The 56896-nt window shown below is 73.8% G+C and carries 51 protein-coding genes (2 of these 51 running past the window's edge); 29 read left to right on the top strand and 22 right to left on the bottom strand.

Going from position 1 to position 56896, the window contains the following annotated elements; all coding sequences use genetic code 11:
- Both treY and ACGFT1_RS06590 read left to right on the top strand, forming a co-directional pair.
- Positions 1–594, top strand: the final stretch of a protein-coding gene (gene treY, locus ACGFT1_RS06595) for a malto-oligosyltrehalose synthase (RefSeq protein ID WP_373907924.1). The gene continues 1773 nt to the left of window position 1, outside the view; only the last 594 of its 2367 coding nucleotides appear in the window; the start codon falls outside the window, past its left edge; its stop codon occupies positions 592–594.
- A 484-nt stretch (positions 595–1078) separates the two neighbouring features.
- Positions 1079–2329 carry a M14 family zinc carboxypeptidase gene (locus ACGFT1_RS06590; protein WP_373907923.1) on the top strand — a complete coding sequence of 417 codons (1251 nt, stop codon included), beginning with the start codon at positions 1079–1081 and terminating at the stop codon, positions 2327–2329.
- Between the two features lie 39 nt (positions 2330–2368).
- Here ACGFT1_RS06590 and ACGFT1_RS06585 read toward each other — a convergent pair whose 3' ends face one another.
- Both ACGFT1_RS06585 and ACGFT1_RS06580 read right to left on the bottom strand, forming a co-directional pair.
- Positions 2369–2782 carry an SSI family serine proteinase inhibitor gene (locus tag ACGFT1_RS06585; protein WP_373907922.1) on the bottom strand — a complete coding sequence of 138 codons (414 nt, stop codon included), beginning with the start codon at positions 2780–2782 and terminating at the stop codon, positions 2369–2371.
- 108 nt (positions 2783–2890) lie between these two features.
- Positions 2891–3442, bottom strand: coding sequence for an FHA domain-containing protein (locus ACGFT1_RS06580; protein ID WP_373907921.1), 552 nt, complete (start codon positions 3440–3442; stop codon positions 2891–2893).
- A gap of 195 nt (positions 3443–3637) precedes the next feature.
- Between ACGFT1_RS06580 and treZ the strand changes: the two genes are divergently transcribed.
- Positions 3638–5383, top strand: coding sequence for a malto-oligosyltrehalose trehalohydrolase (gene treZ / locus ACGFT1_RS06575; RefSeq protein ID WP_373907920.1), 1746 nt, complete (start codon positions 3638–3640; stop codon positions 5381–5383).
- Between the two features lie 19 nt (positions 5384–5402).
- Here treZ and ACGFT1_RS06570 read toward each other — a convergent pair whose 3' ends face one another.
- From ACGFT1_RS06570 to ACGFT1_RS06540, 7 genes are all read right to left on the bottom strand, one after another.
- Positions 5403–6350, bottom strand: a complete 948-nt coding sequence (locus ACGFT1_RS06570) for an aminoglycoside phosphotransferase family protein (RefSeq protein ID WP_373907919.1) — start codon at positions 6348–6350, stop codon at positions 5403–5405.
- Between the two features lie 48 nt (positions 6351–6398).
- A complete protein-coding gene (locus tag ACGFT1_RS06565) occupies positions 6399–7526 on the bottom strand; it encodes an aminopeptidase P family protein (RefSeq protein ID WP_373907918.1) in 1128 nt (375 codons plus the stop codon).
- A gap of 185 nt (positions 7527–7711) precedes the next feature.
- A complete protein-coding gene (locus ACGFT1_RS06560; protein ID WP_373907917.1) occupies positions 7712–8293 on the bottom strand; it encodes a PDZ domain-containing protein in 582 nt (193 codons plus the stop codon).
- A 123-nt stretch (positions 8294–8416) separates the two neighbouring features.
- Positions 8417–10291: an O-aminophenol oxidase PhsA gene (phsA, locus tag ACGFT1_RS06555; protein ID WP_373907916.1), complete on the bottom strand. Its 1875-nt coding sequence runs from the start codon at positions 10289–10291 to the stop codon at positions 8417–8419.
- Between the two features lie 115 nt (positions 10292–10406).
- Positions 10407–12569 carry a germacradienol/geosmin synthase Cyc2 gene (gene cyc2 / locus ACGFT1_RS06550; protein ID WP_373907915.1) on the bottom strand — a complete coding sequence of 721 codons (2163 nt, stop codon included), beginning with the start codon at positions 12567–12569 and terminating at the stop codon, positions 10407–10409.
- Positions 12570–12720: 151 nt separating this feature from the next.
- A complete protein-coding gene (locus tag ACGFT1_RS06545; RefSeq protein WP_373907914.1) occupies positions 12721–13920 on the bottom strand; it encodes a damage-control phosphatase ARMT1 family protein in 1200 nt (399 codons plus the stop codon).
- Positions 13921–13942: 22 nt separating this feature from the next.
- On the bottom strand, positions 13943–14590 hold the full coding sequence (locus ACGFT1_RS06540) for a ScbR family autoregulator-binding transcription factor (RefSeq protein ID WP_356816992.1): 648 nt from the start codon (positions 14588–14590) through the stop codon (positions 13943–13945).
- A gap of 345 nt (positions 14591–14935) precedes the next feature.
- Between ACGFT1_RS06540 and ACGFT1_RS06535 the strand changes: the two genes are divergently transcribed.
- Positions 14936–15862 (top strand): lytic polysaccharide monooxygenase, encoded by a 927-nt coding sequence (locus ACGFT1_RS06535; RefSeq protein ID WP_373907913.1) that lies wholly within the window; start codon positions 14936–14938, stop codon positions 15860–15862.
- Positions 15863–15880: 18 nt separating this feature from the next.
- Here ACGFT1_RS06535 and ACGFT1_RS06530 read toward each other — a convergent pair whose 3' ends face one another.
- Complete coding sequence (locus tag ACGFT1_RS06530) at positions 15881–16531, bottom strand: Tat pathway signal sequence domain protein (RefSeq protein ID WP_373907912.1); 651 nt, start codon at positions 16529–16531, stop codon at positions 15881–15883.
- 639 nt (positions 16532–17170) lie between these two features.
- Between ACGFT1_RS06530 and ACGFT1_RS06525 the strand changes: the two genes are divergently transcribed.
- The 3 genes from ACGFT1_RS06525 to ACGFT1_RS06515 all read left to right on the top strand — a co-directional run bounded on the left by ACGFT1_RS06525 (position 17171) and on the right by ACGFT1_RS06515 (position 19479).
- On the top strand, positions 17171–17869 hold the full coding sequence (locus ACGFT1_RS06525; RefSeq protein WP_373907911.1) for a DUF6230 family protein: 699 nt from the start codon (positions 17171–17173) through the stop codon (positions 17867–17869).
- Positions 17870–17874: 5 nt separating this feature from the next.
- Positions 17875–18327 carry a DUF6114 domain-containing protein gene (locus ACGFT1_RS06520; RefSeq protein ID WP_373907910.1) on the top strand — a complete coding sequence of 151 codons (453 nt, stop codon included), beginning with the start codon at positions 17875–17877 and terminating at the stop codon, positions 18325–18327.
- 147 nt (positions 18328–18474) lie between these two features.
- Positions 18475–19479 (top strand): sporulation protein, encoded by a 1005-nt coding sequence (locus tag ACGFT1_RS06515; protein WP_373907909.1) that lies wholly within the window; start codon positions 18475–18477, stop codon positions 19477–19479.
- A 103-nt stretch (positions 19480–19582) separates the two neighbouring features.
- On the opposite strand, the gene ACGFT1_RS06510 is transcribed toward ACGFT1_RS06515, so the two are convergent.
- The 8 genes from ACGFT1_RS06510 to ACGFT1_RS06475 form a co-directional block, all read right to left on the bottom strand.
- The gene (locus ACGFT1_RS06510) at positions 19583–20542 is read right to left on the bottom strand and encodes an ABC transporter substrate-binding protein (RefSeq protein ID WP_373907908.1); all 960 of its coding nucleotides are present in this window, start codon (positions 20540–20542) and stop codon (positions 19583–19585) included.
- 205 nt (positions 20543–20747) lie between these two features.
- Positions 20748–21416: an ABC transporter permease gene (locus ACGFT1_RS06505; protein ID WP_373907907.1), complete on the bottom strand. Its 669-nt coding sequence runs from the start codon at positions 21414–21416 to the stop codon at positions 20748–20750.
- Positions 21413–22066 carry an ABC transporter permease subunit gene (locus ACGFT1_RS06500; protein ID WP_361995252.1) on the bottom strand — a complete coding sequence of 218 codons (654 nt, stop codon included), beginning with the start codon at positions 22064–22066 and terminating at the stop codon, positions 21413–21415. The genes ACGFT1_RS06505 and ACGFT1_RS06500 overlap by 4 nt, the downstream gene beginning before the upstream one ends.
- Positions 22066–23193 (bottom strand): ABC transporter ATP-binding protein, encoded by a 1128-nt coding sequence (locus ACGFT1_RS06495; RefSeq protein ID WP_373907905.1) that lies wholly within the window; start codon positions 23191–23193, stop codon positions 22066–22068. Before ACGFT1_RS06495 ends, ACGFT1_RS06500 begins: the two co-directional genes overlap by 1 nt.
- Before the next feature lie 184 nt (positions 23194–23377).
- Positions 23378–23785, bottom strand: coding sequence for a peptide-methionine (R)-S-oxide reductase MsrB (msrB, locus tag ACGFT1_RS06490; RefSeq protein WP_373907903.1), 408 nt, complete (start codon positions 23783–23785; stop codon positions 23378–23380).
- A 17-nt stretch (positions 23786–23802) separates the two neighbouring features.
- Entirely contained in the window at positions 23803–25194 is a 1392-nt protein-coding gene (gene murC / locus ACGFT1_RS06485; protein ID WP_373907902.1) for a UDP-N-acetylmuramate--L-alanine ligase, read from the bottom strand.
- Between the two features lie 102 nt (positions 25195–25296).
- Complete coding sequence (locus tag ACGFT1_RS06480; protein ID WP_373907901.1) at positions 25297–25770, bottom strand: indole-3-glycerol phosphate synthase; 474 nt, start codon at positions 25768–25770, stop codon at positions 25297–25299.
- 172 nt (positions 25771–25942) lie between these two features.
- Complete coding sequence (locus ACGFT1_RS06475) at positions 25943–26818, bottom strand: pyrimidine reductase family protein (protein ID WP_373907900.1); 876 nt, start codon at positions 26816–26818, stop codon at positions 25943–25945.
- Positions 26819–26855: 37 nt separating this feature from the next.
- Between ACGFT1_RS06475 and zapE the strand changes: the two genes are divergently transcribed.
- The 14 genes from zapE (at position 26856) to ACGFT1_RS06405 (ending at position 42615) form a co-directional block, all read left to right on the top strand.
- Entirely contained in the window at positions 26856–27959 is a 1104-nt protein-coding gene (gene zapE / locus ACGFT1_RS06470) for a cell division protein ZapE (protein ID WP_373907899.1), read from the top strand.
- Positions 27960–28172: 213 nt separating this feature from the next.
- The gene (locus ACGFT1_RS06465) at positions 28173–28568 is read left to right on the top strand and encodes a hypothetical protein (RefSeq protein WP_373907898.1); all 396 of its coding nucleotides are present in this window, start codon (positions 28173–28175) and stop codon (positions 28566–28568) included.
- Positions 28569–28656: 88 nt separating this feature from the next.
- On the top strand, positions 28657–29235 hold the full coding sequence (locus ACGFT1_RS06460) for a carbonic anhydrase (RefSeq protein WP_373907897.1): 579 nt from the start codon (positions 28657–28659) through the stop codon (positions 29233–29235).
- 8 nt (positions 29236–29243) lie between these two features.
- Entirely contained in the window at positions 29244–30740 is a 1497-nt protein-coding gene (locus ACGFT1_RS06455; protein WP_373907896.1) for a SulP family inorganic anion transporter, read from the top strand.
- A gap of 106 nt (positions 30741–30846) precedes the next feature.
- Positions 30847–31743, top strand: coding sequence for a slipin family protein (locus ACGFT1_RS06450; RefSeq protein ID WP_373907895.1), 897 nt, complete (start codon positions 30847–30849; stop codon positions 31741–31743).
- Positions 31744–31890: 147 nt separating this feature from the next.
- Entirely contained in the window at positions 31891–32760 is an 870-nt protein-coding gene (locus tag ACGFT1_RS06445) for a PPK2 family polyphosphate kinase (protein WP_373907894.1), read from the top strand.
- A 28-nt stretch (positions 32761–32788) separates the two neighbouring features.
- Positions 32789–34369, top strand: coding sequence for an FAD-dependent oxidoreductase (locus ACGFT1_RS06440; protein ID WP_373907893.1), 1581 nt, complete (start codon positions 32789–32791; stop codon positions 34367–34369).
- 122 nt (positions 34370–34491) lie between these two features.
- A complete protein-coding gene (locus ACGFT1_RS06435; protein WP_373907892.1) occupies positions 34492–35340 on the top strand; it encodes a polysaccharide deacetylase family protein in 849 nt (282 codons plus the stop codon).
- An 18-nt stretch (positions 35341–35358) separates the two neighbouring features.
- Positions 35359–35541 (top strand): hypothetical protein, encoded by a 183-nt coding sequence (locus tag ACGFT1_RS06430; RefSeq protein WP_373907891.1) that lies wholly within the window; start codon positions 35359–35361, stop codon positions 35539–35541.
- Positions 35542–35632: 91 nt separating this feature from the next.
- On the top strand, positions 35633–36364 hold the full coding sequence (locus ACGFT1_RS06425) for a peptidyl-tRNA hydrolase (protein ID WP_373907890.1): 732 nt from the start codon (positions 35633–35635) through the stop codon (positions 36362–36364).
- Between the two features lie 922 nt (positions 36365–37286).
- Positions 37287–38618 carry a DUF692 domain-containing protein gene (locus ACGFT1_RS06420; protein WP_373907889.1) on the top strand — a complete coding sequence of 444 codons (1332 nt, stop codon included), beginning with the start codon at positions 37287–37289 and terminating at the stop codon, positions 38616–38618.
- 412 nt (positions 38619–39030) lie between these two features.
- On the top strand, positions 39031–39819 hold the full coding sequence (locus tag ACGFT1_RS06415; RefSeq protein ID WP_373907888.1) for a DUF4142 domain-containing protein: 789 nt from the start codon (positions 39031–39033) through the stop codon (positions 39817–39819).
- A 108-nt stretch (positions 39820–39927) separates the two neighbouring features.
- The gene (locus ACGFT1_RS06410) at positions 39928–40710 is read left to right on the top strand and encodes a TIGR04222 domain-containing membrane protein (protein WP_373907887.1); all 783 of its coding nucleotides are present in this window, start codon (positions 39928–39930) and stop codon (positions 40708–40710) included.
- Positions 40711–40974: 264 nt separating this feature from the next.
- On the top strand, positions 40975–42615 hold the full coding sequence (locus ACGFT1_RS06405; protein ID WP_373907886.1) for an alpha/beta hydrolase: 1641 nt from the start codon (positions 40975–40977) through the stop codon (positions 42613–42615).
- Positions 42616–42631: 16 nt separating this feature from the next.
- Here ACGFT1_RS06405 and hemQ read toward each other — a convergent pair whose 3' ends face one another.
- Complete coding sequence (gene hemQ, locus ACGFT1_RS06400) at positions 42632–43363, bottom strand: hydrogen peroxide-dependent heme synthase (protein ID WP_373907885.1); 732 nt, start codon at positions 43361–43363, stop codon at positions 42632–42634.
- A gap of 5 nt (positions 43364–43368) precedes the next feature.
- Positions 43369–44904 carry a protoporphyrinogen oxidase gene (hemG, locus tag ACGFT1_RS06395; protein WP_373907884.1) on the bottom strand — a complete coding sequence of 512 codons (1536 nt, stop codon included), beginning with the start codon at positions 44902–44904 and terminating at the stop codon, positions 43369–43371.
- 157 nt (positions 44905–45061) lie between these two features.
- On the opposite strand from hemG, the gene ACGFT1_RS06390 reads away from it, so the two are divergent.
- Both ACGFT1_RS06390 and ACGFT1_RS06385 read left to right on the top strand, forming a co-directional pair.
- Positions 45062–46024: a DUF4349 domain-containing protein gene (locus tag ACGFT1_RS06390; protein WP_373907883.1), complete on the top strand. Its 963-nt coding sequence runs from the start codon at positions 45062–45064 to the stop codon at positions 46022–46024.
- A 28-nt stretch (positions 46025–46052) separates the two neighbouring features.
- Positions 46053–47468 (top strand): FAD-dependent oxidoreductase, encoded by a 1416-nt coding sequence (locus tag ACGFT1_RS06385; RefSeq protein ID WP_373907882.1) that lies wholly within the window; start codon positions 46053–46055, stop codon positions 47466–47468.
- 18 nt (positions 47469–47486) lie between these two features.
- On the opposite strand, the gene ACGFT1_RS06380 is transcribed toward ACGFT1_RS06385, so the two are convergent.
- The gene (locus ACGFT1_RS06380) at positions 47487–47747 is read right to left on the bottom strand and encodes a hypothetical protein (RefSeq protein ID WP_373908228.1); all 261 of its coding nucleotides are present in this window, start codon (positions 47745–47747) and stop codon (positions 47487–47489) included.
- Positions 47748–48522: 775 nt separating this feature from the next.
- Here ACGFT1_RS06380 and ACGFT1_RS06375 point away from each other — a divergent pair.
- Positions 48523–49347, top strand: coding sequence for a rhomboid family intramembrane serine protease (locus ACGFT1_RS06375; protein ID WP_373907881.1), 825 nt, complete (start codon positions 48523–48525; stop codon positions 49345–49347).
- A 1-nt stretch (position 49348) separates the two neighbouring features.
- Here ACGFT1_RS06375 and hemE read toward each other — a convergent pair whose 3' ends face one another.
- A complete protein-coding gene (gene hemE / locus ACGFT1_RS06370; RefSeq protein ID WP_373907879.1) occupies positions 49349–50437 on the bottom strand; it encodes a uroporphyrinogen decarboxylase in 1089 nt (362 codons plus the stop codon).
- Positions 50438–50502: 65 nt separating this feature from the next.
- Between hemE and ACGFT1_RS06365 the strand changes: the two genes are divergently transcribed.
- From ACGFT1_RS06365 to ACGFT1_RS06345, 5 genes are all read left to right on the top strand, one after another.
- On the top strand, positions 50503–51174 hold the full coding sequence (locus tag ACGFT1_RS06365; protein ID WP_373907878.1) for a DUF3000 domain-containing protein: 672 nt from the start codon (positions 50503–50505) through the stop codon (positions 51172–51174).
- A gap of 282 nt (positions 51175–51456) precedes the next feature.
- The gene (locus ACGFT1_RS06360) at positions 51457–52116 is read left to right on the top strand and encodes a response regulator transcription factor (RefSeq protein ID WP_121786344.1); all 660 of its coding nucleotides are present in this window, start codon (positions 51457–51459) and stop codon (positions 52114–52116) included.
- A 145-nt stretch (positions 52117–52261) separates the two neighbouring features.
- Positions 52262–53551 (top strand): HRDC domain-containing protein, encoded by a 1290-nt coding sequence (locus ACGFT1_RS06355; protein WP_373907877.1) that lies wholly within the window; start codon positions 52262–52264, stop codon positions 53549–53551.
- Between the two features lie 872 nt (positions 53552–54423).
- Positions 54424–55641, top strand: coding sequence for an acetyl-CoA C-acyltransferase (locus ACGFT1_RS06350; RefSeq protein ID WP_356817055.1), 1218 nt, complete (start codon positions 54424–54426; stop codon positions 55639–55641).
- On the top strand, positions 55638–56896 hold the 5' portion of the coding sequence (locus ACGFT1_RS06345) for a 3-hydroxyacyl-CoA dehydrogenase NAD-binding domain-containing protein (RefSeq protein ID WP_373907876.1). Its footprint extends 871 nt past the window's final position; only the first 1259 of its 2130 coding nucleotides appear in the window; it begins with the start codon at positions 55638–55640; its stop codon lies off the right edge, out of view. Before ACGFT1_RS06350 ends, ACGFT1_RS06345 begins: the two co-directional genes overlap by 4 nt.

Genomic DNA, 56896 nt, shown 5'->3' with positions numbered 1-56896 from the left:
ACGGAGCAGGAGCCGCCGTACGAGGAGGCGGTGACCGCCTTCGTGGCCGCGGGGCCCTGCGGGCCGCCCGGCGAGCGCGTGGCCGCGTTCCGCAAGGCGCTGGAGCCGCACGTGCGGGCCAACGTCCTCGGCACCGCGCTGGTCCACCTGACGATGCCGGGGGTGCCGGACGTGTACCAGGGCACGGAGGGCGAGTACCGGGCGCTGGTGGACCCGGACAACCGGCGGCCCGTGGCCTTCCCGCCGGAGGGACCCGGCGAGAAGGACGCGCTGACCGCGGCGGCGCTGCGGCTGCGTGCCCGGCGGCCCGGCGCGTTCGGCGCGGGCGCGTCGTACGACCCGCTGGCCGCGGAGGGCCCGGCGGCCGGGCACTGCCTGGCGTTCGCACGCTCCGGCGAGGTGGTCACGGCGGTGACCCGGCTGTCGCTGCGGCTCGCGGAGGCGGGCGGCTGGCAGGACACCCGGCTGGCGCTGCCGCCCGGGCGCTGGGCCGACGTCCTCGCCCCCGGCCGGGAGTTCACCGGTCACGCGCGCCTGGCGGACCTCTTCGACCGGTCGCCGGTGGTGCTGCTGGAGCGGGCCGGGGAGGACTGAGGCGGCGGAGCCGGCTCGGCGGGCGCCCCGCGGTCCTCGGGCCGGCCGGTGGCGCCCGGTGCCGGCCAGGTGGCCCGCAGGCACTCCGCGAAGGCCGCGACGGCCCCGGCGGGCGGCACGCGCGCGCAGACGGTCACGGGCCTCTTCCGGGCCCGTTCCGGGGGGAGGGCCGCGCAGTCGTCGCCGACGGCGCCGCGCACCGGATGAGCGGGCCCGGTGCACACCCCGACACGGCGGCGGCCACGCGTACGGCCGTCGAGGCGGGCATGTGCGTGCGCGTCCCACGCTGTCGGAGGCGGTGGGCGAGGTGCCCCTGGCGCTCATGGGACGCGGCCTGCACCAGCGGCGACCCCACGGCACACGGCCGGCCGCGGCGCCGCCGGGGGAGCGCCCCCGGACGCCGGGGTCGACGCCTGCCGCGCGCTTGACAGTTCATGCCTCCCGTGCGGGACTGGGAGGGCGAAGCCGGGCGGAACAGTCGGGGGTGAGTCTTCTGCCGGAGCTGCGCTATCCCAGCGTTCCCGAACTCATCGCCTGCGCGCGGACGCTGGCCGCTCGCGATCCCGGGCTGTGCGTGCTGCGCGAGGTGGGTGTCTCGCGCGCGGGAAGACCCCTGCACCTGCTGTCGGTGGGGCATGCCCGCCGGGCGGTGCTGGTCGTGGCGGGTGCCCACGCCAACGAGCCCGCGGGCGGTTCCACCCTGCGGGTGCTGGCCGAAAGAGTGCTGTCGGAACGGGAGCTGCGGGGCGACACCTCCTGGCACTTCCTGCTGTGCGCGGACCCGGACGGGGCGAGCCTGCACGTGACCCCGGCGCCGCGCAGCCTGCTCGACTACCACCTCGGGTTCTACCGGCCGACGGGCGCGGAGCAGCCGGAGTGGTCGCCCTCCGTGCTGCCCCCGGACCGGCTGCCGCCGGAGACGCGGACGCTGACCGGGGTCATCGACGAACTGCGCCCGTATCTTCAGGTGACGCTGCACGGCACCGATCTGGGCGGCAGCTGGGTGCAGCTGACGAAGGACGTGCCGGGGCTGGCCGAGCCGTTCGCCAAGTCCGCGGCGGAGCTGCACATCCCGGTGGAGACGGGGGCCTCGGACGCGGCTCTGTGGCCGGCCTCCGGTCCCGGGGTGCATGTGATGCCCGGCCCGGAGACGGGCGTGGCCTACCCGAGCATGCCGGACGACGCCCGGCACAGCACCTGGTACCACGCGCACCGGTACGGCGGGCTGACGGCCGTGGTGGAGGTGCCGATGTGGGCCAGCGACCTGGTGGGCGACCCGGCGCCGCACCCGGCACCGGCCGCGGCCATACAGCGCCTGGCGGCGCGGCTGCTGCGGGACGCGCGGGAGGTGGAACGGGTCCTCGCCGAGGCGCTGCCCCGGCTGGACGGCCGGGACGGGCCGCTGCTGCGGGCCGCGCGGTGGGCGCTGGAGCTGGTGCCGGGCCTGGCCGAGGACTGGATCCGCACGCCGCCGGCCGGCACCACGATGGCGTACGTCGGCAGTGTGGACGCCTTCGGGCGGCGGCTGCCGCTGCGGGCGGCGTCGATGCTGCTCCGGGTACTGCGGGAGGCGGACGACCGGGCGGCGCCCCGGCTGCAGGAGCTGGTGGCCACCTGGTGCGACGCCTTCGCGGAGCGCTTCGGGGCCCGCTGGGTGCCGTTGGAGCACCAGGTGGAGCACCAGTCGCGGACGGTGCTGGTGGCGGCGCAGCAGGCGCGCGACCGGGTGGCGTGAGCCGCTGCCCGCCCACACCGCCCGGTCACCGTGCGCCGGTCAGTCGTCCAGGGCGAAGACGGACCCCGTCCGCGCGTTCATCACGCACGCACTGGTGTACGTCTGCTGGAAGTCGACCTCCCGGCCGTTCCACTGCCCGCGCGCGTGGGTGGTCACCGGGGCGTAGATCATCGGGCAGAACACCTTCTTGGCGGGGATCCGGCCGACGTCGCCGTCGGCTGCGTCCAGTGCGGCGCACGCGTCGACCGCGTGGGTGTGCCCCTGGGGCGGGTCGCACAGCAGTACGGTGCCGCGCGTGTCACCGGACCGGGCGTCACCCCTGGTGACCGTCAGGTAGAGCCAGTTGTCCGGGCGGATGTCGCGGGAGGCGGCGTGGGCCGGGCCGGCGGTGAGGAGGCCGGCGGCGGCCAGCAGGGCGCCGGCCGCCGCTGCCGCTCTGGTGAGGTAGGTCATGCTCGTTGCATCGGCACGGCGGCCCGTCTTCCGCAGTCCGGCTCACCCGATCGGTGCGGTACGCGCGCGCCGGCGGACCTCCGTTCGAACGCGTCCGGCCAGGAGGACTCAGCGCGTCGCGAGGCGGTACGCGATCCTGCCGAAGGTGACCTGGTCGCCCTCGCGGACGACGACCGACCCGACGACCCGGCGGCCGTTGACGGTGGTGCCGTTGGTGGACCCCAGGTCCCTGAGGATCCACAAGCCGCCCCGGTGGCGGAGCTCGGCGTGCACGCGGGAGACGGTCTCGTGGTTCAGGCGCAGCCCGTTCGCGGGGTCGCGGCCGATACGCAGCGGATGGGTGTGCGCCGGGTGCGGCAGCAGCAGTTTGGGCAGCCGCTCGGCCTGCCACGCCCGGCGCAGCCGTACGGTGAACCCGGAGACGGCCTCCACGGAGCCGAGGACCGCGCGGGAGAAGCGGTTCTCCCGGGGCAGGTCGGCGACGAGCACGGCCAGTTCGTCGGAGCGGCGGGCCACGAGCGCCAGTTCCATGCGGCGCACGAACGTGTCGTGCGAGAGCCGGCCCATGGCGACGCCGTCACGCAGCACCTGGAGCGCCTTGTCGCGCTCCGCGTCGGACGGACGCGCCGGGTAGGTGGAGAACTCGAAGGACGACGTCACGAGGGTGATTGTCGGGCAGTGGGCGCCGGGTGTCCAGAAGACGCGGGATCGGTGCCGGGGCCGGGGCACTTCCACGACACCCCCCGGGAAACGGAGGATTCGCGGGCCGACCGGTCATGCGGAACGGCACGATGGGAACGCGGGACATCACGGTGGGCAGACGCACCGGCACAGCTAGACGAAGGGGAACCGTCCGTGCAGTTCGAGGTGTGGGCACCGCAGGCAGACCGAGTGACGCTCCATTGCGAGGGCAGCGCGCGCGCGTTGACGCGTGACCCCGGGCGGGCCGGCTGGTGGACGGGTGAGGCGGAGGCCGGGGACGGCGCACGCTACGGCTTCGCGCTGGACGACGGCCCCGTGCTGCCGGACCCGCGTTCCCGGCGCCAGCCCGACGGCCCGGACGGGCTGAGCGCGGTCGTGGACCACGGGCGGTACGCGTGGCGGACCGAGTGGGGGGGGCGCGGGCTGCCGGGTGCGGTCCTGTACGAGCTGCACGTGGGCACGTACACCCGCGAGGGCACGCTGGACGCCGCCGCCGAGCGGCTGGAGCACCTGGCGGAACTCGGCGTGACCCACGTGGAGTTGATGCCCCTGTGCCCGTTCCCGGGGCGGCACGGCTGGGGGTACGAGGGGGTGTCGCTGTGGGCGGTGCACGAGCCGTACGGCGGCCCGGAGGCCCTGAAGCGGTTCGTCGACCGCGCGCACGCCCTCGGACTGGGCGTCGTCCTGGACGTGGTGCACAACCACCTGGGCCCGTCGGGCAACTACCTGCCGCTGTTCGGGCCCTACTTCACGGACACGCACACCACACCGTGGGGCTCGGCGGTGAACCTGGACGCGCCCGGCTCGGACGAGGTGCGCGCGTTCCTCCTGGGCAGCGCGCTGGCCTGGCTGCGGGACTACCGGCTCGACGGGCTGCGGCTGGACGCCGTGCACGCGCTGTACGACACGCGCGCGCGCCACTTCCTCGAGGAGCTGTCGGCGGCCGTCGACGGGCTCGCCGGGGAACTGGGCCGCCCGCTGTTCCTGGTCGCCGAATCCGACCTGAACAACCCGCGGTTCATCACCCCGCGCGCGGAGCACGGCGTCGGGCTGCACGCGCAGTGGAACGACGACTTCCACCACGCCCTGCACACCACGCTGACCGGCGAGTCCCAGGGTTACTACGCCGACTTCGCGCGTGAGCCGTTCGCCGCGCTCGCCAAGACGCTCACCGGGGGCTACTTCCACGACGGGACGTACTCCAGTTTCCGGGGCCGCCACCACGGCCGCCCGCTGGACCGCGCGCGCGTGGGCGGGCACCGGCTGCTCGGCTACAGCCAGACCCACGACCAGGTCGGCAACCGCGCCCAGGGCGACCGGCTCGCCGCGCACCTCTCCCCCGGCCTGCTGGCCTGCGCGGCCACGCTCACGCTGACCGCACCCTTCACCCCGATGCTGTTCATGGGCGAGGAGTGGGCGGCGGGCACGCCCTGGCAGTTCTTCACCGACCACACCGACCCGGAGCTGGCCGAGGCGGTACGGCGGGGCAGGCGGCGGGAGTTCGCGGAGCACGGCTGGGCCGAGGAGGACGTGCCCGACCCGCAGGACCCGGCGACCCGGGAGCGGTCCTGCCTGGACTGGTCGGAGCCGGAACGCGAGCCCCACGCGCAAGTGCTGGCCTGGTACCGGCAGCTGATCGCGCTGCGCCGCGCCCAGCCCGACCTCACGGACCCGGATCTCGCCGACACCAAGGTGGCCTACGACACGGAGGCCCGCTGGCTCGCCTTCCGGCGCGGAGACGTACGGGTGGCGGTGAACCTGGGCAAGGAGCCGGCGGCGATCCCGCTGGGCACCGGCCGGGTCGAGGTCCTCGCGGCCTGGGGCCGGGTCGATGAGCCGGGGCCGGACGGACTGCTCCAGGTGCCCGGGGAGTCCTGCGTGGTGCTGACACAGCCCTGAGCGGGCCCCGGCGGCTCCCTCAGAGCTCCGTCCCGTCCTCCTGGAGGTCCGTCACCCGCTCCAGCAGGATCGGCTCCCAGACGCGCCCCAGCTGGATCCGCAGCAGCGGCAGGGAGCCCTCCGTACGGCCTTCCGTGCGGCCTTCCAGGCGGCCGGTGAGGCGCAGGACGGTGTCGCAGCGGGCGAGCCACAGGCCGCGCAGGCAGGGGCGGGCGCCGTAACCGGCCAGGGTGGCGGCGCGGACGGCCGCCGGGGAGCCCACGGCGAGGGCGAGTCCGGCGATGTCCTCGGCGGGGTCGCCCACGGTGGCCGCGGTCCAGTCCAGGATGCCGCGTACCCGGCCGTCGGCACTGACCAGCACGTGCGCGCCGGTCAGCCCGTGGTGGGTGAGGACGGCGGTGCCGGCCTGCGCGGCGAGCTGGGCCGCGCCGGCCGGGGTGAGCTGGTGCAGCCGGGCGGCGTCGAACTCGTCCGCCTCGGCGAGCCGTTCGGCCGCGTGCACGGCCATCCGGCGCAGCGCCTCCAGCGAGCGCGGCGGGGTCCGCGGCACCCCTTGCGCCTCCGCCTGCCGCACGGGCACCGCGCGCAGCCCGCCGAGCAGCCCGGCCAGGTCGGCCTCGCCGACGGCGGAGACGTCGTAGGCGTCGGCGGTGCCGCCGGGCAGCCTGGTGTCCAGGGTGTAGGCGAGGCCGGGCGCCCAGTCGCCGTGGGCGACACCGGCCGGGACGGCGACGGGCAGGTGCGGCCGGACCAGGTCGCGCAGCCGCAGCTCCCGGCGGCGGCGCACGGAGGCCTCACGGTCGGGCGCGAGCCGCAGCACATGCCGGCCGCCGACCCACCAGGTGTACTCCCGGTCCTCCGACACGGGCCGCACCTCGGGTCCCCCGGTGCCGTCACCGCCGTCCTTGAGCAGCGAGCGGACCAGTCGGCGGACGGTGTCCGCGGTGGGTGTCGGTGCCTGGGTCATGGATCGCGCGTCGCCGTTCCGGGTGGGGTCGAGGGTCTCCAGGTGCTCTCAGTCCACTATGACCATCTCACGCGTGGTGTTGTTGAGACGGCGGCCGCCGTCCTCGGTGACCGTGACGATGTCCTCGATGCGCACCCCGAAGCGGCCGGGCAGGTAGATGCCGGGCTCCACGGAGAAGCACATGCCGGGTACCAGGGGCTGTTCCTCGCCCTCGATCATGTACGGCGGCTCGTGTGTGGTGACGCCGATGCCGTGCCCCGTGCGGTGGATGAAGTACGCGCCGTATCCGGCGTCGCTGATCACCGCGCGGGCGGCCCGGTCGACGTCCTGGCAGGCGGCGCCCGGGCGTACGGCGCGGAAGCCGGCCTCCTGGGCGGCGCGCACGACGTCGTGGACACGGCGTTCCTCCCCGGTCGGCTGACCGACGTGCACCGTGCGGGTGGTGTCGGAGCCGTAGCCGTCCTTCAGGCCGCCGAAGTCGAGGACGACCATGTCGCCGTCGCGGATGACGCGGTCGCCGACCTCGTGGTGCGGGTTGGCGCCGTTGGGGCCGGAGCCGACGATGGTGAAGTCGACCTGGGAGTGACCGAAGCGGCGCAGCTGGCCGGCGAGGTCCTGGCCGACGTCCGACTCGCGGCGGCCGGCGAAGGGGAGCTTCCGGATCTCCTCGAACGTCGCGTCGGCAGCGGCGCCGGCGGCGGCCAGGAGTTCCAGCTCGGCCGCGTCCTTGACGGCGCGCAGCATGGGCAGGGCGTCGGTGAGGGAGGCGTACGAGGTGCCGGGGAGTGTCCGTTGGAAGCCCAGCAGGTGCATCGCCCAGGTGTTGTCGCTGATGCCGAACCGGCCGTCGCCGTCGAGGAGAGCGGCGGTGACGGCGTAGGGGTCGGTGCCGTCGGTCCAGTCGCGTAGGGTCAGCGCGCCGGCGGCCGCCGCGTGCTCGGCGTCCGGGGCCTCCAGCGTGGGCACGACGAGCACGGGATCCCGGCCGGGGGCCAGGACCAGCACGGTGAGCCGTTCGGTCACCGCGGTGGGCGTGTAGCCGGTGAGCCACACCATGTCCGGTCCGGGGGCCACCAGCAGCCCAGCGAGGCCGGCGTCGGCGGCGCAGCGCACGGCACGCTCCATGCGGGCCGTGTGGTCGGCGGCGGTGAAGGGCGCGGGCGTGGTACCGGTCATCCGGGCCTCCGGGGGCGGGCGAGGAAAGGGGGCGTGGGCGTCTCGGTGAGCATCCTGCCCGCCCGGACGGACCCACGCGAGCCGGTCGCCCACGGAGCCACGCGGGCCGATCGCGGGGACCGGCGTCCCGCGAGGCGCGGCCGGGGCCGGGGCGGCCCGGTCAGGTCAGGTCAGGTCAGGTCAGGTCAGGTCACCACCGCGGGTACCACCGTCAGCCGCTGGTAGCCGCCGCTGCCGTGGCGCACGGTGAGGAGCACCGCCTTCCCGGGGTCGGCCCGGACGACCGCCCGGGCGAGGTCGGCGGCGCTGTCGACGCGGTCCGTGCCGAACCGGAGGACGACGTCCCCGCGGATCAGGCCCGCCGAGTAGCCGGGGCCGGGCACGTGCACGCCCACCACCATGGCACCCGGCTCCCGGGTGTCCACGGCCTCCACGCCGAGGGACGCCGCGGCCGGGGCCGGAGCGGGGCCCGGGCCGGCCGCGGAAGTGGACGTGGCCGTGGCCGTGGCCGTGGCCGAAGGGGCGTACGGCCGGGTCCCGCCCTGCGCCTCGGCGAGTCCGCTCACCCCGATCACCGTGGTGCCGACCGTGCCGAGGCCGACACCGGCCAGCACCAGCAGGGTGCCGGCGCCGAGGCTCAGCAGCAGGGGCCGCAGCCGCCGTCCGCGCCGGCACACGTCATGCGGGCGGCGGATGGGGCCGGGCGTGCCGCCCGCGCGCCTGGCCTGGCCCGGCATGGGCTTGGGACGCAACGCAGTCTGTTCCATGGTTCGCTCGCCTCCGGCTGGTGCTCTACCCGCGTCGCCGGGCCGCGACGAGACACGAACGAGTGAGACTGGCCGGAGGGTGGCGGAGGGTAGCCATAGCGGCCGCCCTCCGCGGGTGGTTCCTCAGCCCGTGTGGCCCTCCCCATGGCCGCCGTGGGTCCCGCCGTGGTCGAACCTCAGGGCCTCGGGCGGCATGACGACGAAGGGCCGCATCATGCCCATGTCCTCGTGCTCCAGCAGGTGGCAGTGGTACATGAACCGGCCGTACGCGCCGTCGAAGCGGCCCATGACCCGCAGCATCTGGGCGCCCGGCACCCGGAAGACGTCCTTGTGGCCCCGCTCGTTGGGCGCGAGCGGGATCGCCCGGCCCGTGTCGTGGCGGATCGGGGTGCGGGTGCCGCCCACCGCCGGGTCGAAGCCCGAGACGTCATAGGCGTCCCGGCCCAGCAGCTGGAAGTCGGCCAGGTGGATGTGCATGGGGTGCACGATGGGCGCGAGGTTGAGGAAGCTCCACTGCTCGTAGCTGCCCTCGGCGACGGTGAAGCCGAGTCCGTCGTTGAACGTCCGTGCGGTGCGCCGGTACGTCTTCGTGGTGCCGTCCGGGCCGGTGACCTGGACGATGCCCTCGGCCGGGAGGGGCAGGCCGGCCGTGCTCCGGACCTCGGTCATCTCCCAGATCTCGGGGTGGCCGCCGGCGCCCTTGGTGGCGGGCGGGGTGAGCAGGATCAGGCGGTGGCCGTGCGGGATGTCGTGGCCGAGGCGGCGGAAGGAACCGGAGAGGACCTCGGGCAGTTCGAAGGTGTCCTCCTCGCAGCCCTCCCGGACCCGGAACTCCAGCACGGCCGGGAAGGGCACGTCTCCGGCCGGGTCGGGCACGCCGGCCGGCTGGTTGGCGCCCTTGTTCACCAGGCGCAGGGTCCGGCCGGCCAGCGCGCGGAAGTCGACCAGCAGGTCGAACCGCTCGGCCGGCGCGGCGGTCAGGGCGGGCAGTTCCCCGTCGAAGTCGACCGGGACCGGGCGCGGCAGCAGGCCGCCGTCGCTGCCGATCTGGTGGACGGTCCCCGGCACCGGCTCGCCGTCCTCGTCGATGAGGACGAGTTCGAAGATGCGCGCGTTGGAGGCGTTGACCAGCCGGAAGCGGTACCAGGCAGGGTCGACGTCGGCGTAGGGCCAGATGCGGCCGTTGACCGTGGTGTACGGGCCGGTGAACGGTACGGAGACCGGCTTGCCGGTCTCCGGGTTGCGGTCCTGCACGATCACCGTCTTGTGCAGAAGCCGTCCGTTGAGCCGGCCGTCCTCGTCGGTGTCGAGGTTGCGGTCGGCGATGAGCAGCGGGATCTCCCGCTCGCCGGAGGGCAGGTGGAGGGCGTCCTCCTCGTCGTCACGGACGAGGTAGGTGCCGTACAGGCCCGCCATCACGTTCCACCGGGTGATGTTCATCGCGTGGTCGTGGTACCACCACTGCACCGCCTGGTGGTCGTTCGGGTACTCCGACAGCTGGGCGTCGCCGTGGCCGACGGCGTTGTCCGCCCAGCCGTCGTTGCCGCCGCCCGTCTGCGCGCCGTGCAGATGGGTCACCGACCAGGCGGGCAGGGCGGCGACGTCCTTGTTCGGTTCCGCGCCCTCGCGGCCGGGCTCGGTGGTGGCCTGGGCCCGGCCGTCCGTGCGCAGCTTCACCTCCACCGAGGTGACCGGGTGCTCGCAGTCCTTCGGTATGCGGTTGGTCCAGGCGATGCGGACACGCTGTCCGCGCCGGACCTCGATGGTCGGGCCCGGGACATGGCCGCCGTACCCCCACATCAGGGTGGGCGGCAGCTGCGGGTGCAGGCGCACCCAGGCCGGGCGCAGGGCGATCTCGGTCTCCCGCAGGACGTCGTCCGCCGCCGGCCGCAGGACCGGTGGGACCGGTAACGGCGCGACGTACGGCGTGAGTTCGCCTGCCGCCCGTACCCGCACGTCCGTGGTCGCCGTGGCGGGCCTTTCGATGATCTCGGTCAAGACCGGACACCCCCGTGTGTTCTGTGGTTCGTTGCTCCCCTTGCTCCACAAGACTCCCGAGGGCGCACCCAAGTTCCCTGAATGCCCGGTTCCGCACGAAAGGATTCGGCGGCCGTCAGCCGCGTGGCAGGGCGGGCACGGCGGGGGCGCGGTCGGGCAGGAAGCCGTGGGTGCGGCTGCCGAGCCATCCGGCCTTGTAGCGGTCGACCTCCCGGTGCCAGTTGAGGATTCCGGCCAGCCAGTTCTGCAGGTCGAGGACGTAGCCGTCCATGGCGGCCCTCGCCTCCCCGGACAGGCGGAAGTCGTCGTAGAGGACGGGGAGTTCATGCGCGATCACATGTTCGAACTGCCGCATGCGCTGGGTCATCAGGTCGTGGACGACGCCGAGTCCGGTCGGATAGTCCACGCCGAAGAAGTTCTGCACAACCAGGATCGCGTTGTGGATCTCGCCCTCGTACTCGATCTCCTTCTGGTACGAGAAGACGTCGTTGAGCAGGCAGGCGTAGTCGATGGCGGCGTTCTCCAGGGAGCGCACCGGGCCGCTGGCGTAGACCTCGGCGGGGATCGCGGGGCCGTGGCCCGTCCGGCACAGGCTCAGGGTGAGGTCCGAGCCGAACGTGGAGCGCCGCATCTCCAGGTAGTCGACGGGGTCGGGGATGCGGTTGAACAGCTGGTTGGACACCTCCCAGACCCAGCTCTCGGTCATCGTGTCCACGGAGGCCCTCAGGGTGCGCCGCTGATCGGCGGTCATCCCGGCCGTCGTACGGGCCCACAGGTCGGCCAGGGCCCGCTCCATGGCGTTGGCCGGGGCCGGGGCGGGCTCGCCGTCGACGGGCATGCACAGGGAGAGCCGGGCGGTGGTCAGCCGGGCGGCGGCGAGGTCCCGGCGGTGGCCGTAGACCAGCGGGTAGTAGTCGTCGCCGTAGGTGCCGAAGGCGAGCCACTGCGCGCTGAGGTCGAGGGCCTCGGGCGTGGCGTCCGGGTCCAGGCCGGCGGAGCACAGCGCGAGGTCGTAAGCGGCGAGCTTGTCCAGGTCCCACACACCCTCCTGGAGGATGCCCGTCCGGTGGCACCAGTCGACGAGGTGGTCGCGGGAGCGATCCAGGTGGGGGCTGAGCCGCACCTCGAAGGGCATGTAGAGATCGGGGACGAGGGACGGGCCGACCTTCTGGAAGGGCACGTGCGTGTGGGCGCGCAGGCGTTCCCGGGCGGCCGGGGCGAGCAGCGCGCCGATGCCGGCTGCCGAGGTGCCGGGGCCGGCCGGGACCTGCCACGGCGAGGCGGGGCGCGCGCCCTCGTTCATGTAGCGGCTGGAGCGCAGGTGCCATTCGTGGCCGCCGGACTGCCAGTCCTGGAGCCCCTTGGTGTAGGCGGCGACCGCGGCGACCTCGCCGGGGGTGAGTCCGTTGTCCAGGGCGACGGCGGGGACCTCGGTGAGCGCGGTGTGCTCGAACTGGTGCAGGCGGGAGGTGAGGACGTCGTTGACGGTGTCCGCGGCCTCCTGGGTGGTGCAGCCGAAGAACTTCTCCAGGACGAGGACGCCGTTGCTGTTCTCGCCCTCGTCCTCGACCTCGCGCTGGTAGGAGAACAGGTCGTTGCGCAGGTGGACGGCGTCGGAGAACGTCTCCATGAGGACGCGCAGCGGCCGGGTGCCGGCGACGGCGGCGGGCACCTCGGCGGTCGCGTACTCCACGAGCCCGGAGGACCAGGGCGCGCCGCCCACCTTGCGGCGCATCTCGATGTACTCGACGGGGTTGGCGATCCGCCCCTCGTCGATGTTGGACAGCTCCCACATCGACTCGTTGAGCAGGTGCTCGGTGGCCACGGAGAAGCGGCGGCGCCAGTCCGCGGACATGGCCGGCACCGTACGCGCCCACAGGTCCTTCAGGCCCGCCTCGACCGGGTTCTCGGGCTCGGGCACGGGGGTGGCGGGGTCGAGCGGCATGAACAGCGGCAGGCGGTCCAGGTGGGCCTTCCCGGCGGCGCGGTCGGGGGTGCGCTTGAACATGTCCAGGAAGTGGTCGTCGAAGAAGAACACCCACACGTACCAGTCGGTGATCAGCGAGAGAGCGGGTCCGTCGCAGTCGGGGTGGGTGTAGGCGCACAGGAGCCCGTAGTCGTGTGCCTCCAGGTCGGCCTGCTGCCAGATCCCGGAGCCTTCCAGCATGCCCATCTGGCGTGCCCACCCGGTCGAGTGGGCACGTGCCTCGTCCAGGTGCGGGTTGAGGCGTGCCGGGTACGGCATGTAGAAGTGCGGGAGTTGAAACGGCTGCGTCATGGCCGGGCCCTACCCGCGGTCACGGAGCCCCATCCATCCGGCCGTACATGATCACACCATCGCGTGAACCACCCGCGAAACGCGGAATTCCGCGCGCCGAGTGCTCCCGTGCGCGCCGCTGCCGGGCCGGCACGGCGTCGACGGCGTCACGTCACCGCCGTCGTACGCCGTCCGCCGGGTCGGCCTGGATGAGCGCGTGCGTCCCGCTCGTCCGCCAGCGCTGCCCCTCGGCGGCCACCAGCGCGGCCTCGGTCGCGGCGGTCAGGCCGGTGATCACCTCGGACTTCAGGGTGCGCAGCGCGGCGACCGGGCCGGGGAAGTACGCGGTCCTCTCCCGGAAGGGCGTGGTGGGCCGCCAGAACCGGTCGCCCACCAGACGGCGGTAGTTGAGGTCGCCCTTGACGACGGTCAGGGTGGCCGCCGCGAACTCGGCGCGCAGGTCGTCCGGCATGTCGGCGTACGGCAGCGGGGCGCAGGAGAAGGGGTGGGCGCGGACGGTGAGGCGGCCGTCGGCCATGGCGGACCACAGCACGCGCCCGCACTCGCCCGCCGCGCCGGGGGCCGTACGCAGCCGGTGCAAGGCGTCGACCACGTCGGCGGTGGTGGCGTCGGAGACGTAGTAGGGGTACGGCTTGACGTGCAGGACGGCCCGCGCGGTCCGGCCCTCGGCGAGGAGGTGGGCGATCAGCAGGAGATCGGGGAGGAGTTCGCGGCCGGCGTTGTCCGCGACGAGCACCAGTGTGCCGGTGCCGGCGGGCGGCAGCAGCGACCACAGGACCTCGCTGTCGTCGGCGACCAGGGCGGGGACCGGCTGCCGGGTTCCGGCGTCCGCGGCGGAGAGCCGGAAGCCGAGGTCGGCGCGGTTCCCCCACAGTGAGCCGTGCAGCAGGGCGCGCGCCCGTTCCTCCTCGGGCAGGTCCCGCAGGCCGTCCAGGGCGGCCAGTTCCCCGTCGGTCTCGGGGGCGTCGAGCTCGGCGCGCTTGAACGGGCGGAAAGGGTCGATGCCCTGCCAGGCGCCCGGGCCGGTGTGACCGACGGCGTCGAGGAGCCGGCGGTAGAAGTAGCTCTCGGACCACAGCCACGGCACGTCGTACCAGGAACGGCCGATGGCGCCGGGCAGGCCCCAGGCGTCCCAGCGGTCCCGGTCCGGGGCGTCGGCGGGCAGCGGCCCGACCGTGCCCTCGGTGCAGTTCCTCAGCAGCTCGTCCAGCGCCGTGTGCTGCGCGGGGCCGTACGGGAAGGCGTCCCGTACCTGCCGGATGATCGCGGGGTGCCGCTCGGCCAGCACGCTGTGCGGGAACGAGCCGGGCTCGTCACCGCGGATCACGGGTGCGAAGGGGGTGTCGGGCATGTCCGTCACCGTACCGCCCGGGTCAGGCGGCTCTGATCTCCCGCTCCAGCTGGGTGGCGAGGGTGACGTAGCGGGGGCGGCGGTGCACGGGGACGAGACCCCGGATCATCAGGTGCCACATCTCGGCGACCCGGCGCGGGAGCCTTCCGATCGGTTCGAGGGAGCGGCCGGCGACCCGGGTGCCGATGAAGAAGCAGACGAGGGAGTGGGCGACGGCCCCGACGTCGAGTTCGCCGTGCACGTCCGACTCCCGCACGGCTCCGCCGAACTTGCGGGTGGCGTACTCCAGCCATTCGGTGAACGGGTGCCGCAGCGGCGGCCGTACGGCGATGTCCGCGGTGGCGAGGCGGAGTCCGGCGCGCGGCACCGGGTCCTCCACGGCGAGCCGGGCGATGCCGAACGTCGTGCGCATCAGGGACTCCAGGGAGGAGCAGCCGCGGCTCTCCACGTCGGCCACGACCCGTTGGGCGGCCCTGGCCTGGAGTTCCAGGATGGCGTGCGCGAGGTCCTCCTTGGCGGCGAAGTGGAAGTACAGGGCGCCCTTGGTGACCTTCGCGTGTGCGACGATGTCGCTCAGGCTGGTGGTCTCGTAGCCCTGCCGGTCGAACAGGTCGGCGGCGGCCGTGATGATGGTTGCCCGGGTCTGCTCGGCGCGTAACTGCCTTGCCATCGTGGGACCCCTCCTCGCGCTGCGAACGAACGGGACATGCGGTTTGTTTTTAACCCCTTGCATACGATAACTCACCGAACGGCAACGGAAGTCCGGCGTCCCGGCTCCTCGGGCAGGACACGTGTCACCGGCTCCGGGCGGTGACCCGGCGCCCATGATCGCCACCCTACGAGGCGGGTGGCGGGCCGCTCAACGAGATCTCGGAGCAGGCGCGAAACAGGCGGGCCGGTCGGTGCTTTCACGCCCCCCTGCCCCGCCCGGGGGCCCCGGTGAACGGCGCGGGTGCCTGCGCCGTACTGGACGCCGCAGCCCCCGATTCCCGCGCCCGCCGAGGAGACGTCCCCGATGACCCGGATGACCGTCCGCCTGAGTGTCAGGGTGGCCGCCGCGGCGGCGCCGTTCCTGCTCCTGCCCTGGGCGGCGGGGCCGGCGCGGGCGCACGGCGCCCCCACGGACCCGGTCAGCCGCGTCTACGCGTGCTCCCCGGAGGGTGGCAGCGCCACGCGGTCGGCGGCCTGCCGGGCCGCGGTCGCGGCGAACGGCGCGCCGTTCACCGCGTGGGACAACCTGCGGGTGGCGGGGGTGGCGGGCCGTGACCGGCGGGTGATTCCGGACGGCCGGCTGTGCAGCGGCAACCTGCCGGCGTACCGGGGGCTGGACCTGGCCCGGCCGGACTGGCCGGCGACGCGGCTCACGCCGGGGGCCCGGCTGACACTGACGTACGCGTCGACCATCGCGCACACCGGCACGTTCCGGCTGTACCTGACCCGGCCGGGCTACGACCCCGCGAAGCCGCTGACCTGGTCCGACCTGCCGGAGCGGCCCTTCGCCGCGGTCACCGACCCGCCGCTGCGCGACGGCGCGTACCACATCGGCGCGACGCTGCCGGCGGACCGGACCGGGAGGCAGGTCCTCTACACGGTCTGGCAGAACAGCAGCACGCCGGACACCTACTACTCGTGTTCCGACGTGGTGTTCCCGGGACGCGCGAAAGCCGCCGGCGCGGTCACGGGCACGGCACCGGCGGCGACGGTTCCGGCGTCGTCGCACCCGCGGCCCGCACGGACGGCGGGTTCACCGCCGACGGGCCCGACCACCGCGCACGGGCGGCGGGACGGGCGCCCCGAGGCCGCCGCGGGCGACGGGTCGCCGGTGGTGGACGCCACCCGCGACGGCTCGGGAGTCCCGGCGCCGCTGCTCGCGGGCGGCGCCGCCGCGGTGCTGTTGCTCACCGGGGGCGCCGCCCTCGTTCTGCGGCTGCGACGACGCTGACCGAGGTGCTGCGACGCGCTAGTTGACGTAGACCCGCACGCCCGCGTCGGTGACGGGCGCGTACTTCGCCGTGAAGAAGCCGTTGGCGAAGCAGAGCGACGAGCCGGAGAACTTCGTGAACTGCTGGTTGGTGAAGGTGATGCTGCTGTCGGCGTTGCCGGACTTGCCGGTCAGGCCGGGTGCCCGGTAGACGCAGGTGACGCTGCCCAGCAGGGTGCGCAGCTTGACCGTGGCCTGGATGACGGAGCCGCTCGGGGGCGTGACGGTGAGGGTGCCGTCGGAGGCGACCGTCGCCGCGTAGGGCAGGTTGTCGATGGTGATGCCGTTGACCCCGAGCACGCCGGTGACGTTGCTGGTGCAGGTCGAGCTGTCGAAGGTGTGCGCGGTGACGGACTCGGTGGCCGTGCCGGGGGCGGAGGGGTTGCCGGTGACCTGGGCGGTGAACTGGGACCCCGTGCACTTGACGCCGCTGGTTCCGGTCGCGCTGGAGTAGAACGTGGCCGACGTGCCGGAGGCCAGGGGCGCCGTGAGGGTGTCGCCGACCGCGACCGCGGTGCCGCCGGCGCTGCCGGTGGTGAGGACCGCGCCGGCCGCGGAGGCCGGGGTGGCCGCCGCGAGGGCGAGTGCGGTGGCGGTGCCGGCGAGGGCGAGGAGGGAGCGCTTGCGCATGCGAGTGCCTCTCTTCAATGAGTGGGGGGACAGCTGGGGTGAGGTGGGGGGTGGGGCGGTGCAGGGGTGCCGCCGGCGCAGGGCCGTTGTGCCTTCTCCGTGCACGGCGGACCGGCGCCGGCGGCGGACCGGACGCGGCCGGAGGCCTCGGGGGAAGACCTCCGGCCGCGCCGGCGAAAGAGGCGGCCGGCACGGAACCACAGGGGGGAACGACCGTGACGGAGCCGCGCTGCGAGTGGATCGGTTGCCGTGACAGGGCCGGGAACGCGGCCGGTCCGCGTGGCGGACGCGGCGGACACCGCGCCGGGACCCGGCTGGTGCCGCTTGCTGGATCCGGCGCCACGGATCCGTGGAAACAGAGGCAGTTGTAGACCTGATGGTCCGTCAACGTCAAGGCGTGGGAGCCGAGTTGTTCAAGGCGGAAGCGGTCCGCGCACATCCGGCACCCTTTTTCCACATCTCCCTTGACCCTTCAATGTAACCGGCGGTAACTTCCTCGAAAGGCTACTGCCGCGTAACCAGAAAGCCCTTGCGTCCTCCGGGACTCGCGAGGAGGCGTACGCGGTTGCCCCCTGTCCGCGCCAGGACACCGCGCCACTGAAGCCCACACCGCATTGATCCGTGCCCATGGGAGCAGTTATGGCCTCGTCCCCGGACGTTCCGTCCGCCGGCAACACCCCCGAGAATCCGGCAACGGGTTCACCCTCCGACATCCCGGACTCCGCCGGGACCGCCACCGGCGTCGAACGGCGGGGCCGCGTCCGGGCCCGCCGGGCGGCGGTGATGGCCGTACCCGCCACGCTGATCGCCGCCGGCCTCGCCGTCCTCACCGCACAGGGTGCGCTCGGTGTGCAGTTCGCGATCTCCGGCATGCCGTTCACGGTCACCGCGACCGAGCTGAACGGCACCGGCTTCGAACAGTTCGGCTCACTGGACAACATGGCGGACGGCAGCCCCAACGCCGGTGACAGCGGCGGCCAGGTGCTCGTCATCACCTCCGCGATCAAGACCGCCACGCTGACCAAGCTGTGCCAGAGCGTCGACCTCGGCGGCACCAACCTGCTGATCAAGGCGGGCGGCGGAAAGGAGAAGGTCAGCGCGCGCGACCTGACCACCGACTCCACCGAGCTGTCGGGTGACGCCTCGTTCGACAACATCGAGATCGGCAACGACGCCAGCACGCTGACCAAGGCGGGCGTCAAGGGCCCGATCGGGGTCTTCAGCCAGCAGGCCGACACCGTGCGGATCGCCGAACTCCGGCAGACGAACTACGCGACCACCGCGGGAGTGTTCCGGCTGCCGGGTCTGAAGCTGAGCTTCAGCGACTCGGGTTGCTGATCGCCGTGCCGGACCGTCCACGTCCGGGAGCGAGGTCCGCCTTCCGCAGGTGGCGGGCCCGCCGGCCGTTCTGGGGCGGACTGCTGCTCGCCCTGGGCGGCGGCGAGATCCTGCTCACCGAGAAGGCCTCGCTGAAGGTCGTGCTGCACATCGGCATGCAGGGCCTGGCGGGCTACCTGCTGCCCGGCCTGATGGTGCTGCTGGGCCTGCTGATCCTCTTCAACCCCTCCCAGCGGCTCTTCTACTCCATCACCGGCATCCTGCTCTCGCTGGGCACCTGGCTCACCTCCAACCTGGGCGGTTTCTTCCTCGGCCTCCTCCTCGGCGCCACCGGCAGCTGCCTGGCCTTCGGCTGGCTCCCCGACCAGCAGCCCCGCGTCAGCCGCCGCGCACGCCGCAGGCAGGCGAGGACGGCGGCACGGGCGCCGGCGACCCAGGACGCGGAAGGCGCGACCTGAGGTCCGCGGGCGCCCGGCCACGACCCGGCGGGCTTGTCCCCCGAACAGGTGACCTGGGAACTTCTGCGCCGCGGCCGCGAGTTCACCATGCAGCCGGACGGTGGTGGAGCGCCGTGCGGACGAGGCGACGAACGAAGGAGCTACGGCATGGTGTTCAAGAGGCTGCTGGGCGCGCTCGGGGTCGGCGGCCCCTCCGTGGACACGGTGCTGGACAGCGAGGCGGCCCTGCCCGGCGGCGCGCTGACGGGCCGGGTGCTGGTGCGCGGCGGCGGCGCGTCCGTGGAGGTGGAGCGCGTCGGCCTGGAGCTGATCGCCCGCGTGGAGGCGGAGCACGCGGACGGTGAGAGCGAGGGAACGGTCGTCTTCGAGCGGTTCCCGGTCGGCGGCGGCTTCCGGCTCGGCGAGCGGGAGGAGCGCGAGCTGCCGTTCAGCGTGCCCCTGCCCTGGGAGACGCCGGTGACCGAGCTGCACGGCCGGCCCCTGGGCATCGTCCTCGGCGTGCGCACGGAGGTCGCGGTGGCCGGCGCCCGGGACAGCGGTGACCTGGATCCGCTCGCCGTGCGTCCCCTCCCGGTGCAGGAGGCCGTGCTGGAGGCCCTGGGCCGGCTGGGCTTCGGTCTCCGTTCGGCCGACCTGGAGTACGGCCGCATCGGCGGCACCGGCCAGCGGCTGCCGTTCTACCAGGAGATCGAGCTGACCCCGCCCCCGCGCTACGCGCACGCGGTGAACGAGATCGAGCTGACCTTCCTCGCTTCCCCCACGGGCGTCGAGATCGTGCTGGAGGCGGACAAGCGCAGCGGGCTGTTGTCACCGGGGCACGACGCGCTGACCCGGTTCACGGTGCGCCACACGGACGCGCCGGTGCTGGACTGGCACGCAGAGGTCAGCGGCTGGATCCACCGGCTCACCGAGCACCGCGACGCCTACGACAGCCATGCGGCGTACGGCCACGACGGGACACCCGGAGCCGGTCACGGCTTCGCCCATCCCCCGGGTCCGGGCCTGGGGACGGCCGTGGCCATGGGCGCGGCCGGTCTCGCCGCGGGGGTCGTGGGCGGCATGGTGGCCGCCGAGGCCGTGGACGAGATCGGCGACTTCTTCGAGGACCAGGACGACGGCCAGGACGACGAGGGCTGGGACGACGAGGGCTAGGAGACGCGGGCCGGGAGACGCGGGAGCGCGACGGCGCGGGTGCCCCGGCGCTCCGGGGCACCCGCGCCGTCACCGGTCACGGCCGTGGCCTCTCGGTGTCCCGTCAGGCGAGACCGGCGGACTTCAGCCAGGCCTTGGCGACGTCCAGCGGATCCTTCTTCTGCACCTGCGCCTGGGTGTCCAGGTCCAGCAGGGTCGCGGTGTCCAGCTTGGCCGAGACCGCGTTGAGGGCGTCGACGCCCTTCTGCGGCAGGGAGTTCTTGTGCACGAGCGGCTGGACGTTCTCGAAGCCGAAGAGGTTCTTCGGGTCCTGGAGGACGACGAACTTCTCCTTGGAGATGTTCGGGTCGGTGGTGAAGAGGTCCGCGACCTGCACCGCGTCCTTCGACAGCGCCGCCAGCGTGAGCGGGCCGCCCGCGTCCAGCGCCTTGAAGGACTTGAAGTCCAGGCCGTAGACCGACTTCAGGCCCACCAGGCCCTGCTGCCGGGTCTGGAACTCCGGCGAGCCGCCGATGACCAGGTCCTTGGCGATGTCCTTCAGGTCGGCGACGGAGGACTTCCCGGTCAGGTGGTACTTCTCGGCGGTGGCCGCGTTGACCGTCACCGAGTCCTTGTTCTGGGCCGGCGCCGGGTCCAGCAGCGTCAGCTTCGGGTCCAGCTTGCCCTTGATGGCGGCCGTGGTCTCGTCGGCGGTCCTCGGCGCGGCCTTCTGGTCGAGGTAGGCGAGCAGCGCGCCGTTGTACTCGGGCAGCACGGTCACGGCGCCGTTCTTGAGCAGCCCGTAGGTGGTCTCGCGGCTGCCGATGTTCGGCTTGTACGTGATGCTGAAGCCCTTGGCCCGGAGAGCCTCGCCGTAGATGTCGGCGAGCAGGGTGCTCTCGGGGAAGTTGTTGGAGCCGACGACGGCACTGCCGCCGTCCGCCTTGTCGTCCGTGAGGGGGTTGCCGCCCTTGTCGTCCGTGGAGGAACAGCCCGCCAGCAGAGCCGTCGCCGCCGCGAGGGCGACCACCGCCGCGCCTCGGTTCCTCCGGATGGACCTGCTGAAGTGGGTCGTATAAGTCACCAGTCGATCCAATCCAGCCGGTTCTCGGTCAGTCAAGTGCCTCCGATCACCGATTGGCCTCGATCTGCGGCCCGTCGTGCCCGCGCCCGTGCCGCACGGGGTCGCCGACGGCCCCGGGCCGCCCCGGCTCCCGGGGGGCATCGGGTGACTGCGAGTGGCAGGGGGGCGACCGCCGGGGAGCGCGTCGCGCACCGGACGGGGGTGCTCAGCCGCCCCGGCGTACGCCCGGGGACACTGTGACCCGGGCCACCGCCCAGAACACGGCGAGGGTCGCGAGGGCCAGTCCGGCGACCAGGGTGGCGCCGCCGACCACCTTGTCGTAGTTCCTCTGGTAAAGGCCGTCGATGATGTACCGGCCGAGGCCGCCGAGGCTGACGTACGCGGCGATGGTGGCGGTGGAGACGATCTGGATGGCCGCTGTGCGCAGTCCGCTCAGGACCAGCGGGAGCGCGACCGGCAGTTCGACCTGGAGCAGCACGCGGGTCTCGGACATCCCCATGCCGCGGGCCGCGTCCACCGGGGACGGGTCGACCGAGCGGACCGCCTCGTAGGCGGTGACCAGGATCGGCGGTACGGCGAGCACCACCAGCGGGATCATCACCGGCAGCAGGCCGAAGCCGATCCAGAGGAACATCAGCACCAGCAGGCCGAAGCTGGGCAGGGCGCGCCCTGCGGTGGCGAGGAGGGCGAGCGCGTTGCCGCCGCGCCCGGTGTGGCCGGTGAGCAGGCCGACGGGCAGTCCGATCGCGGCGGCGATCAGGAGCGCTTCCAGCGAGTACCTGAGGTGCTCGGCGAAGCGGGTGGGGATGCCGTCGTAGCCGTGCCAGTGGGCGCTGTCGCTGAAGAAGGAGTGCGCGAAGTTCAGGACGTTCACCGGGTGGCCCCCTTCCGCGGCATCCAGGGGGTGAGCAGGAGGCGGAGAAGGACCAGCACGCCGTCGGCGAGGATGCCCAGCACCGCGATGGTCACCACCGAGTTCACGGCGAGGGCGGGGCGGTGGTAGGTCTGGGCGTCGTAGAGCATGTTGCCGAGGGCGCCCTGGTTGCCGATGAGCATGCCGACGCTGACCAGGGAGATGCTGGAGACGGTCGCCACCCTGAGGCCCGCGATGATCGCGGGTACGGCGATGGGCAACTGGATCTGGAAGTAGCGCCGTACGGCCCCGAAGCCCATGGCCTGGGCGGCGGCGAGGGTCTCGGGAGGCACCGAGCGGACACCGTCGACGATCGCCGGGACCAGCACGACCAGGCTGTAGAGGGCGAGCGGGACCATCACGGTCGTCTCGCTCTGCCCGAAGTAGTCGATGAGCACGACGAAGAAGGCCAGCGAGGGGATGGCGTAGAGGACGGTGGTGATGCCGAGGACGGGCGGGTACATCCAGCGGAACCGTACGCACAGCTGGGCGACGGGCAGCGAGACGAGCAGTCCGGCCAGCACCGGCAGCAGGGCCTCGCGCAGGTGCAGCCCGACGAGTCCGAGATAGCTGTGCTGGAGGTCGCTGGGGAGGTCGAAGAAGCCGCTCATCACCCCGCGTTCACCTCGGCCCGCTCCGCCGCGCGGTCGTGGGCGGCGCGGATCGCCTCGCCGATGACCTGCTGGGAGACGACACCGACGGCGTGCCCCTCGCCGTTCACCGCGACCGCCCACCCGGTCGGCGAGAGCACGGCCCCGTCGAGCGCGGTGCGCAGCGAGTCGGTGCCGGGCACGAACGGGCGGCCGTACGGCAGGAGCCGGTCCCGGTCGACGGATCCGGCGGTCAGCCGGCCGGGCTCGCTCCAGCCGAGCGGCCTGCCGTCGGCATCGGTGACGAGGAGCCAGTCGGCCGTGGCCCGGGAGGCGAACTGCTCGGCGTCCGCGTCGATCGGGACGACGGGCCCGGTCTCCAGCCGCAGTCCCGCGGACGGGAAGAAGGACAGCCGGCGGATGCCGCGGTCGGCGCCGAGGAAGTCCTCCACGAAGGAGTCGGCGGGCGCGCTGAGCAGTTCGGCGGGCGGGGCGAACTGGGCGAGCCGGCCACCGGTGCGCAGCACGGCGACCTTCGTGCCCAGCTTGATCGCCTCGTCGATGTCGTGGGTGACGAAGACGATGGTCTTGGCCAGCTCCTGCTGGATGCGCAGGAGTTCGTCCTGGAGGCCCTTGCGGACGATGGGGTCGACGGCGGAGAACGGTTCGTCCATCAGCAGCACCGGCGGGTCAGCGGCGAGCGCGCGGGCCACGCCGACGCGCTGCTGCTGGCCACCGGAGAGCTGGTAGGGGTACCGCTTGGCCAGCGCGGAGTCGAGTCCGACCCGCTCCATCAGCTCGGCGGCCCGGGCCCGGGCCTTCTGCTTGTTCCAGCCGAGCAGGCGGGGCACGGTGGCGATGTTGTCGAGGATGGTGCGGTGCTGGAAGAGCCCGGCGTTCTGGATGACGTACCCCATGGACCGGCGCAGGGTGTTGACCGGCTGCCGCCGGATGTCCTGGCCGTCGAGGAGGATGCTGCCCTCGCTGGGCTCCACCATCCGGTTGATCATCCGCAGGGTCGTCGTCTTGCCGCAGCCGGAGGGTCCGACGAGGACGGTGATCGCGCGGTCGGGTATCTCCAGTGACAGCCGGTCGACCGCGACCGTGCCGTCCGCGTATCGCTTCGTGACTGCGTCTATCCGTATCAAAACGCCGAACACCCTTCGGGTTTGGCCGATTTCCGCCCGCTTCCGCCACTTTTCTTCTCTGCGCGGGCCGTTGGGCAGCGAGTCTAGACCGCCTGCGACACCGCGGTTCGGCGGCGGCGGGCGGCCGGGCGATACGGCGGCGCGGCGGCCGGGCCGTCCCGGCCGCCGGGCCACGCCGGCCGCGTCAGCCCTCGTCGGGGCTCAGTCGCAGGGAGATGGAGTTGATGCAGTAGCGCTGGTCGGTCGGGGTCGGATACCCCTCCCCCTCGAAGACATGCCCGAGGTGCGAACCGCAGCGGGCGCACCGCACCTCGGTGCGCACCATGCCGTGGGAGCGGTCCTGCACCAGCTCCACGGCGTCGGTGTCCTTCGGGTCGTAGAAGGACGGCCAGCCGCAGTGCGACGCGAACTTGGTCTCGGAGGTGAACAGCTCGGCACCGCAGGCCCGGCAGGAGTAGACGCCCTCGGTCTTCGTGTCCGTGTACTCACCGGTGAAGGCCGGCTCGGTGCCGGCCTGGCGCAGGACGGCGTACTCGGCCGGGTTCAGCTCCGCGCGCCACTGCTCGTCCGGCTTCTCGACGTCGTACGACATCAGTTCTCAGCCCCTTTTCACTGCGACAGGCGGTCCAGGATCAGCGGGCCCAGGTCGGTGACATCACCCGCGCCCATGGTGAGAACGAGATCACCAGGCTTCGCCATTCCCGCGATCACCGCGGGAACCTCCGCCTTGTCGGACACGGCGGTGACGTCGGCGCCCGCCGCGCGCGCGGCCCCGATGATCAGCTCGCTGGTGACACCGGGGATCGGGTCCTCCCGGGCCGGGTAGATGTCCAGGACCACCGAGGCGTCGGCGAGGGCCAGCGCCTGCCCCATCTCCGTGCCCAGTTCCTGGGTGCGGGAGAACAGGTGCGGCTGGAAGACGACGAGGATGCGGGCGTCACCGGCCGCGGCGCGCATGGCCTCCAGGTCGGCGGTCATCTCGGTGGGGTGGTGGGCGTAGGAGTCGATCACCTGGACGCCGGCCGCCTCGCCCTTGAGCTGGAGGCGCCGCTTGACGCCGGTGTAGGCGGCGAGCGCGGGCGCCAGCTCGGCGGCCGGGATGCCGAGGGCGGCGCCGGCGGCGAGCGCGGCGACGGCGTTCAGGGCGTAGTGCCGGCCCGGCACGGAGACGGCGAAGGTCAGTTCCTGCCCGTCCAGCACCGCGGTGACCTCGCTCTTCAGTCCCTGCGGCACGATCCTCAGGACGCGTACGTCGGCGTCCTCGGCCTCGCCGTAGGTGACGGTCCGCACCGCGCGCTCCCGGACGCGCCGGGTCAGCTCGCGGGCACCCTCGTGGTCGGCGGAGACGACCAGGGTGCCGCCGTCGGTGACACGGTCCACGAACGTCTCGAACGACTCGAAGATCTCGTCCATGGACGCGTAGTTGGCGTGGTGGTCCAGCTCGACGTTCAGGACGATGGCGACCTCGGGGGCGTACTTGTGGAAGCTGCGGTCCGACTCGTCGGCCTCGGCGACGAAGATGTCCCCCTCGCCGTGCAGCGCGTTGGAACCCGGGGCGTCCAGGTCGCCGCCGATGGCGTACGACGGCCGCAGGCCCAGCTCGGTCAGGCAGACCGCCAGCATCGAGGTGGTGGTCGTCTTGCCGTGGGTACCGGCCACGGCGATCGGGCGCAGTCCCAGCATCAGCGCGGCGAGCGCGTCGGAGCGGTGCACCACCGGGATGCCCAGCTCGGCGGCGCGGGCCAGCTCCGGGTTGTCCGTGCGGATCGCCGACGACACGACGACGCAGCTGGCGTCGTCCGCGAGGTGCCCGGCGGCGTGTCCGACGTGCACGGTGACGCCGAGCGCCCGCAGCGCCTGCGCGGTCGCCGAGTCCTTGGCGTCGCTGCCGGCCACCCGCGCCCCGCGCTGCGCGAGGATCTTGGCGATACCCGACATTCCGGCGCCGCCGATGCCGATGAAGTGCGGTCGGTCCATGGCGGCAGGAAGGCCGGGTGCCATGCGTTTCTCCCCAGAGACGGTACGAGCCAGAGCAGGGCCTAGCCTATGCGCTGACGCACCGGGCGCCGCGCAGGGAGGGCGGCAGGGCCTCCCCCGCTCCGCCTACGCCTTGCTGTGCGAGAACAGCTTGAGCACCGGCACGCCCACCTTGTGCCGGGCCCGGGAGGCCCAGTCCCGGTGGAAGAACTCCTCGACGTAGTGCGGGTCGGTCAGCACGATCACCTCGTCGGCGTCCACCTCGGCCACGACCCCCTTCAGCGCCTCCAGCGGATGGTCCTCGACCAGCCGCCCCTGCGCCGTGCCGCCCGCCGAGCGCAGCGCCTGGAGCGACACGTCGAGGGCCTGCTGCCCGACGCTCCTGGCGTCCTGTCCCTCCGGGGTCTCCCTCTCCCGCACCGCCTCGTCGAGTTCGCCGAGCGCGATGTCGTCGATGGCCCGCAGCAGACGGTCCGCCTGGTCGCCGCGCGGCTGGAGCAGCACGTGGAAGGAGACGGGCTCGTCTCCGTGCAGGGTGGTGACGAACTCCACGTCGGCGGACGTCAGGGCCTTCTCGATCATCAGAACGCTTGTGAACACCAGGGCGCCTTCTTCCTGCGAGGGCCCGCGGGGCCCGCTGTCCTGCGGGGCCCGGCAGGGCCCCTGCGGAAACCATCCTTCCCCGTGATCGCACGGGTACTGCCGACAGAGTCTGCCCGCCGAGCCAATCGGAACAGCGGATTCCGCCGGTGTCGATGTCGGGGGGCCGGCGTCAGGGCCGGCGGTAACGGCTGTACAGGAACCCGTCCTCCTCCAGCAGGGACGCGAGGACGAACCGCTGCGGAACGGCGACCGCCGGCCCCCCGGCGATGCGCTGCGCGTCCCCCGCGGTGAGTGTCGGCGACACGGTCAGGCACAGCTCGTCCAGCACCTCGGCGGCGATCAGCTGGCCCAGGAGCCGGGGGCCGCCCTCGGTCAGCAGCCGGGTGTGGCCGAGGCCGGCGAGGGCCCGCACCGCGCGCGCCGGCTCGACACCCATGCCGTCCCCGGCGACCAGCACCCGGGCGCCGGCCTTCTCCGCGGCGGCGACCCGGTCGGGGGCCGCCGCGGCCCCGGTCAGGACCAGCGTGGGCACCAGCGGGGAGGTGAACAGCGGGAGCGTGAAGTCCAGTTCCAGGCTCGCGCTGACGATCGCGATCGCCGGGACCGGGTCCTGCCCGGCCGCCGCGCGGGCCCCGGCGAACTCCTCCCGCACGCGTGCCGGGCGGTAGCCCTCCTGCCGTACCGTCTCGGCGCCCACGAGGACGACGTCCGCGAGCGCCCGCAGCGTGCCGAAGACCCGCATGTCGGTGGCGCTGGAGATGGGCTGGGAGCGGCCCTCGTGCTGGGCGGCGCCGTCGAGGGAGGAGACCATGTTGGCCCGCAGCCAGGGCCGCGGGGCGCCCGGTCCGGACGCCGGGTAGGCGTACGCGGCGGCCAGCTCGGCGAGGCTCCACTCGCGATCCGCGGCCGCGGCGGCGTCAGGGGCCGCGGCAGGGCCCGTACGGGCCGCCCCCACCTCCCCTTCCGGTCCCCGGCTCGCGGCCTCCGCGCCGGTGCCGGGGGCCTGGGCTGCTGTTTCGTCGGTCACAGGGAACAGGCGTCGCATGTCGTGCAGTGTGGCACGGCGCTTAGCATGAAGAACTGTGTCGTCCTCCACCACCGCCCCCGGATCCGGCCCTGTGCCGGACGCGGGCCCCGTGTCCCTGTGCGCCCGTGAGCCGCGCGTTCCCGCCGACCGCCTGGTCGCGGAGATGGTGCCGCCCCCGCGCTTCGACTCGGTCCGCTTCGCCACGTACATCCCGGACCCCGGGCAGCCCAGCCAGACGGAGGCCGTCCAGGTCCTGGAGGGCTTCGCGGCCGGGCTCGGCGGCGCGCCCGCCGGCGGCAGCGGCCGGCGCGGCCTCTTCGGCCTCGGCCGGGCCCGGGCTCCCAAGGCCCCGGCGGGCCCGCGCGGGGTGTACCTGGACGGCGGCTACGGCGTCGGCAAGACCCATCTGCTCGCCTCCCTGTGGCACGCCGCTCCGGCCGACGCCTCCCGCAAGGCGTTCGGCACCTTCGTGGAGCTGACGAACCTGGTCGGCGCCCTGGGCTTCCAGCAGACCGTGCAGACGCTGTCCGGGCACAGCCTGCTGTGCATCGACGAGTTCGAACTGGACGACCCCGGCGACACGGTCCTCGTCTCGACGCTGCTCGGCAAGCTGGTCGAGGCGGGTGTGGCGCTCGCCGCCACCTCCAACACGCTGCCCGGCAAGCTGGGCGAGGGGCGGTTCGCCGCCGCCGACTTCCTGCGCGAGATCCAGGGCCTGTCGGCCCACTTCCGCGCCCTGCGCATCGACGGCGAGGACTACCGCCACCGCGGCCTGCCCGAGGCGCCGGCGCCCTTCTCGGACGAGGAGGTCACGAAGACCGCCTTCGCCACCGAGGGTGCCTCGCTGGACGACTTCACCGGGCTGCTGGAGCACCTGGCGCGGGTGCATCCGAGCCGGTACGGCGCGCTGACCGACGGGCTGCGGGCGGTGTGCCTGACCGGCGTGCGGCCCGTGCCGGACCAGTCGACGGCACTGCGCCTGGTGGTGCTCGCCGACCGGCTCTACGACCGCGAGGTCCCGGTGCTCGCCTCGGGGCAGCCGTTCGACCGGCTGTTCAGCGAGGAGATGCTGAACGGCGGCTACCGCAAGAAGTACTTCCGCGCGATATCCCGGCTCACCGCGCTGGCCCGGGACGCGAAGGGACTGGTCGGCGGCTAGCCGGCACGCCCTCCCCGGTCGGCCCGCAGTCGGCCGGACGACCGTGGGGCAGGGGCGGGTTCCGGCCATGCCACCCACGGTTTTCACGCTCTCTCGGGCGCGTAACGCGCTGTTAACCCTGCAAAGGCCCTCGCAGGGCTAACGTGTTTCTTGACCATCCATTGACCGGCACTTGGTCTGGACAAGAGACGCGATAGCAGCGGAGGGGGGCCCGTGTTGCGAGGTAAGACGGCCCGGACCCTGTTCGCCCTCCTCGGCTCCGTACTGCTCGCCCTCCAGCTCTTCACCCCCGCCGGAACCTTCGCATCCGTGCACACGCACGGTCAGGCGCTGGCCAAGACCGAGACTGGAACCCACCTCTCCGTACCACCGGCGCACGACGGCACGGAGACGGCCCGCACCCCCCTCCCCCCGGACCGTCCCGCGGGGGTCCCGCAGGTGCGCGACCGGCACCGGGGCCCCGCCGCCGCCTGCGCGCAGGAGCACCCCCTCATATCCGGCCGGGCGGCCGGCACGGCCCCGCCCGACCCCTCCGGCGGCCGGCACCGCCACGCACCCGGAGCCTCCAGAGCGCACACCCCGGCGGCCCTCCAGGTCTTCCGCTGCTGAGAGCCGGGCCCGGCCGCTCCCCTCTCCACCCCCACAACCGTTGTTCGAGCCCGACGCGCCAGGCAGGCGCGCCAGGAGGACCACATACATGCAGCCCCTCATCGACAACGCCCGTACCTTCGGACAGCGCCCTGAGGAGTTCGCCGAGCTCGCCGAAGGCCAGTCCCCGCAGGTGCTCTTCATCACCTGCTCCGATTCCCGGGTCGTCCCGGCCCTGATCACGGGCGCCCGCCCCGGCGAGCTGTTCGAACTGCGCACCGCGGGCAACATCGTCCCGCCGTACGCCTCCGCGCACCCCACCGGCGAGGCCGCCACCATCGAGTACGCCGTGGAGGTGCTGGGCGTCCGCGACATCGTGGTCTGCGGCCACTCGCACTGCGGGGCCGTCGGCGCCCTGGTGCGCGGCGACGACCTGACCGCCGTACCCGCCGTGCGCGACTGGCTGGCGCACGCCACCCCGCGCCCGGCCGGCGCCGCCGAGGACCCGGAGGTCGCCGAGGGCGTGCGGAGCCACGTCCTGACCCAGCTGCTGCGGCTGCGCTCGTACCCCTGCGTCGAGCGGAAGCTGGCCGAGGGCCGGCTCGGCCTGCACGCCTGGTACTACGAGGTGCACACCGGCGCCGTACGGACGCACCGCCCGCAGACCGACACCTTCGAGGCCCTGTGAGCGCGCCGATGACCGACGACCGCACCCTCATATCCCGCCTGCCCCGCCTCTCTGGGCCCCCGCACCTGCGGCAGGACTTCGCCGCCTCGCTCGTCGTCTTCCTGGTCGCGTTGCCGCTGTGCGTGGGCGTGGCCGTCGCCTCCGGTGTCCCGGCCGAACTCGGCCTGGTCACCGGCATCGTCGGCGGCCTCGTCACCGGGCTGATGCGCGGCAGCAGCCTTCAGGTGTCGGGCCCGGCGGCCGGCATGACCGTGCTCGTCTTCGAGGCGGTCGAGGAGTTCGGGCTGCCGGTCCTCGGCGTGATCGTGCTCACCGCCGGACTGCTCCAGATGGCCATGGGCCTGCTGCGCCTCGGCCGCTACTTCCGCGCCATCTCGGTCTCCGTCGTGGAGGGCATGCTGGCCGGGATCGGCCTGGTGATCATCGCCGGGCAGCTCTATCCGGCGCTGGCGGCGAAGGCCCCCGACTCCGGCCTGAGCAAGATCACCGGGCTGCCCGGCGCGTTCCTGGACGCCCTCGGCGACAGTGGAGCGCTGGCCTCGCTCGCGGTGTGCGCGGGCACGGTCGCGGTGGTGCTGCTGTGGAAGCACGCCCCCGCGAAGGTACGCACGGTGCCCGGCGCGCTCGCCGCGGTCGGGCTCGCCACACTGGCCGCGCTCGCGCTGGACCTGCCGGTGGCCACCGTGGAGGTGCGGGGCCTGCTCGGCTCGGTCCAGCCGCCGCCGCTGAGCGCGTTCGGCGAACTGGCCGGCGTGGGGCTGCTGGGCACGGTCGTCGCCTTCACCCTCATCGCGTCCGCCGAGTCCCTGTTCAGCGCGGCGGCCGTGGACCGGCTGCACTCCGGGCCGCGCACCCAGTACAACCGTGAACTCCTCGCCCAGGGCGCGGGCAACGCGGTGTGCGGCCTCCTCGGCGCGCTGCCGATGACCGCGGTGATCGTGCGCAGCGCGGCCAACGTCCAGGCCGGCGCCCGCACCAAGGCGTCCCGGGTGCTGCACGGCGTCTGGCTGCTGCTGTTCGCGGCACTGCTGCCGGGCGTGCTCGCCTACATCCCCGTCCCGGCCCTCGCGGGCATCCTCCTCCACGCCGGTGCCAAGCTGATCCCCGTCCGGGCGCTGGCCGGGCTGTGGCGCGAGCACCGCGGGGAGGCACTGGTCCTCGTCGTCACGGCGGTCTCCATCGTGACGGTCAGCATGTTCGAGGGCGTGCTCATCGGTCTCGCCCTGGCGGTGGTGAAGACCGCCTGGGAGGCCTCGCACATCCGGCTGGAGGTCACCGACGAGGGCGCGGGCCCCGTCGAGGGACACCTGTCGGGCAACGCGACCTTCCTGCGGCTGCCGAAGATCCTGGACACCCTGGAGTCGCTCCCCCAGGACCGCCCGGTCCGGCTCGACCTGTCGGGGCTGCACCACCTTGACCACGCCTGCCGCACGGCCCTGGAGAACTGGGCCGCGCGGCACAGCGCGGCCGGCACGGAGCCGGTGAAGCTGGTCACGGCGGCCTGAGGGGCCGCCCGTGGGGCCGGGACGCCGGAAACTCTCGGCATCCCGGCCTTACGGGCCTATCGTGGCAACAGCAGACAAACCCGACCTCTGGGCGAGGAGGCTCACCATGGTCGAGGTGCTTGTGGTGGCCGTGGTGGTGGCATGCGCCGCCGCACTGGTCTACCTGGCGATGGCGGTGCGGGTGGTCAAGCAGTACGAGCGCGGTGTGCTCTTCCGGCTCGGCCAGGTCGCGGAGGAGGTACGGGCACCGGGGCTGAACCTGATCATCCCCTTCGTGGACCGGCTGCAGAAGGTCAACATGCAGATCGTGACGATGCCGGTCCCGGCCCAGGAGGGCATCACCCGCGACAACGTCACCGTCCGGGTGGACGCGGTGGTCTACTTCAGGGTGGTCGACGCGGTGAGCGCCCTGGTGAAGGTCGAGGATTACAGGTTCGCGGTATCCCAGATGGCGCAGACCTCCCTGCGGTCGATCATCGGCAAGAGCGAGCTGGACGACCTGCTCGCCGACCGCGAGAAGCTCAACCAGGGCCTGGAGCTGATGATCGACAGCCCGGCCGTGGGCTGGGGCGTCCAGGTCGACCGGGTCGAGATCAAGGACGTCTCCCTGCCGGACACGATGAAGCGGTCCATGGCCCGCCAGGCGGAGGCGGACCGTGAGCGCCGGGCCCGGATCATCAACGCCGACGCCGAACTCCAGGCATCCCGCAAGCTCGCCGAGGCCGCCCAGCAGATGGCCGACACCCCGACAGCGCTCCAGCTGCGGCTGCTCCAGACGGTGATGGCGGTGGCGGCCGAGAAGAACTCCACGCTGGTCCTGCCCATCCCGGTGGAGCTGCTGCACTTCCTGGAGCGGGCCGGACAGCCGCAGCCCGCGCAGCAGCCCGCGCAGCGGATCATCCCGGAGACGGCCCCGCAGAATGTCCCGGAGACGGTGCCGCCGGCATCCCTGTCCGGCCCCGACGGCGGACCCCGCACCGACGGCGAGCCGCACCCCGGCTAGCGCCCGCGCCCCGCGCCCCGCCCCCGCAGCCGGCCCGCGCCACCCGGGCGGCGCGGGGCGCCGCACCCCGAGCCGGCCGCACCGGGCCGCGCGGCGCCGTAGCCTTGAGGGCCACGCCGCCGCCACGGACGGAAGGACCGACCACCTGTGCCGAAGCGCTCGAGCAGGAAGAAGGACGAAGCCCTCCGGGACCTGCTGCGCCTGGCGCCGGGCGAGCGCGTCGACCTGGCCGGGTATGACACCCGGGCCACCCCCGGTGCCCCGGGCGGCAAGCAGGCGGGGCTCGCCGACACCGCCCGGACCGGCCGGCGCCTGGCCCGGCTCCAGGAACGGCTGTGGGCGGCGGGCACGGCGGGCGACCGCCGCCGGGTGCTGCTGGTGCTCCAGGGGATGGACACCAGCGGCAAGGGCGGCACGGTCAAGCACGTCATCGGCGAGCTGAACCCGACGGGCTGCCGGATCAAGGCGTTCCGGGCGCCGAGCGAGGAGGAGCGGCGGCACGACTTCCTCTGGCGGGTGCGGCGCGCGCTGCCCGAGCCCGGTGAGATCGGCATCTTCGACCGCTCGCACTACGAGGACGTGCTCATCGCCCGTGTCCGGCACCTCGCCCGGCCCGCCGAGATCGGCAGCCGCTACGGCCTGATCAACGACTTCGAACGCTCCCTCGCCGAGGACGGCGTCACCCTCGTCAAGTGCTTCCTGCACCTCTCCCCCGAGGAGCAGGGACGCCGGCTGCTGCGCCGCCTGGACCGCCCCGACAAACACTGGAAGTTCGACCCGGCCGACATCGACGAGCGCGCCCTGTGGCCCGCCTACCAGGAGGCGTACGAGCTGGCGCTGGCGCGCTGCTCGGCGCCGCACGCGCCCTGGTACCTGGTCCCGGCGGACCGCAGGTGGTACCGCAACTGGGCGATCAGCCGGCTGCTCCTGGAGCATCTTCGGGAGCTGGATCCGCGGTATCCGGAGGGCGAGTTCGACGTGGCGGAGTGCCGGGAGCGGCTGCTGAAGCAGACGTGAGCCGGGCGGGCCGGGGTACCCGGCGGGCATGCACGAGCAGCGGAAGGTCACCGATTCGTACTGGCTGCGGACCGCCCCCGGGCCGGACCACCCCGCCCTGACCCGGGACCTCGACGTCGACGTGGCCGTCGTCGGCGCGGGTATCGCCGGGTTGAGCACCGCCCACGAGCTGGCCCGGTCCGGGCTGCGGGTGGCGGTGCTGGAGGCCGGGCGGGCCGCGGCCGGCGTCACCGGCCACACCACCGCCAAGCTGACCGCGCAGCACACCCTCGTCTACGACCGGCTCCGGCGCACCCGGGGCCCCGAGGGAGCCCGGCTGTACGCCCGCTCGCAGACCGAGGCGATCGAGCACGCGGCGGCGCTGGTGGCCGAGCTGGGCATCGAGTGCGAGTGGGAGACCAGGGACGCGTACACCTACGTCCGGGACGCGTCGCGGGCGGACGAGGTGCGCGCGGAGGCGGAGGCCGCCCGGGAGGCGGGCCTGCCGGCCGCCTTCACCACGGAGACCGGGCTGCCGTTCCCGGTGGCGGGCGCCGTCCGGGTGAGCGGACAGGCGCAGTTCCACCCGGTGAAGTACCTCCGGGCGATCACCGCCGACCTGCTCGCGCACGGCGGCCAGGTGTACGAGCACACACGGGTCACCGGCCTGACGGAGGGCGAGCCGTGCCGGCTGACGACCGAGGGGGGCGCCGTCGTGACCGCGCGGGACGTCGTGGTCGCCACCCACTACCCGGTGTTCGACCGGGCTCTGCTGTTCAGCCGGCTGTCCCCGCGCCGGGAACTGGTCGTCGCCGGCCCGCTGGGTGCCGGCCCCGACCCGGACGGCATGTACATCACACCGGACGAGAACACCCGCTCGGTGCGCACGGCGCCCCACGGCCCGGACGGGCAGCGGATGCTCGTCGTCACCGGGGAGCACTTCACGCCCGGCACCGGGGACCCGGAGGCCGGTTTCGCACGGCTCGCCGCCTGGGCCGAGGAGCATTTCCCCGGGGTGAGCCTCGACCACGCCTGGGCCACGCAGGACAACGAGTCCACCGACACGGTCCCGCTCGTCGGCCCCTTCCACCCGGGCGCCCGGCACACGTACGTCGCCACCGGGTTCGGCGGCTGGGGCCTGAGCGGCGGCGTCATGGCCGGGCTGCTGCTGACCGCCCTGATCACCGGCCGGGACTGCGCCTGGCGGGAGCTGTACGACCCGCGCCGGCTGAAGTCGGTGGTCCGCGAGGCGCCGTCGCTGCTGAAGACGCAGGCGGAGGTGGCCCGGCACTTCGTCGGCGACCGGCTGAAACCGCCGGCCTCGGTGGACGAGCTGGCCCCCGGCGACGGCGCGCTGGTCCGGTCCGGCGGCGAACGGGTCGCCGTGCACCGCGACGAGGCGGGCACCCTGCACGCCGTGTCGGCCCGCTGCACCCACATGGGCTGCCTGGTCTCCTTCAACCGTGCCGAACGCGCCTGGGAGTGCCCCTGCCACGGGTCCCGCTTCGACGTGGACGGCTCGGTGATCGAGGGCCCGGCGGTCAAGCCGCTGGAGCGCCGGGAGCTGGACGGCTCCCCGACGGGGACGGACCGACCGACGCACACGGACCGACCGGCGCACACGGACTGACCGACGCCGACCGGGGCCGATGCGGGGCCACCGGGAGCCGCCCACCGCCGCGCGGGTGACCGTACCGTCGCGTCCCGAGTCATATCACCGTACAAGCGGATATTGCACCCTACGTTCGTCGGGTGATCCCACACGTACGCCGCATCACCGCCGCCTGCGCCGCCCTCGGCGCGGCGCTCACCGCCTGCGGCACCGCGGGCGGTGGGCACCCCGCCCCGGCCGCCTCCTCCGTCTCCGCGTCCCCCTCCTCCACCCGCCCGCCCGTGCTCGCGCCGGGCCCCGGCGGACTGACCCCGGTCTTCCAGCACGGCCCGCGCACCCGGGGCAGGACGGTGGCGTTCACCTTCGACGCCGACATGACAGCCGACCAGGGACCCCGCGCGGCCTCCGGCGAGCACTTCGACAACCCGGGACTGATCGGCGCCCTGCGTGCGCTGAAGGTGCCGGCGACCGTCTTCATGACCGGCCGGTGGGCGGACCAGTACCCGGCCGAGGCCCGCGCTCTCGGCACCGACCCGCAGTTCGAGGTCGCCAACCACTCCTGGAGCCACTACGCGTTCACGGCCGACTGCTACGGCCTGCCCACCGTCGCATCCGGCCGGATGCGGGCGGACGTCGAACGGGCGTACACCTCGCTGCGCGCGGCCGGCGTGCCGCACCCGATGCCGTACTTCCGCTTCCCCGGCGGCTGTTACGACCAGCAGGCCCTGCGGGCGCTGAACGGGCTCGGGGTGACCGCGGTGCAGTGGGACGTGGTGAGCGGCGACGCGTTCGCCACGGACGCCGACGCGGTGGCCCGGCAGGTGCTCGACGGGGTGCAGCCGGGCTCGGTGGTCGTCATGCACTGCACCCGCAGCGCCGCCCCGACCACCGAGCGGGTCGTCCGCACGGTCGTACCGGAACTGCGCCGGCGCGGCTACCGGTTCGTGAAGGTCTCCGAGCTGATCGGCCAGAGCCGCGGACACCGCTGACCGTCCTACGCTGAAGGCATGAACGACGAGAATGTCCGCTCGGCCGCCGACGCGGCACGGCCGGCGGAGGCCGACGGCCCGCCGTACGCGGAGTGCGTGCTGTGCCGCGAACCGACGGAGTACCCGGAGTCGTACAAGGGCATCACCCTGTGCCCCGTCTGCGCCTGGCAGGAGGCCCAGCGCACCGCGTGCTCCGGGTGACGGGCGCGGGAACCGGCTCCCGCTCCCGGATCACTGCCGCCGGGGCACGCGCGTTGATCCGCCCGCTCAGGGCTTCGTAGGCTGGTCCGTCGTGAGCCATGTATCCGCCCCCAGTGCCGACAGCCCCTCCGACTCCCCGCGCGATCCCCGCGACCAGGCCCCCCAGTTCGTCCTTCCGCTCGTCGTGCGGATCGAACGCGACGCGCCGCCCGCCCGCACCGACGCGCTGGAGACGGCCGCCCGGGCCGTGCTCGTCCTGCTCGGCGACGACCGGGCGCAGGGCGACGGCGAATGGGCCGAGGCCGTCCGGAACTGGGAGGACGCCCGCATCCGGAAGGTGGTCCGGCGGGCCCGGGGCGCCGAGTGGCGGCGCGCCGGGACCCTGCCCGGGATCACGGTGACCGGCAGGTCCGCCGAGGTCCGGGTCTTCCCGCCGATCCCTTTGGACGGCTGGCCCAAGGATCTGGCCAAGCTCCAGGTGTCGGGCACGGAACTGGACGACCCGGAGCCGCCCGCCGCCGCCGACGCGGCACAGCCCGTGCTGTGGCTGAACCCCGATGTGGAGATGTCGGCCGGCAAGGCGATGGCCCAAGCGGGCCACGGCGCCCAGCTGGCCTGGTGGGCGCTGTCCGACGCGGACCGCACGACGTGGCGGGACGCCGGCTTCCCCCTGACCGTCCGCACGGCCGCCCCCGCCGACTGGCCCCGCCTGACCGCGAGCGGACTGCCCCTCGTTCGGGACGCCGGCTTCACGGAGATCGCCCCTGGGCTGACCGTCGCGGTGGACGGCGTGGACCGCGTCAGCTCACTTCGTCGCGGCTAGCGCCCCCGACCGGCGCACCCGAAGGCCCCGCCCGTCCGCCACGGCGGCGGACGAACGGGGCCGGTCCGGCGTCCCTCTGCCCGCCGACGCAGGGAAGCCTCGCGGCGGTCGACGGGGAACGGCATGTCGCCGGTGACGACCTCGACGACGGTGGACGACGCCGCGTCCCTGCGCCGTCAGCGACGGACGTGGACCGTCACCCGCGTGCCGCCGCTGCCGGCGACAGCCGCGCCCACCGAGGCCACGGCCACGGCTGCCTCGGCACGGCCGCCCACGGCTAAGACGACCGAGACGACGATCGCCAGCAGGCCCACACAAGCCGTGAACCAGGCCAGAGCACGGCTGCCGCTCCGGGGGCCGGCTGGGATACCTTCGAAAGGCGTCAAGGGAACCACTCTCCTCGCAACAGGATGAAGACCCGTCGGTGCGCGAGGGAGATCCGGAGAGGCCAGCCGCCAAGCAAGGGCCTCGCCGGGTCTTCCGGCACACCGTCCAAGGGCCATCGGACGCGCTTCGCATCCGCATCAGGGATTCTCGCCCGGAGCGAAAAGCAACCGGGACTCTTCCGGCCGCTACGGTCCAAGGTTCAACCCGGCCTGCGCGCTGGACATTTGAGGTCGTGCGACCAGCGCGCAAGCGAGCCTACCGCGCACAGCCCCAGAGCCGTCATGAGCCGCATGTGTACAAAAGGGCGCCCCGGAATAGGACACCCTGTACAGGGACGACACCCTCTATTTGGACGTGCCGTCACTTGCCGTCCAGCGGATGGGGGGCTCCGGATGGACGGCGGAGCGACGGCCGGTCCGGGGCCGAAGCTCAAATGTTGCTCTGAACGCGGCAGACGGGGGGTTCGGGGCCCGTCGGCGGGGCCATATCCCCCTGGCTCGACGCACGAACGCGGGCCGACGAGGGGGAACGCACCATGGGGCGACTGGGGACCGGGATCGGATGGCGGCCGGAGATCGCGGAGGCCGTGGAGGGGATGCCGGGCATCGACTGGGTGGAGGTCGTGGCGGAGAACGTCTGCCCCGGCCATCTTCCCGGGTCGCTGCTGCGGCTGCGCGAACGCGGTGTGACGGTGATCCCGCACGGTGTCTCCCTCGGTCTCGGTGGTGCGGACCGTCCCGACGCCGGGAGGCTGGCAGCGCTCGCCGAGCGGGCGGAGGCGCTGGGAGCGCCGCTGGTCACCGAGCACATCGCCTTCGTCCGGGCGGGCGGGGCGCTCACCGCGTCCCCGCCGCTGGAGGCCGGGCACCTGCTGCCCGTGCCGCGCACCCGGGACGCCCTGGACGTGCTGTGCGAGAACATCCGCATCGCCCAGGACGCGCTGCCGGTGCCGCTGGCGCTGGAGAACATCGCCGCGCTGTTCTCGTGGCCGGGCGAGGAGCTGACCGAGGGGCAGTTCCTGTCCCAGATGGTCGAGCGGACCGGCGTACGTCTGCTCATCGACGTGGCCAACCTGCACACCAACCACGTCAACCGGGGCGAGGACCCGGCCCAGGCGCTGGCCGCGCTGCCGCTGGAGGCGATCGCCTACGTCCATGTCGCGGGCGGCTTCGAGCGCGACGGCGTCTGGCACGACAGCCACGCGCACCCCGTGCCGCGCCCGGTGCTCGACATCCTGACCGACCTCGCCTCCCGCGTCGCGCCGCCCGGGGTACTCCTGGAGCGGGACGACGACTTCCCCGGACGGGTGGAACTGGAGCGGGAGTTGGCCGCCGTACGGGAGGCTGTGGCGGCCGGGCGGTCCCGGGCGGCGCACGGTACGGCGGCGACGGGTACGCCGACCGGGGGTGCCGTGGGCACGGGGGCCGGGGGTGTCGGTGTGCTGGCGCCGCCGGCGGCCGGGGTCCGCGAGCGGCTCGGGGTGGCCCAGACCGCCGTACTGTCCTCACTGGTGGCGGGGACGCCGGTGCCGGAGGGGTTCGACCGGGCGCGGATGCGGGTGCAGGCGCGGGCCCTGGCGGCGAAGCGGGCGGACGTGGTCGCGAAGGTGGCGCCCGAGCTCGCGGTGATCCTCGGGGCGGAGTACCGGGAAGCGTTCCTGGCTTACGCGCGGCAGCGGCCGATGACCGCGGGGTACCGGCGGGACGCGCTGGACTTCGCGGGGCATCTGCTGAAGCTGGGGCGCCCGGGGAACGCGGCGGCGCGGCGCGTGCTGCGGGAGTGGTGGCTGGACCGAGCGGGACCGGCACCGCGCCGGGTCTCGCCGACGGCACGGGCGATACGGGGGCTGCTGCGGCGCGGAGCGTGACGGAGGGCGGAGCGTGACACGGGCGAAGGGGGCGCGGGTGGCGGGGCGGCGGGCCGGGTGGTGTCCTGCGGGGTCGGCGGCGACTGGGGAGGGCGGCCGGTAGCGCCCGGCGCGGGCGGGGTGAGGGGCGGGTGCGGGGTGGTGGGGTTCGGTCGCGCAGGTCCTGGTGCCCCTGGGGGCCGGCAACGTCGCCGGTGGGGAGGTGCCCGGGGTTCTGTGCGGTGGTCGTGCCACTGGGGCGGGCAGGCGGTCTGCCGCAGCGGGGGCGCGCCCGCGCCGCCGCTGCGGCCGACCGGGCCCGCCCCCACCCAGGTCCTCACCGGCGCTGCGGACGGCGCCCTTCCGCCTCGCAGTAATATGCCAAGCCCGCAGCCACCCCAAGCACACCACGGCATGCGGTGCAGGAGGCAGCATGCGACCGCGACCCCCGATCAAGGGCCGAGGCATATTCAGCGGTACCGGACTCGTCGTCGCCGGCCTGGCGGCGACCGTCGTCGCGCTGCTCGTTCCGCTCTGGTCGTACGCCGGCCGGCAGGACCCGGCGAGCGCGAACGTGCTCAGCGCGGCGACGGTGACAACCCCGTACGGTCCGCTGTCCGCGCGGGACCGGGACTTCGTCACCAGGGTGCGGCTGGCCGGGCTGTGGGAACTGCCCGCCGGGGAGCTGGCGGAGCACAAGGGCACCACCGCGGCCGTCCGGACGGCGGGACAGCACCTCGTCGACGGCCACACCTCGCTGGACGCGCACGTACGTACCGTCGCCACCCAGCTCGGCGTGGCCCTGCCCAACGAACCCAACGCGCAGCAGAAGCAGTGGCTGGCCACCCTCGACGCGGCACGGGGCCAGGACTTCGACCGGCAGTTCGCCGGCCTGCTGCGGCTCGCGCACGGCCGGGTGTTCTCCCTGGTCGCGGAGGTGCGGGCCGGCACCCAGAACTCCCTCGTCCGTGATCTCGCCGACGACGCCAACACCACCGTGCTGGACCACATCAGGATCCTGGAGGCGACGGGGTACGTCGACTTCGCGGCGCTGGCCCGGGACCTGGCCTCCCCGGCGTCCCCGGTGCCGACGCCGCCGGAGGCCGACCCCGGTGCCGCGGTACCGGTCACGCCGCCGTCGTCGCCGTCGCCGTCGCCGGGCGAGACGTACGCACTGCCGCCGGCCACCGCCGGGCCGCCACCGGCGACCAGCGGTCCCTGACGGCCGCCGTCCCCGCCCGGGAAACGGAACGTCACAGACCGGCGACGCTCTGTCCGGATCGTGAACAGGGCATGGCGTCCGACCGGGGCCCTGGCATAGAAACACGTCATGTTCTGGGTCCTTCTCCTGCTCCTGGCCTGGGCCTTCGCCGGTCCGGCCTGCGCCCTGCTGTGCCTGGCGGCCGTCCGCGCGGCGGCCGCGGAAGCGCGTGACGCGCCGGCGGACCGGGAGCGCGGTCTGACGCTGTACGAGGCGGCCTTCCTGTCCGGCGGGCCCGCGCGGGTCGCCGACGTGACCCTGGTCTCCATGGCCCGCCAGCGGCGGCTGCTGCTCGCGCACACCGGCTGGGCGACGGTCGTCGACCCGCGGGGCCGCGACGAGATGGAGCGGTCCGTCATAGGGGCCATAGGGCCCGAGGGCCAGTCGCGGATCGCGCCCGTGCGGGCGCGGGCGGCCGGCGCCGAGGCGGTGGGCCGGCTGGCCGACGGACTGATGCGCGCGGGACTCGCGGTGCCGGAGGGCACGGGGGTCACCGTGGGGGCCGCGGTCCGCCGGGTACGGGCCGCCGCGGTGGTCGTGGTGGCGCTGGGCGTGACCGCGCTGCTGCTGCCCGTCCAGACCGGGACGCCGCGCCCGCTGGTGGGCCTGTGGTTCGCCCTGCCCCTCACGCTGTCGCTGAGCTGCCTGGCCATCGCCCGGTTCGAGGTGCATCCGTACTCGCGCTGGGCCTCCCCGGCCGGGCAGCGGCTGCTGGGCGCGCTGGCCGGCAGGCCGGCCGGGGACGAGCGGTCGTTCCTCACGTCCGTCGCCGTACGCGGTGTCCGCGCGATCGGCGAACCGGAGCTGCGCGCGGCCTTCACCCACCGTGACCAGCCGCCCTGGCGGGAATGAGGCTCTCCCTCCCGGAGGTGGCTCCTTCCAGGAGCGTGCGGGGGGCACTCGGAGCCGCTCGCGGCCCTCACCCGCGATCGGCCCGGGCGGGCGTGAACCGTCCTTCCCGGAGTGAGGGCTCCTTCCGGGGGCGCACGGGGGGCATTGCCGCCGACACCGGCCGGGTGGTGCTTGCCTTCGCCGGCAGTCGGCCGAAGCATCCCTTGTGACGTCGCCGGGCCGTGGCAGCCGTGCCATCGCCGCCGCGCACCGAAGGGACACGCGATGAAAGCTGCCGCCCTCTACTCGGCCGCCGGGTCCTTGCTGCTGACCAGCCTGGCCGCGGCCCCGGCGGGCGGCGCGCCGGGCAGCCCCGGCGCGGCCGAGCTGCGCGGGACCGCGGTGGCGGTGGCCCGGGCCCGGGCGGCCGGCATCGACTTCGGCCCGTGCCCGGCCGCGGACGTGCCGCGGGCCCCGGCCGGAATGCGGTGCGGCACGGTGACGGTCCCGCTGGACTACGCCCACCCCGACGGCAAGAAGATCAGGCTGACGGTCAGCCGGACGCGGGCCACGCAGCGGGACCCGCACAACAGCAAGCGCAAGGTCCCCCGGCAGGGCGCCCTCGTCTACAACCCGGGCGGTCCGGGAGCCTCCAGCATGTACTTCCCGATGATCGGCGTGATCCCGCAGTGGAAGCGGACCGCCGCCGCGTACGACCTGGTGGGCTACGCCCCGCGCGGGGTGGGCCGTTCGGCGCCGCTGTCCTGCGAGGACCCGAAGCGCTTCTTCAAGGCGCCCACCGCGGCGCCGGCCCACCCGTCGCAGGCGTACAAGCGGCAGCGCGTCGCGCAGGCGAAGGCGTACGCGCGCGGCTGCGCCCGGCGGTCCGGGAGCAGGCTGCGGTACTACACCTCCCTCGCCAACGCCCGGGACCTGGACGTCCTGCGGGCCGCGCTGGGCGAGGACCGGCTGACGTTCATGGGCGCGTCGTACGGCACGTACTTCGGCGCGCTGTACGCGGCGATGTTCCCCTCGCACGTGCGGCGCATGGTGCTGGACTCGGCGGTGAACCCGGACCCGGAGAAGGTCTGGTACCGCGACAACCTCGACCAGTCGGCCGCCTTCGAGGAGCGCTGGGCGGACTTCCGGGACTGGATCGCCCGGCACGACGACGTGTACGGGCTCGGGGACACGCCCGGGAAGGTGCAACGCTCCTACGACACCGCGCGCGAGCGGCTGGCCGGGAAGGCGGCGGGCGGCCGGGTCGGCCCGGGCCAGCTGCAGAACGCGTTCCTGACGGCCGGGTACTACGACGACTTCTGGCCGAGCCGCGCCGAGGCCCTCGCGGCGTTCCTGCACGGCGATCCGGAGCCGCTGGTGCGGCTGGCCGCGCCGAGCCAGGACACGGCCGTGGAGGCGGAGAACGGCAGCGCGGTGTACACGGCCGTCGAGTGCAACGACGCGCCGTGGCCGACGCGGTGGCAGGTGTGGGACCGGGACAACACCCGGCTCGCCCGGGTGGCGCCCTTCGAGACCTGGGACAACGCGTGGATGAACCTGCCGTGCGCCTACTGGCCGGCGCCCCGGCAGCGTCCGCTGGACGTGCGGACCGCTCCGGGCGAGCTGCCGCCGGTGCTGATCCTGGCGGCCGAGCGGGACGCGGCGGCGCCCTACCAGGGGGCCCTGGAGATGAACCGGCGGCTGGCCGGGTCGGTGCTGGTGACGGAGCGGGACGCGGGCACGCACGGTGTCGGGGGCGGCCCCAACCCGTGCGTCAACGCGTACCTGGACGCCTATCTGCTGGAGGGCCGTCTCCCGGCGCGGCACGCGTCCTGCGCACCGCGCCCGGAGCCGGAGCCTGACACCCCGGCCACCCCCGGCCCGTCCTCGCGGGACGCCCTGAAGGGCAAGGCCGTCCGGCGCTAGGCGTTGCGAGGACCCGTCAGGCCAGGCCGGCGATCAGCTCGGCGACGTCCTTGCGGCGGCCCGTGTAGAACGGCACCTCCTCGCGGACGTGCCTGCGGGCCTCGGAGGCGCGCAGGTGGCGCATGAGGTCGACGATGCGGTACAGCTCGTCCGCCTCGAAGGCCAGGATCCACTCGTAGTCGCCGAGGGAGAACGAGGCGACGGTGTTGGCGCGCACGTCGGGGTAGCCGCGGGCCATCTTGCCGTGGTCGGCGAGCATGCGCCGGCGGTCCTCGTCGGGCAGCAGGTACCAGTCGTAGGAGCGCACGAACGGGTAGACGCTCACGTAGTCGCGGGGCGTCTCGTCGGCGAGGAACGCCGGGATGTGCGAGCGGTTGAACTCGGCGGGGCGGTGCAGCGCCATGTTGGACCACACCGGCTCCAGCGCGCGGCCCAGCCGGGTGCGGCGGAAGAGGTTGTACGCCTCCTGGAGCTGGTCGCTGGTCTCGGCGTGCCACCAGATCATGACGTCGGCGTCGGCCCGCAGGCCGGAGACGTCGTAGGTGCCGCGGACCGTGACGTCCTTCGCGGCGAGCTGGTCGAACAGCTCCTGGACCTCGTCGGCGTATCCCGTGCGGTCCTCCGGCAGCACGTCCTTCAGCCTGAACACCGACCAGAGGGTGTAGCGGATGACCTCGTTGAGGTCCTTGGCCAGCTTGCCCTTGTTCGGGATCCTGCCGGGCTCGGTGGTGGGGGCGTCGTCACTCATGGTCCCTATTCTCCCGCTCCGCCGTGCAGGCTCTGCACCGGGTTGGCGGTCAGCTCCGCCAGGCCGCGCGGGTCGCCGTCCAGCTGGTCGACCGCGGCGTACGCGCTCGCGACGCACGCGGGGATGCCGACCCCGTCGTACTGGGCGCCGCACACCGCGAGGCCCGGGAGCCGGGCGACGTGCTCGCGGATGCGGGCCACGCGCGCGTGGTGCCCGACGGGGTACTGCGGCAGGCCGTCGGTCCAGCGGGTGACGCGGGTCTCGATGGGCTCGGCGTCCAGGCCGGTCGCCTCGCGCAGGTCGTGCCGGGAGATCTCCACGAGGCCGGCGTCGTCCCGGCCGAGCACCCGCGTCTCGCCGTGGCGGCCCACGGAGGTGCGCAGCACGACCACGTCCGGATCCTGCTCGGCGATCCATCCCCACTTCTGGGAGGCGAACGTGGAGGCCTTGATGGTGCGGCCGTCGACGGGCGGCACGAGGAAGCCGCTGCCTTCGGGCAGGCGCAGTCCGGCGCGCCGGTAGGCGAGGGTGACCAGGGCCATCGAGGCGTACTCCACGGCGGCCAGTTCGGCGGCGGCCCCCGGGGACTCGGCGCGCAGCAGGTCGGCGGCCGGGCGGGCGGGGACGGCGAGGACGACGGCGTCCGCGTGCAGCACCCGGTCCGCGGCGAGGACGCGCCAGACGCCGTGCCCCGCGGCTCCGCCTCCCGCGGCCGCGCGGGCCCGCGCCTCGTCGGCGGTGCCCGGCCGGGCCGGGCCGCCGCGGCGCAGCTCCCGTACCGGGGTCCCGGTCAGGATCTCGCCTCCGCGGGCCCGCACCGAGTCGGCGACCGCGAGCGGCAGCGAGCCCACGCCGCCCTCGATGCCGAGGAACACCGGTCCGGTCTGCCGGGCCGCCGCCGCCCTCGCCTGGATCGCGCGGACGGCCTCCGTCAGGGAGTCGTGGGTCTGGGCGGCCTGGAAGAGCTGCGGGACGGCCGAGCGCAGGGAGATGCGGTAGGCGTCACCCGCGTAGACCCCGCCCAGGAGGGGCTCCACCAGGCGGTCCACGACCTCGCGGCCGAGCCGGGCCGCCACGTACTCCCCCACGGCGATGTCGTCGCCGGTCTCCGTGCGGGGCAGGTCGGCGTCGCGCCCGATGCGGGCCAGGCCCTCGTCGGACAGGACTCCCGCGAGCGCGGCGGCGGTGCCGGGGACGCCCATGACATGGCCCTTGGGCATGGGCCGCAGGGCGCCGCGGGTCCAGATCGCGGCGGTCGCCGTGGCCGGCGGCCGGAGCCGGTCGCCGAGTCCGGCCTCGCGCGCGAGCGTCACCGCCTCGGGGCGGCGGGCGAGCATGGACTCGGCACCCAGGTCGACGCGTACGCCGGCGATGTGGCCGGGCAGCAGCTTGCCGCCGACCCGGTCGCCGGCCTCCAGTACGGTCACGCGCGCGCCGCGGTCCAGCAGCCGGTGCGCGGCGGCCAGCCCGGCGACCCCGGCCCCGATGACGACGACGTGCCCCAGGCCCCTGCCCGTCGCACCGCTACCCGTTGTGCTCATGCCTCCCACTCTCTCAGACCCCGCGCGCACTCCCGCCGGGCCCCGGTGTCCGGTCCGAGTCCGGACCGTGACCGCACCGGGACCGGCGGCGCCGAACGTTCACGCCGGACCCGCCGTCGAAGGAACGCCACAGTCCACAGCCACGGGAGTACCGCCGATGCGCACACCAGACGTCACCCGTTCCGTCCGGCCCGCGCGGGCCCTGGCCGGGACGCTGCTCGCCGCCTCCCTCGCGCTCGCCGGGTGCGGCGGCGCCGGCGACACGGGCGGCGGCTCGGCGAAGTCCGCCGCGGACGCCGCGGTACGGCCGACGGGTGCCGCCGGCGGCCGGGCGGACGGCGCGAAGGCCGTCCGGGGCACACCCCGGCTCGCCCCGGACGCGATCATCCGCACCGCGTCCCTCACCGTCGAGGTCGAGGACGTCTCCAAGGCACTGGCAGCGGCCCGTGCGGCCGCCGGCGACGCGGGCGGCTACGTCGGCACGGAGAGCACCAGCCGGGACCGCCACGGCCACGAGCGCACCCGGGTCGTGCTGCGCGTGCCCACCCAGAAGTACGACGAGGTCCTCGCCGGCCTCCAGGGCACGGGCCGGGTGGTCCACCGCACGGCCAAGGCCGTCGACGTCACCGACCAGGTCGTGGACGTGGACAGCCGGATCACCTCGCAGCGGGCCAGTGTGGCCCGGATCCGCGCGCTGATGGACAAGGCGGACAAGCTGAGCGACGTCGTCACCCTGGAGGGTGAGCTGAGCAGCCGTCAGGCCGATCTGGAGGCGCTGCTCGCCCGGCAGGCGTCCCTCAAGGATCGTACGAGCCTGGCCACCATCACTCTGTCGTTGTCGCGGACACCGGTGCGGGAGGCGTCCGGTGACGGCTCGCCGGGCTTCGCCGACGCGCTGGCGGGCGGCTGGCACGCGTTCGTGACCGTGCTGCGCTGGATCGCCCTCGCGCTCGGCGCCGTCCTGCCGTTCGCGGCGCTCGCCTTGCTGCTCGTGCTGCTGTGGCTGCGCGTCGTACGCCCCCGGCTGCCGCGCCGTGCGGGGCCCGCGCCGGCGACGGACACGACCGGCCCGCTGCCGTCGGCCCGCCCGGTGGAGCCCGGGGAGGCCGGGCGGAAGTGAAGTGCCCGTGCCCCGTAGCGTGTTCCTCATGAGCATGAGCGAGGGGCGCGGCGGCAGCAGTGGCGACGGCGGCAGGGAACGGCTGGTCGTGATCGGCGGCGACGCGGCGGGCATGTCCGCGGCGTCGCAGGCGCGGCGGCTGCGGGGTCCGGACGAGCTGGACATCGTGGCCTTCGAACGCGGCCACTTCACCTCGTACTCGGCGTGCGGCATCCCGTACTGGGTGGGCGGTGAGGTCCCCGAGCGCGATCAGCTCGTCGCCCGTACGCCCGGGGAGCACCGGGCGCGGGGGATCGACCTGCGGCTGCGTACGGAGGTCACGGAGATCGACGTGGCCGGACAGCGGGTACGCGCGCGTGACGTCGATTCCGGCGCCGAGTCCTGGACGCCGTACGACAAGCTGGTGATCGCCACCGGGGCCCGCCCGGTCCGCCCGGACCTGTCCGGCGCGGACGCCCTCGGGGTGCACGGTGTGCAGACCCTGGACGACGGTCAGGCCCTGCTGGACACGCTGGCGGGCGTGCGTGGCCGCCGCGCGGTCGTCGTGGGCGCCGGTTACATCGGCGTGGAGATGGCCGAGGCGATGATCAACCGGGGTTTCGAGGTGACGGTCGTCAACCGCGGCAAGGAGCCCATGTCGACGCTCGACCCGGACATGGGCCGGCTGGTGCACCGGGCCATGGAGGGCCTCGGCATCACGATGGTGAACGACACGGAGGTCACCGGGCTGCTCACCGGCCGGGACGGCCGGGTGAGGGCGGTGGCGACGCGGGACGCCGAGTACCCCGCGGACCTGGTGGTCCTCGGCATCGGTGTCCGCCCGGAGACCGGCCTGGCCCGGGCGGCCGGCCTCCCGCTCGGCACGCACGGCGGTCTGCTCACCGACCTCGCCATGCGGGTCCGCGGCCACGGGAACATCTGGGCGGGCGGCGACTGCGTGGAGGTCCTGAACCTGGTGTCGGGGCAGGAGCAGTACGTCCCGCTCGGCACGCACGCCAACAAGCACGGCCAGGTCATCGGCACCAACGCCGGCGGCGGCTACGCCACCTTCCCCGGCGTCGTCGGCACGGCGGTCAGCAAGGTGTGCGACCTGGAGATCGCCCGTACCGGGCTGCGCGAGAAGGACGCGCGCCGGGTGGGCCTCGCGTTCGAGACGGTCACCATCGAGTCGACCAGCCGCGCCGGTTACTACCCCGGCGCCGCCCTCATGACGGTGAAGATGATCGCGGAGCACCGTACGGGCCGGCTGCTCGGCGTGCAGATCGTCGGCCGGGAGGGCGCGGCCAAGCGGGTCGACATCGCGGCGGTCGCGCTGACCGCGCGGATGACGGTGGAGCAGATGACGGCCCTGGACCTGGGCTACGCCCCGCCGTTCTCACCGGTGTGGGACCCCGTGCTGGTGGCGGCGAGAAAGGCGACGGCGAAGGTGAGGGCAGCGGCTTAGGCCGTCCCGGGCAACGGCTCAGGCCGTCCCGCTGATGCGGGGCAGGGAGGTGACGGCCGCACCGGGCGTCATGGCCGTGGGCTGCTCGCCGGCGGGCTTGGCGTGGGTCGCCGGCGGCCGGGTGGACCGCAGCCGGTAGCTCACCGCCTCGTCCAGGGTGACCGGCCGCTGCATCTGCGAGGCGAGCCGCCCGGCCTCCTGGCCGAGCCGCGCGACGTCCTCCCAGGGAAGCCGTAGCACCAAGGACAGTTCGGCCTCGCCGTCGGGCAGCGCATGCATCGCCGGTACCTGCGGAGTGTTCGCACTCATCGCCTGATCCTCACGTCGGTTGTGAGGGGATACGCACGCACGCCCGGCGGTGTTCACCGGTTCACCGAACGGGCGGTTCCGCAGCCCATGATCCGGACGGGATTGCGCCTCATCCTCGAGGCCGAGCCCGACATCACCGTCCTCGCGGAGGCCACCCGGCGGCTCTCGAAGTCCGGGTCGCCCAGCACGGTGATCGTCCTTACCGCCTTCGATCTCGGCGCGCACGTCGTGGACGCGCTGCGGGGGGTGCGAGCGGTTTCCTGGTCAAGGACGGCCCGGCCGATTCCCTGGTCGGAGCCATCCGCACGGTGGCGGCGGGAGACGCCGTACTCGCTCCCCGGGTCACCCAGCGGCTGCTGACACGGTTCGCCGCGCCGGCCCGGAAGACCGAGTCGGCGCTGCCCGCGCGCCCGGACGCGCTGCCCTCCCGGGAGCTCGACGTACTGCGCGCCCTGAGTCGCGGCCTGTCTAACGCAGAGATAGACCGCCCGGGCGCTCGGCGTCGGTGGGACGACCGTCAAGACACATGTGGCGCACATCCTGGCCGAGTACGGGTCGCGTGACCGGATCCAGGCGGTGGTCCTGGCCCACGACTGCGGGCTCGTGACGCCGGGCGCAGCGAGGAGACCGGAACCCACCGGCTGAGACGCCCGCCGGAACCCCGGCGCCCTCTCAGGCCACCGGGTCGTCCGTGGGCGCTGCGGCGCCACCGGTTCGCCGGCCGCATCGCGGGCACTGTTCCTGTGTGGTCATACCCGTCCATGACGTGAATCCCGTGCGCGGTACCCCCTGGGTGACGTACGCCCTCATCGCCGCCAACGTGCTGGTGTTCCTCACCACGCCCGGCATCGCCGGTGCCGTGGCGGGCGGCAGCGATCTGGTGCGGCTGTGTCATCTCCAGGCCTTCATGGATCACTACGCGGCCGTCCCCCGGGAACTGGTCCACCATCAGATGCCCCGGGTCGTACCGACAGGGAGCGTCGGTGTGGGCCCGCACGGCCCGGGCTGCGTCGTGGCGCCGCCCGGCTACGACAAGTCCCCGGCGCTGTCGGTCCTCACGGCGATGTTCGTGCACGGCGGCTGGCTGCACCTGCTCGGCAACATGCTCTTCCTGCTGATCTTCGGCAACAACGTCGAGGACCGGATGGGCCACATCCGTTACTTCCTCTTCTACGTCGTCTGCGGCTACGCGGCCGGCTACGGCTTCGCCCTGCTCAACGCCGGCTCCACCGACCCGCTGATCGGGGCGTCGGGCGCGATCGCCGGTGTCCTCGGCGCCTATCTGGTGCTGTACCCGAGGGCCAGGGTGTGGGTGCTGGTGCCGTTCCTGGTCTTCCTGCCGCTGCGGCTGCCCGCCTGGCTGGTGCTGGGCTTCTGGTTCGCGCTCCAGGCGGTGTACTCCTCCGGGCACGGCGTGTCCGGAGGAGGCACGGTGGCGTACGCGGCGCACGTGGTCGGCTTCGTGGCGGGCATGCTGCTCGCCTGGCCGCTCAAGCCCGGCACGCCGCCACCGCCGGAGCCGCCCGGCCTGCTGTTCGGCAGGCGGGCCCGGCCCCGCTACTCCTGGTGAGTCAGCGCGCGGTCGCGGTGTGCACGTACTCCACGAGCCGGGTGAGCGCGTCCGGGTCGGCGTTCGGCGGGACGCCGTGACCGAGGTTGAAGACGTGCCCCTCCAGGCCGGCGGCGGCGTCGAGCACCTCGCGGGCCTTGGTGGCGACGGTGTCCTTGTCGGTGAACAGGACCGTCGGGTCGAGGTTGCCCTGGAGGGCCTTGCCGGGGCCGACCCGGCGCGCGGCCTCGTCCAGCGGGACGCGCCAGTCGACGCCGACGACGTCCGCGCCGGCCTCGCCCATGAGCCGCAGCAGCTCGCCGGTGCCGACGCCGAAGTGGATGCGCGGGACTCCGTACCCGGCGACTGCCTCGAAGACCTTCGCGGAGGCCGGCATGACCGACGTCCGGTAGTCCGCGGGGGCCAGGGCGCCGGCCCAGGAGTCGAAGAGCTGGACGGCACTGGCGCCGGCCTCGATCTGGACCTTCAGGAAGGCGGCCGTGATGTCGGCGAGGCGGTCGAGCAGGTCGGCCCAGAGTCCGGGGTCGCCGTACATCATCGCCTTGGCGTTCTCGTAGGTGCGGGACGGGCCGCCCTCCACCAGGTAGCTCGCGAGGGTGAACGGCGCGCCCGCGAAGCCGATCAGCGGGGTGCCGCCCAGTTCGCCGGTGAGCTGCCCGATGGCCTCGGTGACGTACGGGACGTCCTCGGGGGTGAGGTCGCGCAGCCGGGCCAGGTCGGCGCGGGTGCGGACGGGCTGCTCGACGACCGGGCCGACACCGGGCTTGATGTCGAGGTCGATGCCGATGGCCTTCAGCGGGACGACGATGTCGCTGAAGTAGATCGCCGCGTCGACGTCGTGCCGGCGCACGGGCTGGAGGGTGATCTCGGTGACCAGTTCGGGCCGCATGCAGGACTCCAGCATGGGCACACCCTCGCGCACCTTGCGGTACTCGGGCAGGGAGCGGCCGGCCTGGCGCATGAACCACACGGGGGTGTGCGGCACGGGCTCGCGCCTGCACGCCCGGAGGAAGGCGCTGTCGTACGTCGCTGCGGGCTGCCGGCCCGTGAGGATGTCGTTGGCGGTCACGGGGCAAGTCTCGCATGACATCGGTGACCGGCGGCGCGGGGTGTCTTGCCCCGCACCGGGCCCCGCTTCCCTTTACTCTTCCCCGCATGGCTGCGGCTCAGGGACGACTGTCGGACGGCGCTGACGGAATGGATGACGCGGAGGACACCGCGCAGGAGCGGGCGGGCAGCGGGCTGCCCCCGGCGTTCCGGTCCGCGGTCGACGCGCTGCGTACCGCGCGGGTACGGCCGCAGGTCGAGGTGGAGCCGACGCCCGCCCCGCAGCGGCTCGCCCCGCACGCGTACGCGCTGGAGGCCGTGGTGGCCGACGGCGAGCAGGAGCTGGCCGACGGGCGGCTGGTGCTGCTGCACGATCCGTCCGGGCACGAGGCCTGGCAGGGCACCTTCCGGCTGGTGACGCTGGTGCGGGCGGAGCTGGAGCCGGAGATGGCGGCCGATCCGCTGCTGCCCGAGGTGTGCTGGTCGTGGCTGACGGGGGCGCTGCAGGCGCGCGGGCTCGGGTACGGCGAGCCGAGCGGCACGATCACGCGGGCCGGCTCGCACTACTTCGGCGGGCTGGCCGAGCGGCCGGCCGCCTCGCAGATCGAGATCCGGGCGTCGTGGACGCCCCGCGAGGGGCTCGGCGGGGTGCCGGACACCGCCGCCCACCTGGCGGCCTGGTGCGATCTGCTGGCGCAGGTCGCGGGCCTGCCGCCGGCCGGCCCGGGCGACGCGTCGGTGGTGACGCTGCCGCAGCGCCGGGGGCCGCAGTCGCGGTGACGTGACGCCGCTGTACGGACCGCATCACCCTTGTGGGCGTCCGATTGACCATCTCTTTGTCGATACGGCCACTTTCTGTACTCGAATCGCACTCGGTCGAACCGACTTGGTCTTCGGATGATCGATCGCGTGTCCGAATTGCACGGATTGTTACTCACTAGATCGTGATCATTCTCTAAAGGCGGACAGGTTTGCTGCCGAAGACGACTGTGACCTTGAAAGCACGGTTCGTCCCCGGCTTCCTCCCCACAAGCCGGCCCCGTCCCCCACCCAGGAGGCCTGGTGTCCGTTCTCCTCGAGCAACCCGCAAGCCTGGTCGCCTACCGCCCGAACAAGCCGACCGCCATGGTGGTCGTGGCCGACCCCCGCGTCCGCTCCACCGTCACCCGCCACCTGTGGGCCCTGGGTGTGCGCGACGTCATCGAAGCCTCGTCCATCGCGGAGGCTCGTCCCCGCATCGGCAACCCCCGCGACATCTGCGTCGCCGACGTCCACCTCCCCGACGGCTCCGGCCTCACCCTGCTGTCCGAGACCCGAGCCGCGGGCTGGCCCAACGGACTCGCGCTCTCCGCCGCCGACGACATCGGCGCCGTCCGCAACGCGCTGGCGGGCGGCGTCAAGGGCTACGTCGTCACCGGCACCCGCACCAACATCGGCCTCCCCTCCCGGCCCGGCGCCACCCCCCTCGGTGCCGCCGCCCGGATGCACCGCCGCCCCCCGGGTGCCCCGAGCCACCCGGGGGGCTACCGGGAGCTGTCCGGACGCGAGGTCGAGGTGCTGAGACTGGTCGCGGAGGGCCAGTCGAACAAGGCGATCGGCGTCTCCATGGGCCTGTCCGCCCTCACCGTCAAGAGCCACCTCGCCCGCATCGCCCGCAAGCTGGGCACCGGCGACCGGGCCGGCATGGTGGCCGTGGCCCTGCGCACCGGGATCATCCACTGACCCTCCGGATACGCCCTCCGGAGCAATCACCGTCCACCCTGGCGAACCCCGTGCCGCCCCAGGGTGACTGGTTTACGCCCCTTCAGCGTCCGTCGGCGGAACGTTCCGTCGACGGGCGCCGTCCACACACGGATACCCTTGACAGGTGACCGACGCCCAAGACACCGCAGCAGACGGCTCCCTGCGCATCACCGGAGTCACGCCTCCGGACGACGCCGGATCTTCTGTGACGGAGGCGCCGACCCCACTGCTCGAACCGCGCGAGGGCATTCCGCCCGTGATCACCGACGAGGCGGCCCTCGCCGAGGTGACCGCCGCCTTCGCCGCCGGCTCCGGTCCGGTCGCCGTGGACGCCGAGCGCGCCTCCGGCTACCGCTACGGACAGCGCGCCTACCTGGTGCAGCTGCGCCGCGAGGGCGCCGGCAGCGCGCTGATCGACCCCGTCGCCTGTCCGGACCTGTCCGGCCTCGGCGAGGCCCTGTCCGGCGTCGAGTGGGTGCTGCACGCGGCGACCCAGGACCTGCCCTGCCTGCGCGAGATAGGCATGGTGCCGACCCGCCTGTTCGACACCGAGCTGGCCGGCCGGCTCGCCGGGTTCCCCCGGGTCGGCCTCGGCGCGATGGTGGAGGGCGTCCTCGGGTACGTGCTGGAGAAGGGCCACTCCGCCGTCGACTGGTCGACCCGGCCGCTGCCCGAGCCCTGGCTGCGGTACGCCGCGCTGGACGTGGAGCTGCTCGTCGACCTGCGGGACGCCTTGGAGAAGGAGCTGGACCGGCAGGGCAAGCTGGAATGGGCGCACCAGGAGTTCGACGCGATCGCCGCCGCGCCGCCGGCCGAGCCCCGCAAGGACCCCTGGCGCCGCACCTCCGGGATGCACAAGGTGCGCCGGCGCCGGCAGCTGGCCGTCGTACGGGAGCTGTGGGAGGCCCGGGACCGGATCGCCCAGCGGCGCGATGTGTCACCGGGCAAGGTGCTGAGCGACGCGGCCATCGTCGAGGCGGCGCTCGCCGTGCCGGCCAACGTCCACGCGCTCGCCGCGCTGAACGGTTTCGGGCACCGGACGGGCCGCCGGCAGCTGGAGCAGTGGCAGGCGGCCGTGGACCGGGCCAAGGCCCTGCCGGAGAGCGCGCTGCCGCAGCCGGGCCAGCCGGTGACCGGCCCGCCGCCGCCCCGGGCGTGGGCCGACAAGGACCCGGTCGCCGCGGCCCGGCTCTCCGCGGCGCGGGCGGCGGTGTCCGCGGTGGCCGAGCGGGTCACGATGCCGCAGGAGAACGTGATCTCCCCGGACACGGTGCGGCGGATCTGCTGGGAGCCGCCGCGGACCGTGGACGCCGCGTCGGTGGCGACCGCGCTGGCCGGATACGGCGCCCGTCCGTGGCAGGTCGAGCTGGTGACACCGGTACTGGTGGACGCCCTGTCGACCCAGGGCGCGTAGGGCACCCGACCGCCGGATCCCGCCGCTGCGGGGGTGCCGCCCACCCGTCCGCGCCCCGGAGGCCGTCCGTCGGACCCCGCCGGATCGCGGGCCCCTCACGCCCGTCCCCGGCTCAGCGGCCGCCCGCCGGAACGCGCGGTAGCCGGATGCCCCGCACGCACGCCCGCCGAGAGGCGCCGGGGCCGCGGGTCCCGCACGCCGTCCGCAGCCCAGATGCCGCCCTCCGGAACGTGCCGGGGCCGGGAGTCGCACGCGCGCCCGCGCGAAGGCATCCGAGGCGCGCGTCGCCGACGCAATGCGCGAGAAGTCGCACGCGCGCCCGCGCGAGGGCATCCGTCGATTCCGCCGGATCGCGCAGCCCCCTGCACGACCGTCCGCGACCCGGAGGCCGTCCTCCGGGCCGCACGGGGGCCGGGGCCCCGCACGCACGCCCGCCGAAAGGCGCCCGGGCCGGGGGTCCCGCACCCGCGACCCAGGGGCGGTCCCCCCGATCCCGCCGATCCCGCCGGGTCGCGGGCCCCCGCCCGCACGTCCGCGGCGTCGTCGTCGGGTGCCGCCGCGGGCCGTCCGTGGTCACGGTCGCGTGGCTGCCGTGCCCTTCCCGGGGCCCCGGCGCGTCGCTGCCCGTGCTCCTTCCGGGGGGCCCGGCGCGTCGCCGCCCGCGAGTAGCCGGGGCGAACGTCGAGATCGCGCCAAGATCCTGGGGGCGCGCGGCGAGGGCCGTACGGGTGCCGGGCCGGCCGGTGGGTGTGACGTTCACCGCTTGGGGCGGCAGGACTGTGCAGCTACGTTACTCATAAGTAGCATGGGTTCTGAGCGCGCGCTCAGCGCATCGCAGCAGTGCCATCCCGCACCCTGGAGGAGAGCCAATCGTGCCTCGTACCGTCAGGGATGTCGTCTTCGTCGACGGCGTCCGCACCCCGTTCGGCAAGGCGGGCCCGAAGGGCATCTACCACGAGACCCGGGCCGACGACCTCGTCGTGAAGGCGATCCGGGAGCTGCTGCGCCGCAACCCCGGTCTGGACCCGAAGAAGATCGACGAGGTCGCCATCGCCGCGACCACGCAGATCGGTGACCAGGGCCTGACCCTCGGCCGCACCGCCGGCATCCTCGCGGGCCTGCCGCAGTCCGTCCCCGGTTACTCGATCGACCGCATGTGCGCCGGCGCGCTGACCGCCGTGACCACCACCGCCGGTTCGATCGCCTTCGGCGCCTACGACGCCGTCATCGCCGGTGGCGTCGAGCACATGGGCCGCCACCCCATGGGCGAGGGCGTGGACCCGAACCCGCGGTTCGTCTCCGAGAAGCTGGTCGACGAGTCGGCCCTGTTCATGGGCATGACCGCGGAGAACCTGCACGACCGCTACCCGCACATCACCAAGCTGCGCACCGACGAGTACGCGGTGCGCTCGCAGGAGAAGGCCGCCAAGGCGTACGCCAACGGCAAGATCCAGCAGGACCTGGTGCCGATCTCGGTGCGCCGGACCAGCCCCGAGGGCGGCGAGACGGGCTGGGGCCTGGTCACCGCCGACGAGCCGATGCGCCCGGGCACCACGCTGGAGAACCTGGCGGGCCTGAAGACGCCGTTCCGTGTGCACGGCCGGGTCACCGCCGGTAACGCGGCCGGTCTGAACGACGGCGCCACCGCGTCGATCATCGCGAGCGAGGACTTCGCCCGCGAGAACAACCTCCCGGTGAAGATGCGCCTCGTCTCGTACGCCTTCGCGGGCGTCGAGCCGGAGGTCATGGGCTACGGCCCGATCCCGGCCACGGAGAAGGCCCTCGCCAAGGCGGGCCTGTCCATCTCCGACATCGGGCTGTTCGAGATCAACGAGGCCTTCGCCATCCAGGTCCTCGCCTTCCTCGACCACTACGGCATCGCGGACGACGACGAGCGCGTCAACCAGTACGGCGGCGCCATCGCCTACGGTCACCCGCTGGCCTCCTCCGGCGTCCGTCTGATGACGCAGCTGGCCCGCCAGTTCGAGGAGCAGCCGCACGTCCGCTACGGCCTGACCACCATGTGCGTCGGCTTCGGCATGGGCGCGACGGTCGTCTGGGAGAACCCGCACTTCGAGGGGGACAAGTGAGCACCACCACCGAGCTTCTGAAGCAGGCTTCGGAGCTGTTTCCCGACGAGGTCGTCACCAGTGCGCACGTGCGCCACTTCGACCTGCCGTTCGGCGCCGGCCGCTTCGCGCTGATCACGCTGGACAACGGCCTGGACCACACCAAGCCGACCACCTTCGGGCCCGCCTCGCTCGCGAACCTCGACACCGCGATCGACCAGGTGGAGAAGGAGGCCGCCGACGGCGAGATCGTCGGTGCCGGCATCACCGGCAAGCCGTTCATCTTCGCGGTCGGCGCGGACCTCAAGGGCGTCGAGCTGCTCAAGGAGCACGAGCACGCGCTCGCCATCGGCAAGGGCGGCCACGAGGTCTTCAAGCGCCTGTCGACGCTGGCCGTCCCGACGTTCGCCTACTACAACGGCGCGGCGATGGGCGGCGGTGTCGAGGTCGGCCTGCACTGCACCTACCGCACCGTCTCCAAGGCGATCCCGGCGTTCTCCCTGCCCGAGGTCTTCCTCGGCCTGGTCCCCGGCTGGGGCGGCTGCACGCTGCTGCCCAACCTGATCGGCGCCGACAAGGCCGTCTCGGTCGTCATCGAGAACTCGCTCAACCAGAACAAGCAGCTCAAGGGCGCGCAGGTCTTCGAACTGGGCATCGCCGACGCCCTGTTCGAGGGCGCCGACTTCCTGGAGCAGTCGCTGCTGTGGACCGCCCAGGTCCTCAAGGGCGACGTCACGGTCGAGCGCCCGGCGATCGACCGCGGCGAAGCCTGGGACCAGGCGGTCGCACGCGGCCGGTTCATCGCCGACTCCAAGGTGCACGGCGCGGCCCCGGCCGCCTACCGCGCCCTGGACATCATCGCCGCCGCGAAGAACGGCGACCTCCAGCAGGGTTACGACGCCGAGGACCAGGCCCTCGCCGACCTGATCATGGGCGGTGAACTCCGCTCGGGCATCTACGCGTTCAACCTCGTGCAGAAGCGCGGCAAGCGCCCCGCCGGCGCCCCGGACAAGAGCCTGGCGCGCCCGGTCACCAAGGTCGGTGTCGTCGGCGCCGGTCTGATGGCCTCCCAGCTCGCCCTGCTGTTCCTGCGCCGCCTGGAGGTGCCGGTCGTCCTGACCGACATCGACCAGGAGCGCGTCGACAAGGGTGTGGGCTACGTCCACGCCGAGATCGACAAGCTGCTCGGCAAGGGCCGTATCAACCAGGACAAGGCCAACCGCCTCAAGGCCCTGGTCACCGGTGTGCTGGACAAGGCCGAGGGCTTCGCGGACGC

Origin of the sequence: Streptomyces sp. Y20 (assembly GCF_043195475.1) — a bacterium.
GTDB lineage: Bacteria > Actinomycetota > Actinomycetes > Streptomycetales > Streptomycetaceae > Streptomyces.
Note: the sequence above shows the minus strand (reverse complement) of the source record. Positions and strands in the feature narration are given on the sequence as shown.

What these genes read in the sequence shown, in the direction of transcription:
- ACGFT1_RS06420 (WP_373907889.1), top strand. Translation starts at nt 37,287, where the DNA reads ATGGGGCGACTGGGGACCGGGATCGGATGGCGGCCGGAGATCGCGGAG.
- hemQ (WP_373907885.1), bottom strand. Translation starts at nt 43,363, where the DNA reads ATGAGTGACGACGCCCCCACCACCGAGCCCGGCAGGATCCCGAACAAG.
- ACGFT1_RS06565 (WP_373907918.1), bottom strand. Translation starts at nt 7,526, where the DNA reads ATGACCGGTACCACGCCCGCGCCCTTCACCGCCGCCGACCACACGGCC.
- ACGFT1_RS06515 (WP_373907909.1), top strand. Translation starts at nt 18,475, where the DNA reads ATGGTGTTCAAGAGGCTGCTGGGCGCGCTCGGGGTCGGCGGCCCCTCC.
- ACGFT1_RS06535 (WP_373907913.1), top strand. Translation starts at nt 14,936, where the DNA reads ATGACCCGGATGACCGTCCGCCTGAGTGTCAGGGTGGCCGCCGCGGCG.
- ACGFT1_RS06500 (WP_361995252.1), bottom strand. Translation starts at nt 22,066, where the DNA reads ATGAGCGGCTTCTTCGACCTCCCCAGCGACCTCCAGCACAGCTATCTC.
- ACGFT1_RS06415 (WP_373907888.1), top strand. Translation starts at nt 39,031, where the DNA reads ATGCGACCGCGACCCCCGATCAAGGGCCGAGGCATATTCAGCGGTACC.
- ACGFT1_RS06460 (WP_373907897.1), top strand. Translation starts at nt 28,657, where the DNA reads ATGCAGCCCCTCATCGACAACGCCCGTACCTTCGGACAGCGCCCTGAG.
- ACGFT1_RS06525 (WP_373907911.1), top strand. Translation starts at nt 17,171, where the DNA reads ATGGCCTCGTCCCCGGACGTTCCGTCCGCCGGCAACACCCCCGAGAAT.
- ACGFT1_RS06540 (WP_356816992.1), bottom strand. Translation starts at nt 14,590, where the DNA reads ATGGCAAGGCAGTTACGCGCCGAGCAGACCCGGGCAACCATCATCACG.
- hemE (WP_373907879.1), bottom strand. Translation starts at nt 50,437, where the DNA reads ATGTCATGCGAGACTTGCCCCGTGACCGCCAACGACATCCTCACGGGC.
- ACGFT1_RS06585 (WP_373907922.1), bottom strand. Translation starts at nt 2,782, where the DNA reads ATGACCTACCTCACCAGAGCGGCAGCGGCGGCCGGCGCCCTGCTGGCC.
- ACGFT1_RS06455 (WP_373907896.1), top strand. Translation starts at nt 29,244, where the DNA reads ATGACCGACGACCGCACCCTCATATCCCGCCTGCCCCGCCTCTCTGGG.
- ACGFT1_RS06570 (WP_373907919.1), bottom strand. Translation starts at nt 6,350, where the DNA reads ATGACCCAGGCACCGACACCCACCGCGGACACCGTCCGCCGACTGGTC.
- cyc2 (WP_373907915.1), bottom strand. Translation starts at nt 12,569, where the DNA reads ATGACGCAGCCGTTTCAACTCCCGCACTTCTACATGCCGTACCCGGCA.
- ACGFT1_RS06530 (WP_373907912.1), bottom strand. Translation starts at nt 16,531, where the DNA reads ATGCGCAAGCGCTCCCTCCTCGCCCTCGCCGGCACCGCCACCGCACTC.
- ACGFT1_RS06405 (WP_373907886.1), top strand. Translation starts at nt 40,975, where the DNA reads ATGAAAGCTGCCGCCCTCTACTCGGCCGCCGGGTCCTTGCTGCTGACC.
- ACGFT1_RS06545 (WP_373907914.1), bottom strand. Translation starts at nt 13,920, where the DNA reads ATGCCCGACACCCCCTTCGCACCCGTGATCCGCGGTGACGAGCCCGGC.
- msrB (WP_373907903.1), bottom strand. Translation starts at nt 23,785, where the DNA reads ATGTCGTACGACGTCGAGAAGCCGGACGAGCAGTGGCGCGCGGAGCTG.
- ACGFT1_RS06440 (WP_373907893.1), top strand. Translation starts at nt 32,789, where the DNA reads ATGCACGAGCAGCGGAAGGTCACCGATTCGTACTGGCTGCGGACCGCC.
- ACGFT1_RS06390 (WP_373907883.1), top strand. Translation starts at nt 45,062, where the DNA reads ATGCGCACACCAGACGTCACCCGTTCCGTCCGGCCCGCGCGGGCCCTG.
- ACGFT1_RS06430 (WP_373907891.1), top strand. Translation starts at nt 35,359, where the DNA reads ATGAACGACGAGAATGTCCGCTCGGCCGCCGACGCGGCACGGCCGGCG.
- ACGFT1_RS06475 (WP_373907900.1), bottom strand. Translation starts at nt 26,818, where the DNA reads ATGCGACGCCTGTTCCCTGTGACCGACGAAACAGCAGCCCAGGCCCCC.
- ACGFT1_RS06385 (WP_373907882.1), top strand. Translation starts at nt 46,053, where the DNA reads ATGAGCATGAGCGAGGGGCGCGGCGGCAGCAGTGGCGACGGCGGCAGG.
- ACGFT1_RS06410 (WP_373907887.1), top strand. Translation starts at nt 39,928, where the DNA reads ATGTTCTGGGTCCTTCTCCTGCTCCTGGCCTGGGCCTTCGCCGGTCCG.
- murC (WP_373907902.1), bottom strand. Translation starts at nt 25,194, where the DNA reads ATGGCACCCGGCCTTCCTGCCGCCATGGACCGACCGCACTTCATCGGC.
- ACGFT1_RS06560 (WP_373907917.1), bottom strand. Translation starts at nt 8,293, where the DNA reads ATGGAACAGACTGCGTTGCGTCCCAAGCCCATGCCGGGCCAGGCCAGG.
- hemG (WP_373907884.1), bottom strand. Translation starts at nt 44,904, where the DNA reads ATGAGCACAACGGGTAGCGGTGCGACGGGCAGGGGCCTGGGGCACGTC.
- ACGFT1_RS06380 (WP_373908228.1), bottom strand. Translation starts at nt 47,747, where the DNA reads ATGCATGCGCTGCCCGACGGCGAGGCCGAACTGTCCTTGGTGCTACGG.
- ACGFT1_RS06365 (WP_373907878.1), top strand. Translation starts at nt 50,503, where the DNA reads ATGGCTGCGGCTCAGGGACGACTGTCGGACGGCGCTGACGGAATGGAT.
- ACGFT1_RS06450 (WP_373907895.1), top strand. Translation starts at nt 30,847, where the DNA reads ATGGTCGAGGTGCTTGTGGTGGCCGTGGTGGTGGCATGCGCCGCCGCA.